Genomic DNA, 43,676 nt, shown 5'->3' on the forward strand with positions numbered 1-43,676 from the left:
TACAGCGGCAGCATGGGGGGATATGGACTCACGGCTACCGTGCAACCGTATGTGCTGCTGCATAAGAAAGTATAAATTAATATTTTATAAATAGTTTGATTATTAATTACGGGAACTCCTCAAATAATTGCCACTTTAATTTTTTGTAATAATGTATATAATAAATACAACTATATTTCATTGTTTATAGCGGACTTGCATGTATGAAGTTTGATCTCAAGGTGAACGGCACCCTTCACACGGTAGATGTGACGGGCGATATGCCTGTGCTCTGGATTTTAAGAGATATTTTGCATCTTACGGGTACAAAATATGGGTGCGGGGTTGCGCAATGCGGAGCCTGCACCGTGCACATAGATGGACAGCCTGTCAGGTCCTGCCTTCTGACCGTACAGTCCGTGGCCGGACGCGACATTACGACCATAGAAGCCATTAACCAGACAGAGGCAGGTGCCCGTGTACAACAGGCCTGGCTGGATGAGGAAGTTATCCAGTGCGGTTATTGTCAGTCCGGACAGATCATGACGGCAACAGCCCTTTTACAGAAAACACCGCACCCTAGTGATGCGGAGATAGATGATGCGATGGCAGGCAATATCTGCCGCTGCGGCACCTATGTACGTATTCGTAAAGCTATTCATAAAGCAGCTTCTCATGACGTCTGAAAAAACAAAAACCGTTTCCGCATCAAGGCGCGCATTTATTGGAGGGGCATTGAGTGCTGGCGGCGGGTTGCTGCTTTCCACTTTTCTGCCCGGTTTGCCGCTTATTCAAACTGCGCAGGCGCAAGATACGTTAACGGGCAGTCTTTTTAAACCGAATGCCTTTATCCGTGTGCCATCACAGGGGGCCATAACCCTTGTTATGTCTCATGTTGAGATGGGCCAAGGTATTTATACGGGTCTTGCGATGCTTCTGGCTGAAGAGCTGGAGGTCGGTCTGGATCAGGTACAGGTTGAAGCCGCCCCGGCGGACCCTGCCTATATTGATAAAGGGGCGAGCGAGGAAGAAACTGGGGGATCATCCTCCACTCGCCATTGCTGGGTCTATTTGCGGGAAGCTGGCGCTGCAGCCCGTATGATGCTGATAGCCGCCGCCGCCCAGCGTTGGGGCGTGGAGGCCGCAGGCTGCAAGGCTCACGAAGGCCGCGTTAGTCATCAGGCTACCGGGCAAAGCCTTTCTTATGGCGAACTTGCAGATCTTGCGAGCCATCAGCCAGTTCCGGAAAAAGTCACTCTAAAATCACCGGCTGACTTTACGCTTATCGGCACAAGCCCCCGCAGGGTTGATACCAAAGCAAAGACCAATGGGTCTGCCCGCTTTGGTATAGATGCACAAATACCGGGCATGAAGATTGGCCGCATTATGGCATGTCCTGTCAAAGGTGGTCATCTTACCGGCTACAACAAGCAGGCTGCTCTTGCTGTGCCGGGTGTGGTTGAGGTTTTGACGCTGCCAGACGCCATAGCAGTCATAGGCGATCATATGTGGGCTGCCATAAAAGGGTTGGAAATGGCCAGCCCTGAGTGGGATTACGGCAAAAACAGCACGACCTCGACAGAAGATATTATTGCGGACATGAAAAAAGCATCAGACCAGTCTGGTGTAACTGCGGTAAAGCGCGGCAACGCGCAGGATGCGTTACGGAATGCTCATACGCGGATAAATGCTGTTTACGAACTTCCCTTTCTGGCTCATGCAGCGCTGGAACCTATTAATACCACATTGCACATCAGGCCCGATGGTGCGGATGTATGGGTAGGCACACAGGTTCCCGGCCGCGCAAGGCAAGAAGTGGCCGATGCAACAGGTCTGCCACTCGAGAAAATTTTCATCCATAACCATCTTATCGGTGGAGGGTTTGGCAGACGGCTTGATTCAAACTCCATTGGTCAGGCCGCACATTTTGCAAAACAGGTTTCCTATCCCGTTAAGTTGATCTGGACACGGGAAGAAGACATCACACAGGATCAGTTTCGGCCTTACTACTATGACCGAATTTCTGCCGGACTGACGAACGAGGGGACCGTCAGCGGTTGGCACCACAGAACAACAGGCTCATCGGTCTCCGCGCGCTGGTCACCTTCTGACATGGACCACGGGCTTGACCCGGATGCCGTGGAAGGTGCTGCAGAAACGCCGTACACTATCCCTGACCAGTTGGTGGAATTTGTCAGGCATGAGCCAGAAGCCCTCACCACACTCTGGTGGCGTGGGGTTGGGCCAACCCACAATGTTTTTGTGGTGGAAAGCATGGTTGATGAGCTTGCCCATAAAGCGGGTCAGGACCCTCTGACCCTACGCAAAAAACTGGCCGCGCATCAACCGCGTGCCATAAAACTACTTGATGAGGTGGCAAAGCAGTCAGGCTGGGGCAAACCGTTGCCAGAGGGGCATGGCATGGGCGTGGCCTTGCACCATTCGTTCGAAACGTGGGCAGCGACAGTTGTTGAGGCCAAAGTTGAGAAGGACGGTCAAATTCATATTCTCAGCGCACATAGTGCTGTTGATTGTGGCCCTGTTGTTTTTCCAGATGGGGTTGTGTCCCAAATACAGGGCGGGCTGATTTTTGGTTTTACCATGGCGCTTTACAATGAAATTACTTTGAAAAATGGACGTGTTGAGCAGTCAAATTTTCATAACTATCGTATGATGCGCCTGAGTGAAGCGCCTGATATTCATGTCCATATTCTGCCAGATGCGGACGCAAAAATTGGTGGGATTGGTGAGGTGGGCACAGTTGCGGCAGCTCCAGCGCTGGCCAATGCATTATTTGCTGCCACGGGCAAACGGTTGCGTCGCATCCCCTTTGCCAAGCAATTTGGAAAGGATGCCGTGTAATGCTGTTACGTTACGCTTTACTCACGAGCCTTGTGGTCGGGATGGGGAGCCATACGGCTTTTGGCCAAACGGCTGCTCCCTCGGCACCCAATCAAAACGATATAGTCAAAAAAGGCGAATATCTGTTTCGTGCTGCTGACTGTGCAGCGTGCCATACAGCCCCGGACAGCAAAAAACTGACAGGGGGGCGGCCTTTTCCTCTGCCTTTTGGCACTGTTTATGCGGTCAATATTACTCCTGACACCCAAAGCGGTATTGGCCAGTACACAGACGCAGAATGGCTAAAGGCGCTACGCGAAGGCGTGGGCCGTGGCGGCAAGCATTTATACCCCGTTATGCCTTATACCGCTTACACCTTGTTGAGTGACGAAGATGCTCTGGCAATCAAGGCGTATCTGTTCAGTCTCCACCCTGAAAAAGCAGAAATACCACAAAACAAACTGGTATTTCCGTTTAATCAGAGATGGGGCATGATATTCTGGAACTTGCTGAACAATCCCAACAAACGGTTCCAGCCGGAAGCCAACCGCTCACCAGAATGGAACCGCGGCGCTTATCTGACAGAAGCCCTCGGTCATTGCAGTCAGTGCCATACACCCCGCAATTTCACGTATGGTTTAAGCAGCAAGGCTTATGCGGGTGCTGTTCAGGTTGGATGGAAAGCCTATAACCTGACATCAGACAAAGAGCATGGCCTAGGTAACTGGACGGATGAGCAACTCTCCTCCTACCTGTCTACCGGCAAAGCTGTGGGCAGAGGGGCGGCGTCTGGCCCCATGGCAGAAGCAGTTGAGCACGGACTGCGTTATATGACGCCCAGCGATATTTCCGCCATGGTGACATATTTCAGGAGCATTGCGCCAATTGCCAAAGGCCCCATAGCGCAAGATATGCCCTCCGCAAAACCCTCTATTTCAACAGCGTATAAAAGGGGAGAGGAACTGTTTGCACAGGCATGTGCAGGCTGCCACCTTGCAAATGGATTGGGGCGTCAGTCCGACTGGGCCGCGCTGGCGGGTGCACATAGTGTTTCTGACCCTGCGGGTAGTAATATCGTACAAGTGCTTTTAACAGGCACAAGTTTGGAAACAGACCAAGGTAAAGTGTTTATGCCAAGCTTTGAAAAAGGCTACACGGCGGATGAGCTTGCCGCATTGTCGTCCTACATTCTGGCGCATTTTGGAGGTGTAAAAGCTGACATATCTCCGTCAGAATTTAAAAAATAACATCTAAAAATCTACTTTTTTACGGCTTTGTTATTTTTTCAAGGCCGTAAAATTTTTCTCACAAAGTCTTTCGGTTTCAGGTTTTTTTATAGGTCTGTCTGAAATGGAGAGGCTGTGCTCTGAGCAGGCCAATGAACAAACGGTGGCTAAGCTATGCTTAACGTTTCACAAAAAAATTGAAAATTTCCGAATTTATCGTGCATTTATAAAATCACCTGAAAATTTCTGTGTCTCGTTGAGAAACAGTCAGTATGCCTTATGGCAGGCTTTACTGTCACAACCAGACACGAGAAAATAGCAAGAGTGCTCGCCGCACTTCCTGTTGCGGCAGACAGCATCAAGCGCTGATGGGCCTCACTAAGGGGCGTGAAGAGTTCAGCTACTTGCGGTATCAACCGGTTTGCGTGCCCATCGCCAGCCGCTTAGGCCCTGCCGCGCCAGTTCCCGATGCATGATCATGATAGGCCACTGGCCCGACCCTTTATAATGACCCATACCATCTGGAGCTGAGAGCCGCTCTGCCAATGCTTCTACCAAGGTGACGGAGCGGTGCCGCCCCCCTGAGCATCCAATGGCAATAGTGGCGTATTTCTTGCCTTCCTGCACAAAGCGGGGCAGCACCAGTTGCAGCATGGCGTGAATCTGGTTCAGAAACTGCGGATAATCAGGGTCTTTGGCAACATACTCTGCCACATCAGTATCCAGCCCGGTTTTTGGGGCCAATTGTGGGTCGTAATGCGGGTTCTGTAAAAAACGGGCATCAAACACAATATCTGCCTCCCGCGGTAGCCCGGCGGGGAAGGCAAAGGACATCAAGGCAACTGTCAGCCCTTGGCCAGAACGGGCCTGCCAAGGGCTGAAGCGGCTTTCCACAAACCGGCGCAGTTCTGGCGGTGGCATGTCAGAGGTATCAATCACCAGATCAGCCGCGGTGCGCAGGGGGGCGGTCAGGGCAATTTCATCGTCAATGCCGTCTTTTACGCTGCCATGTGCGGCCAGTGGGTGGCGGCGGCGTGTAGCGGTATAGCGGCGCAGCAGGACGCTTTCTTCGGCCGTGGCGTAAATCAACTCAACAGCAAGAGCCGGATTAATGCGCAGCCGTGCAACAGCTTCCAGCACGGCGGATGGGTCAAACCCACGGGTGCGCGAGTCCACACCAATAGCGATGGGTTGCTCGGCTCTCGCTACAATATCATCCAGCATGCCCAGCGGGGGGTTATCAATCACCTCATAATCAAGGTCTTCCAGAATACGCAGGATGGAAGATTTCCCGGCACCGGACAGGCCAGATACAAGTAGGATGCGCCGTGGGGTATAAGGGTCAGCCGCGCACATCAGGACATGTCCTTTCCAGAGCCTGTTATATAATAGGGTGTCATGGGGTCCCACCTGACCGGACGTAGTGTTGCTGTGAATGCCTGACACAGTATGCTCGGCTCACCCCCTGTTACGCAATATGTCAGTGGTTTATTGACCGGGCAGAGCGAGGCTGCGTCCTGTGCATGACACATGTAGCATGGCGTGGTATTGTTAACGGCACACAACAAATTCTACTGTGTGTGACAGACAGGGTGGGGTGCATTTTTAAAATATGGTTAATCCGGCACAGTCTCAGTATGGCGCGCACACCAGCGGTATAGGGCGGGTAGAGCATGTTTCCGGTGGTCTCAGGCTGACAGGTTTGCGCTCCGGTGCCCCTGAAGGGCAGAGTATGGCGGAGCAATGCCAGGAGGCGCTCGATCACGGCCTTGCCGCATTGCGTGCACAGGGGCTGAGCCTGTCAGATGTTACCCGTGTGGTATATTTGATTGCCAATGCAGCAGAATTTCACACCTGCGCGCCTATCCTACGGCATATGTTTTCCAGCATAGCACCTTCCGTTACGCTTATATGGGTCAAGGCTCTGCCCGCACCGCATGCGGATATTGAATTTGAGTTTTGTATAGAAGCCAACGAGCAGGCTGACTGAGAGCGGCTGCCTTAAGCAGTAGGCGGGCTTAGCTGGCGCGGTAGGCGCACAACAAACCGCGCCCCATCAACGCCGCCCTGCGCGTTGTGTCGGTTCTCAACCGCTATGGTGCCATGCAGGGCTTCCACAATCTGACGGCTGATGGACAGGCCAAGACCGGAATGCTGGCCGAAATTCTCGTTCTTTGGGCGTTCTGAATAAAACCGGTCAAAAATGGAATCCAGCTTGGCTTGCGGAATGCCCGGCCCTTCATCGCTCACCGCCAACTCTACCATAGTACCCACGGGCCTTGCCTCCAGAACAATGCGGCTGTTCGGGGGGGAGAAGGAGATGGCATTGCCAATCAGGTTGCGTAAAACCTGCACTAGTCGATCTTCCACTGCCAGAACACGAAGCGGGTTTTCCGCCGTATCCCCCTCAATTTCCGTGACAATCTCCGGCTGACCTTCTTTGCGTGTTGCCTGATGGATTTCTGCCAGAACCGAGAGGAGTGGCATGATGGAGACAGGCTCCACTTTGGCGCGGGACATTTCCGCGTCCAGCCGGCTGGCGTCTGAAATGTCAGTAATCAGCCTGTCCAGCCGCCGCACGTCCTGATTGATGATAGTGAGCAGGCGGCGTTGCTGGTTCAGATCTTCAATCCGCAACAGGGTCTCAATGGCTGAGCGGATGGAGGAGAGCGGATTCTTGATCTCGTGGCTGACATCCGCTGCAAAGCGTTCAATGGCATCCATGCGCTTCCACAGCGCCTGCGCGCTAGCCTGCAAGGCGCGTGCTACATCACCAATTTCATCCTGCCGTGCCAACAGGCGGGCAGGAACCGTGCCGGTCCGGCCGGAGGATTCGCGCATGACTTGTGCGGAGGTCGCCAACCGCAGCAATGGCCGTGCAATGGTGAGGGACAGATACCATGACAGCAGCACGGTAATAATCAGCACCATCAGAAACAGCGATAGAATCGAGGAACGGATAGCAAACACTGACCGATCGACCTGAGAGGCCGTGCGGGTCAACTGGATAATCCCGACAGTATGCCCATCATGAATGACAGGTTCAGCCACCGTGATAATCAGCCGCCCATTGGCTGTGCGGCGAATATAGGGGGGCGCTTCAGGTGGAGGGCGAACATCCGGACCACGGGCCTCTGTCGGGTGGGCCGGGTCTGCGGGAATATCGGCCTCGTTTGTGCCCAGAGTGACAATGTCAGAGTTATGGTTCGTCCATATCCACGTCAAAGCCCGTTCAAAAAAGCCCGGTTCGTCCAGTGGAATAGTGTGCATGGAGCGGGGAGAGACGTGGTCTCCCTTGCGGGGCGGTGCGCCAACCGCTGGAATAACTGCCCCAGGAAGGTCAGCCAGATTATCTGCCACCAGTTGGCCATCGGGCGCAAACAGGCGGGCATGGGCGCTCGGGCTTGGTTCCGTCAGGCGGAGCAGCATCCGGCTTGCCGGAGACGATTCCAGCTTGAAACCGCCATCCGGGTCTGTGTTGCGGCCCTTGCCACTCCGCACAGCACTTTCCCCCAAGGCCCCGGCATAAATGCGGGCTTGTTCGCGCAGGGCTGTGACCTCGGTTGCTAGCAGACTGTTCCGGAACTGGTTCAGGAACAGCATGGTCACGGCCAGCAGGGCCAAGGGCAGGATATTAACCAGCATGATGCGCCGCATGAGCGGAGAAACCAGCCGTTTGCGGGAGGGATCATGCGGTAGCGGGGGTTTTCCGCCGCCTTCCAGTGTGCTCTGCCCCGGTCTGCGCAGGCTACGCAGGCGGGTCAGTGACGAGGAGACAGACATGCGGGTCCGGCGGGTCATGGCCGGTGCTCAGTCTTCGCGGTAGCGGTAGCCAATACCGTACAGGGTTTCAATCTGGTTGAAGTTATCGTCCACCTGTCGGAATTTTTTGCGAACCCGTTTGATGTGGCTGTCAATGGTCCGGTCATCCACATACACGGTGTCCCCATAGGCAGCGTCAATCAACTGGTCGCGGGACTTCACAAGGCCGGGGCGCATGGCCAGCGTTTTGACCAATAGGAACTCCGTTACGGTCAGAGGGACATCCTGCCCGTTCCAGGTGCATTTATGGCGCAGCTCATCAAGGGAGAGAGACCCGCGCACCAGTGCACCCCCAACAGGGGTTCCGCTGGCTTCTGCCCGGCTTACCTCGTTCCGGCGCAACAGGGCGCGTATGCGCTCTAGTAACAACCTTTGTGAGAAAGGTTTGGTAATATAATCATCCGCCCCAAGGCGCAGGCCCATCAACTGGTCTACTTCTTCGTCCTTGGAGGACAGAAAGATAACCGGCAGGTGGGAGCGTGCCCGCAAACGCTGCAATAGTTCCATACCGTCCATGCGGGGCATTTTGACATCCAATACGGCCAGATCGACCGGGTAGGCAGTCAACCCCTGCAAGGCCGATTCGCCATCGGTATAGGTGCGCACCTGAAAGCCTTCTGCTTCCAGAGTCATTTGTACCGAGGTCAGGATATTGCGGTCATCGTCAACCAGCGCGATTGTCTGCTTGGTCCGCTCTACCATTGTGTGCGTGTCCTTCCTCGCCATCAACGCAAGCCTGTTAGCATACGCGCATTGCTTTGCTTACGCCACTAGGCGCAATTTTTCTCTTGCCTGTGTTTTTGAAGCACGGGTAGCGCGTCGTGTAAAATCGACACAGGAACGACCCTCTGGGTCTTGTCGGTTTTGGGTGTGTTGCTTACTTCATAGGGCATGACCCACGACACAGACCAGACACACGGCGCCCAGCCGGCTGAGCCGACCGACGCCGAAAAGATTTTCCAGCATCAGGACGCGGTAGCTCCTGAAGCGGAAGACCACGCAGACCCAGCCGCTCCGGCGGATGATGCAGCCCAGAAACTTGAGCAGGAAGCTGCCGAGTTCAAGGAAAAATGGCTGCGTGCCGAAGCAGAGAACCAGAACCTGCGCACCCGCGCCAAACGTGACGTGGATGATGCCCGGCAGTACGCGGTGCAGAAATTTGCCCGTGACGTTGTGGAAGCAGCAGAAAATCTGCGCCGCGCCCTGCACAACCTGCCTGCCGCGCAGGAAGGGGAAGACAGCGTGCTGACCAAAATGCGTGAAGGCATTGAAAGCACGGAACGCTCTTTCATCTCCATTTTGGAGCGTCACGGCGTGAAGTGTGATGACCCGCAGGGTAAGGTGTTTGACGCCAACCTGCATCAGGCTATGGCAGAACAGCCAAGCCCGGACCACACGCCCGGCACAGTTATGCAGGCCTGGACCCCAACCTGGACCCTGCACGGCCGCCTGCTCAAACCAGCCATGGTTGTGGTTGCAAAAGCGCCGGAGTAAACACGGCACAGACTTACCGTATGGTGGGGTAATAATTTTGTTGCCCAACCCCTTGCGCTGCACTTGAAACGCACTGGGGCACACCATACATCAGGTTCAACACTCACGCCGCCCCGCATTAAAGGGTACGGCAGAGAGATTAGGACCCCGCCCGGTGCTTCGGGCCAGGCAGGGTCGCTGAAGGAGAATGAAGATATGAGTAAAGTTATTGGTATTGACCTTGGTACAACCAACTCCTGCGTATCCGTACGTGAAGGCAGCGAAAACCGGGTTATTGAAAACAGCGAAGGTGCACGCACCACGCCGTCTATGGTGGCTTTCACTGAAGGTGGTGAAATGCTGGTGGGTCAGGCTGCAAAACGTCAGGCCGTTACCAACCCAACCAACACGCTGTATGCTGTAAAGCGTCTGATCGGTCGTCGTTTTGATGACGCTACCGTGCAGAAAGACAAGGAAATGGTGCCCTACGCCATTGTCAAAGGTGACAATGGGGATGCATGGGTGGAAGCGCGCGGCACAAAATATGCCCCTTCCCAGATTTCCGCTTTCGTGCTCGGCAAGATGAAAGAAACGGCTGAGGCTTACCTTGGTGAAAAAGTAACGCAGGCCGTTATTACGGTTCCGGCTTACTTTAACGACGCACAGCGTCAGGCAACCAAAGATGCAGGCCGTATTGCTGGTCTTGAAGTGCTGCGTATCATCAACGAACCGACGGCTGCTGCCCTTGCTTATGGCATGGAAAAGAAAAGCGGCGGTACGGTTGCGGTTTATGACCTTGGTGGCGGTACGTTTGACGTGTCCGTGCTGGAAATTTCTGACGGCGTGATCGAAGTGAAATCCACCAACGGGGATACGTTCCTGGGTGGTGAAGACTTTGATAACCGCATCATCGGCTTCCTGGCAGACGAATTCAAACGCGAACAGGGCATTGACCTGCGTTCCGACAAGCTGGCTCTCCAGCGTCTGAAGGAAGCAGCAGAAAAAGCCAAGATCGAGCTGTCTTCTTCCAAAGAAACAGAAATCAACCTGCCATTCATCACCGCAGATGCTTCCGGTCCGAAGCACCTTGTGGTCAAGCTGACCCGCGCTAAGCTGGAAAGCCTTGTTGATGACCTGATCCAGCGTACGCTTGAACCTTGCAAAGCTGCCCTGAAAGACGCAGGCGTTTCTGCTTCTGAAATCGATGAAGTCATTCTGGTTGGCGGTATGACCCGCATGCCAAAAGTGATTGACGCGGTTAAAGACTTCTTCGGTAAAGACCCAGCCCGTAACGTGAACCCGGACGAAGTGGTGGCTATTGGTGCTGCTATTCAGGGTGCCGTGCTGAAGGGTGATGTTAAAGACGTTCTGCTGCTTGACGTAACCCCGCTGTCTCTGGGTATTGAAACCCTGGGTGGTGTGTTTACCCGCCTGATCGACCGTAACACCACAATCCCGACCAAGAAGAGCCAGACCTTCTCTACGGCTGATGACAACCAGAGCGCTGTGACCATTAAGGTCTTCCAGGGCGAGCGTGAAATGGCAGCCGATAACAAGCTGCTGGGTAACTTTGACCTGACAGGTATTGCACCGGCTCCCCGTGGTGTACCGCAGATTGAAGTGACCTTCGATATCGATGCCAACGGTATTGTGTCCGTGTCTGCTAAAGACAAGGCAACCGGCAAAGAACAGCAGATCAAGATCCAAGCTTCTGGCGGTCTGTCTGACAGCGATATTGAGCAGATGGTGAAAGACGCTGAAGCTAACGCTGAAGCTGATAAAGCCAAGCGCGAACAGGTTGAAGCACGCAACAACGCAGAAAGCTTGGTGAACCAGGTCGAAAAGTCTCTGACTGAAGCTGGCGATAAAGTGCCTGCTGCTGACAAGACGGCTGCGGAAGAAGCGATTGCTGAAACCAAGAAAGCTCTTGAAGGAACGGATGCTGAAGCAATCAAAACAGCATCTGAACGCCTGACGCAGGCCGCCATGAAAATTGGTGAAGCTGTGTATAAGGCAGGTCAGGCAGAAGAAGGTGCGGCTGCTGCCGGTGGCGCAGACGCAAAGCCAAACGACGAAAAAATCGTCGATGCCGACTTCGAAGACGTTAACGACAAAAAGTCCTGATAGGACGCGACTATAGCTGCGGCAGGGGGGTAACCCCCTGCAACGGCACTCTTTTTTTCTGGCGTCCGTGCTTCTCAGTAAGGCGGACGCCTTTGTCATATCTAGACATAGGCTGCGCTTAGTAAGAGGCAGCCCGTTGCACGAGGACCCCCATGGCCATTCAGATTGACTACTACGAAACGCTTGAAGTCTCCCGCACGGCATCGGCAGACGACCTTAAAAAAGCCTATCGTAAGATGGCCATGAAGTATCACCCGGACCGTAACCCCGGTGATGAAACGGCTGAAGCCAAGTTCAAGGAAGTCAATCAGGCCTATGATGTCCTGAAAGACGAGCAGAAACGTGCAGCCTATGACCGCTTTGGCCATGCCGCGTTTGAAAATGGCGGCGGCGGTGGTCCCGGCGGCTTTGACTTCAACGGCTTTGGTGGCGCTGGCGCTGGCGGTCTGGGCGATATTTTCGAACAGATGTTTGGGGACATGATGGGCGGCCGCCGTGGCGGTGGCGCGGCCCGCACGGGCAATGACGTGCAGACCCATGTGGATGTGACACTGGAAGAAGCCTTCACCGGTGTGAAGAAGGATGTCCGTATCATCACCCGTGTGGCCTGTGACTCTTGCCACGGCACTGGCTCTAACGATGGTGCTGCCGGTGTTGCAGTCTGCCCAAGCTGTCATGGTGCAGGCAAGGTTCGGGCGGCACAGGGCTTCTTCGTGGTAGAACGCCCATGCCCCACCTGCCATGGCTCTGGTAAAACGGTGAAGGACCCCTGCAAGGCCTGCCATGGTGCTGGAACTGTTGAAAAAGAACGTACAATCAGCGTTCAGATCCCCGCAGGGATTGAAGACGGAACACGCATCCGCGTGACAGGTGAAGGGGAAGCTGGCGCACAAGGCGTGCCGCCGGGTGACCTGTATGTGCATGTGTCTGTGTCCGAGCACGGGATCTTCCAGCGTGACGGCGCCAATATTTATTGCCGCGTGCCGCTGCGTATGGGGCAGGCCGCGCTGGGTACGGAAATTGAAGTGCCGGTGATTGATGGTAACCGTGCCAAGGTCAAAATCCCGGCAGGCACCCAGACCGGCGCGCATTTCCGGCTGCGTGGCAAGGGCTTCTCAGTTCTGCGCTCTGGGGCACGGGGCGATATGTATATTCAGGTTACGGTCGAAACCCCTCAGCACCTCAACAAACGCCAGCGTGAACTGCTGGAGGAGTTTGAGAAAGAAGCAGGCGAAAATGTTAAAGGCAGCCCCGAGCATAGTGGGTTCTTCGCCCGTGTGCGCGACTTCTTTGAAAACAAAAGCAGCTAACCCTTCTGGGGTACATTACGTAGGGTAAGGGGCAGTAACAGCATGTCACAGTCACATCTTCGGGTAGGAATAGCCGGTATTTCTGGCCGTGTGGGTCAGTTGCTGGTGGAAGAAGTGGCTGCGGCTGGTGCCATCCTGTCAGGGGGCACAGCCCGCAACCCCGAGGCGGTGAAGGGGCTTCCTGCATCCGTGCCTGTCTTTACGGATATTGCGGATCTGGCTGCCATGAGTGATGTGGTCATTGACTTCACCCATGCCGATACGGCGGAGGCACATGCTCAGGCATTGGCCGCACAAGGTACAGCATGGGTGTTGGGAACAACCGGTCTTTCCACCGTGCAGCAGGAGGCTGTTGCGGGTGCGGCAAAGACTATTGTGGTTGTTCATGCTGCCAATTTCTCACCGGGTGTCACACTGGTGCAGCGTCTGGCCCAGATTATGGGACGTACCCTGCCAGCCCAGACATACGATGCTGAAATTGTAGAAATGCACCACCGTCAAAAAGTGGATGCCCCGTCTGGCACGGCTCTGGCCATTGGGGATGCCGTGGCGCAAGGTCGTGGTGTCAAGCTGGCGGATGTGCGGGACAGCGGGCGGGACGGCCATACCGGTCCCCGCAAAACCGGCGATATCGGCTTTGCGGCTTTGCGCGGTGGCCAGATTGTCGGGGAGCACGAAGTCCTGTTCACCTCGGCGGATGAGCAAATCACCCTGACCCACCGTGCCTTTGACCGCCGTATTTTTGCTGCTGGTGCCGTGCGCGCTGCTCAATGGGCCGCCACCCAGCCTCCCGGCTACTACGGCATGGACCATGTGCTGGGCCTGCCGCCGGTATAAAAAGGGGCGCCTTCACGATATTGCTCTGTAAATAAACGCCCGTCCGCAAAGTTTTTGTAAATTGCGGACAGGTGGCAGGAATGGCCCCATACAGCGCGTTAAAGGGGCCGAATACGGGGCAGAATCCCACAATACTTTGTCTGCATAGCCGCAATACACTTGACCCGCGGCCACTATTCCGCCACACGGTTCCGTCGCCTTTTATTAAGGCGGCGCTCACAATTCCTAATTCACAGTGCGTGGGGCAGACGGCACCATCATGCGTAAAGACGGCGATTTCCTGTTCACTTCAGAATCTGTATCTGAAGGTCATCCCGACAAGGTTGCGGACCGGATCAGCGATACTGTTCTCGATGCCTACCTTGCAGCAGACCCGGAAGCACGCGTGGCCTGTGAAACCATGGTCACCACCAACCGTATCATTCTGGCAGGTGAGGTCCGTGGCCCCGCTTCCGTCACGTCTGAAGGCCTGATTCAGGCTGCACGTGATGCCGTGAAAGATATTGGCTACGATCAGGAAGGTTTCTCCTGGCGTAAGGCTGATGCGTCTAACTACCTGCATGCCCAGTCCGCTGACATTGCTGTTGGCGTTGACAGCGCAGGCGATAAGGACGAAGGCGCAGGCGATCAGGGGATCATGTTCGGTTACGCATCGAACGAAACCGACACCCTGATGCCGGCCCCAATTTATTATGCGCACCGCATCCTGCACACCATGCGTGACCTGCGTCGTGCTGGCGATGCCCGCGTGGCAGGCTTGCAGCCTGACGCAAAAAGCCAGGTGACACTGCATTACGCCAATGGTCGCCCGGTTAAGGCAACCTCTGTCGTGATCTCCACGCAGCATGATGCCGGTATCAATCAGGCAGATCTGCGTGAGCGCCTTGGTGATGTGGTGCGTGGTATTCTGCCAGAAGGCTGGATGCCCGAAGATAAAGAATTCTACGTCAACCCGACGGGTGTGTTCGTGATCGGTGGTCCAGATGGTGACTGCGGCCTGACAGGGCGCAAAATCATTGTGGACACCTACGGTGGCGCAGCCCCGCACGGCGGCGGTGCTTTCTCCGGTAAGGATCCCACGAAGGTTGACCGTTCCGCAGCCTATGCCTGCCGTTATCTGGCCAAGAACGTTGTGGCTGCTGGTCTTGCTGACCGTTGCACCATCCAGCTTTCTTACGCCATTGGCGTGTCTCATCCGCTGTCTGTTTATGTGGATCTGGATGAAACCGGCAAGGACGTGGATGAAGCTCGTCTGGGCGCCATCCTGCGGGACGTTATGGATCTGACGCCACGTGGTATCCGCAAGCATCTGCGCCTCAACCGCCCGATCTATGCTGAAACCTCAGCCTATGGTCACTTCGGTCGTACGCCAGACGATGTCCGTGATAACTTCACTTGGGAGCGCACCGATCTGGTTGACGCTCTGCGCAGCGCCCTTAACCGCTAATTTAAGGGACTGCCACGTATCATGACGGAGGACGTACGCACACCAGATGTCAAGCCGCCGCCCGAAAGGCTTTATGGGCGGCAACGCGGGCATCCGCTGCGTCCTCGTCAGGAACGTCTGCTGGAGGAAGCGCTGCCACGGCTGCGCTTTCCGCTAGACAAGGCAGGCACACCAGCAGACGGCTTTGGTAAAACACCGTCACAAATCTGGTTTGAAGTCGGCTTTGGGGGAGGAGAGCACTCCTACGCGCAGCACAACGCGCACCCCGATGTCGGTTATATTGCTTCAGAAGTCTTTCATAACGGTCTGTGCTCACTTCTCACGCGGCTTGTGCCCGTGGAAGAAGAAGCAACTGCTCCCATCCCGGACATGCTGCGCCTGTGGGATGATGACGCCCGCATTCTGCTTAAAGCTATGCCGGATGCCTCAGTGGACCGCCTGTTTCTTATGTTCCCGGACCCGTGGCCTAAAGGGCGCCACGCCAAGCGCCGCTTCGTGCATCCGCACAATGTTGAGCTTGTGGCCCGTGTGCTCAAGCCCGGTGCCGTATGGCGCGTGGCGAGCGATGACCCGACCTATCAGGCATGGGTTGAGGAAGTTATGTCTGCCCAACCGTATTTTGACGCCCCGGCTCCCGTGACGGAACGGCCAGAAGGCTGGTTCCCCACACGGTATGAAGCCAAAGCCATTGCGGCTGGCCGTCAACCCCTTTACTGGACGTTTACCCGCCGGTAAGGGGCCAGCTCTGCCTTTGTGGCAGTTGCTCTGGCACGGCAGGTTGGGTAAGCAGCCGCTTTACTGCTTTCTAGCCGTGCGAAAGGTCTCCGTTTATGAGCCACACTCCGCTGCCTGTGCGCCGCGCCCTTATTTCTGTTTCAGACAAAACCCAGCTTCTTGACCTTGGGCGCGCGCTTGTCGCGCATGGGGCGGAAATTCTGTCCACCGGCGGGTCTGCCAAAGCTCTGCGGGACGCCGGGTTGCCGGTTACGGAAGTGTCCGACCATACCGGTTTTCCGGAAATTCTGGATGGCCGCGTGAAAACGCTGGTGCCTAAAATTCATGGTGGCATTCTGGGCCGTCGGGATCTGCCTGCTCATACAGCCCAGATGGAAGAGCATGGCATTGCCCCGATCGATCTGGTGGCGGTCAATCTGTACCCGTTTGAAAAAACCGTTGCCTCCGGCGCAGGCGCTGAAGACTGCATTGAGAACATTGATATTGGCGGTCCCGCCCTTATCCGTGCAGCCGCCAAAAACCACGACCATGTGGTGGTTCTGACGGATACGGACCAGTATGCCGGTCTTATTGAGGCGCTGGGCAACGGTGGCAGTACGCTGGAGCAGCGCCGTGCGTATGCAGGTGCAGCGTATGCCCGCACTGCTGCGTATGATGCGGCCATTGCTGCATGGTTTGCCGGGCAGGCACAGGACGACCTACCTGAGCGCTTTGCTCTGGCTGGCAAGCGGGCAGAAACCCTGCGTTATGGTGAAAACCCGCACCAGCAAGCCGCTTTCTACCGTGATGGCAGCACGCGTCCGGGTGTTGCTACAGCCCAGCAGATTCAGGGTAAAGCCCTGTCTTACAACAACATTAACGACACAGATGCCGCCTTTGAAGCCGTGGCTGAGTTCGATGAACCCGCTGTTGTTATTGTCAAACATGCTAATCCGTGCGGCGTGGCTGTTGGCACATCTCTGACCGAAGCATGGCACAGCGCCCTGCGGTGTGATCCTGTTTCCGCCTTTGGCGGTATTGTGGCTCTTAACCGCACTCTGGACGCCGCAACGGCGGAGCAGATTGCTACCATCTTTACTGAGGTCATTGTCGCGCCTGACGCGGAGGAAGAGGCAAAGGCTGTGCTGGCGCGCAAAAAGAATCTGCGCCTGCTTCTGACCGGCGCTCTGCCAGACCCGACAGCCGCCGGTGTGGTAGTACGCTCTGTTGCAGGTGGTTTTCTGGCGCAAACACGGGACAACGGGCGCATTACACCCGAGTCCCTAAAGGTTGTGACCAAGCGCGCTCCGACCGCGCAGGAAATGGAAGACCTGATATTTGCCTTCCGTGTGGCCAAGCATGTGAAGTCTAACGCCATTGTCTATACCAAGAACAACGCAACAGTTGGCATTGGTGCAGGACAGATGAGCCGGGTAGATTCTGCACGTATTGCTGCCAGCAAAAGTGGTGAGGCCGCAAAGGCTGCCGGGCTGGATGCACCTCTGACCCAAGGGTCCGTTGCGGCATCTGATGCGTTCTTCCCGTTTGCAGATGGTCTGGAAACCATAGTGGCAGCCGGTGCCACGGCTGTTATTCAGCCCGGTGGCTCCATTCGGGATGATGAGGTCATTGCCGCAGCAGATGCAGCAGGCATTGCCATGGTCTTCACTGGTATGCGCCACTTCCGCCACTGACACGCTTATCCTGCGCTTGTCGGCGCAGGATAATTCACGAACAATAGCGTAAAGTTCCACACATCCGTGTCCGGCAGTCTCGAAACGCCGGGCACAGATGGCTTTATTGGTTGACCCATGCGCTCACTGTTCTCTTTTACGGCTCTTCTGCTGGCTACTTCCACGGCGGTTGCCGCCCCTGCAGCCCGGCAGGGTTCCTCCCCGGCCTCTTTTGCCGCCCATCAGACGGTTACGGAGCAGCAGGCCTCTGGCGTGTATGACCTGTCCGGCCTGCCGCAGTTCAGTGGCAAGGTGGTTCAGTTTCTGCCATCGTCTCATGGTGGTGTTCTTGGGCTTGTGCTGGCTGATGGCACGCAGGTTCTTGTCTCGCCAGAGCAGGGCCACACCCTTGCAGGGCTCATCAAACCGGGAGACACCGTTTCCATTCGTGGGATAAAGGCGCGTGCTCTACCGCTCATTCGGGCTTTTGGTATCACCAGCCCGCGTGGCCGTACCATGCAGGATGGCTTTATTGCCCTACAGCAGCAATCCCCTGAAATGATAACAGGGCCGGATATTGTTCTGCACGGTGAAATCTGGCTTCCGCTCTATACGTTGGAAGGGCAGATTGCGGGCGTTGTTCTCAAAGACCACAGCGTTATCCACCTTGCTCCACGGGAAGCCACACGTCTGCAGGCATGGCTTAAACCCGGCCAGACGCTCTACGCGGTAGGCACAGGCTCAAACGGAGAGCTGGGAACTGCCATTGATGCACGTGAGCTTGGCCCAACGTCTGGCCAGCTAGTCAGTGTTACCATTGGCAATGCGCCCCCCCGTGGCCCAGCACCTGGCAGTGCCGGATATGATGTGATCCCGGGCTCAGAATAACGGTTCTCCCTATCATTTTGTTTTAATAACAGTTTTTGATGAACCTTTTTGAATGGCCCGCGTTGAGACACCTATACGAAAATCGCCAGCGTTCCCTTGAACGAAGGAACCGGCACTGAGGTGTGAGGAAAGACGTTATGGCCATTTTACGGTGGGTACTTATTTTCCTGATTCTGGCGCTGCTGGCGTCATTGTTCGGGTTTGGTGGGGCTGCTGCCAGTTTTGCAGGTGTTGCCAAAATTCTGGTTTTTGTTTTTGTGGTCCTGCTCATTATCAGCTTCTTCTTTGGCCGCAGGGTACCCTAAGGCGTTATAGTGTTTGCACCAGAAAAACGCGGGGCGTGTGTGCCCCGCGTTTTTTTTTTGCCTAATATATGCAAACAACACGCAATTGCATGTTCACAAGCGCTCTTTTACACTTTGTTTATTCAAAGGCTGCCTATAGCCGTGTAAGGAACCAAGCAGATGCTCGTGTGCGTACCAGATGTCTTGACACCAGAAGAGGTGACCTACTGCCGTAAGCTCTTGGATGCAGCGGGCTGGGTGGATGGCAAGGTGACGGCAGGGGAGCAGTCTGCCAAGGCCAAATACAATCTTCAGGTGCCAGAGCAGTCGGATGAAAGTAAGGAGCTGGGCCAGCTTGTTTTGAAGGCTTTGGGGCGAAATGCGGCTTTTACCAGTGCGGCCTTACCCTTAAGGGTCTATCCACCCTTGTTTAACCGGTATGATGAAGGCATGCGGTTTCATGCCCATGTCGATAACGCCATTCGTGCATTGCCGGGTACGGGGTTCCGCATTCGGACAGATGTGTCCACCACGCTCTTTCTCAGTGACCCTGAAGATTATGATGGGGGAGAGCTGGTTATTCAGGACACGTACGGCACACAAACCGTCAAGCTCCCTGCGGGCCATATGGTGGTGTATCCTTCAACCAGTCTGCACTCTGTCAATCCGGTTACGCGGGGTAGCCGATGGGCGTCGTTTTTCTGGACGCAGTCTCTGGTCAAGGACGATAGCAAGAGAGCACTACTCTACAACTTTGACCTCTCCATTATCGAAGCCAGAAAAGCGCTTCCTGATGACCACTCCGCCGTCTTGGGCCTGACATCAACCTATCATAATCTGCTCCGGCAGTGGGCCGAGATCTAACAGGGTGTAGGGCAGAGCAACCTGCTCCGCCCCATGTGCATTTTTAATGCGCTTCGGTTTTGGCCGGAGGTTGCAGGCTTGTGTTGAGAATAAAGGCAAGACGCACACCAGCCTTCATAAGCTGCTGGCGTACTACGCTTTGGGCTGCCGCGTCATACCCTTCGGGGAGGGTAATGGGGGCACTATCTGGGTCGCAGCCGGGGTGCACGGGCAGGCGGTAGGCATAATCCCTCGCCAATGCAAAACTTTCCTGCGCCCAGTCAGACGGCGTGCCCTGCTGCCAGGTCTGCTTGTCTGTGGAGCTGATACCCTCAAAGAGAGAATCGGCGAGTTTGTCTGCGCTTGGGGAGAGCTCAGAGACAACCTGCGTATCCCAATAGGAATGCAGGTTGCTTGTGCGCGGGCCACCTAGGGCAATGCGTACGCAGTTACCGCCCTTGTCGTGGTTATCGGCAGAATGTAGCGGTTGGTGCAGGTCGCCCACAAAATGCACAATATATTTCAAAGCGAGGATACGTTCTGCCGCAGGGGCTGCGGGGTCAGCCAGTTCTTTCTCAAATGCAGAAATTTTATTGACCACACAGTCTTTTGCCGGCCCTGTGCTGGCGGTCTGGCCCTGTTCCGGAAAATTGTAGCAGGCCTGAGCAATGTCCGGATGGTCCAGCTCAATATCGACAAAGTGCCACATGCCTGTTTCGGGGTGGTTTGCCGCGCGCCATGCATCTGCCCAGGAGGCGCGGGACATCAGGTCCGGCGGGGTCAGTGTGTCCTTATCCTGCTGGAGCAGGGCGGTGACTTTCTGTTGCACGCTAGGGGATAGATACTTCCATGCCAGCGCGGCAACGGCGGCATGGCCTTCACGCCCCCATGCTAATGCCTGAGTGGATGAAGCGACAAGCCCAAGGACTATGCCAGCACTCAAAACGGTGTGGCGAAAACGAGACAGTTGCATTGATTAATTACCCGTAACGTTAAAGCGGGGGTGAAATAACGCTTTTTCTGAGAATGGTCTGTAGCAAAAAACATAATATATTGCAGCAAAAATTAGAATGTAGTGACAGAAAGCAATACAAAAACATTTCCTCCAAAAAGTTTTGTGAATTATTTATGAATGCCTTTTATTCAAAATAAATTTAAATAAGATGCGCAGGAATTCCCCACCCATGCCTCCATGCTGAAAGAAAAATGGATGTTTTTTAAACGGCACACCTCAGTCTTGGCCTGCCTGATCTGTTCCACAGTCCTGTCCTCACCTTTGGTGGCAATGGCCGACACAACATCAGACAAGAAAACGTCTGGTGTTGCAGCCAAACACCGTCCGGTGAAGGAAAAACAGAAAGAGAAAACTGCATCCAATGTGCCTTCCATGTTGGGCGCTACTTCCCCAACAGACGCGGTAGAAGACGAAAAAGTGGAAGTGCATGGGCACACCCATGACTTGGGCGACGGTGACACAGGGCGCGCCTTTGGCGGCGGTCTGATGACCCCGACAGATGCTCCCAAGTCCGTTTCAGCCGTAACGCGCGATTACATCGCAAAACAGAACCCCGCCATGAACCCCATGCAGCTTATTGCTCTGCTGCCGGGTGCCAACGTATCAGACACAGACCCACTGGGTATGACGGGCGGCAATATGTCTGTCCGTGGTCTGACAGATTCTCAGATGGGCTTCACCCTTGAAGGGTTCCCGATCAACGATATCGGTAACTTTGCGATTTACCCTCAGGAAATCGTGGATGCAGAAAACCTGAAGACTGTTCGTCTGGCACAGGGTTCTGCTGACCTCGACAGCCCGCACATCAGCGCTTCCGGTGGTGTGGTTGACATGTACATGATCGACCCCAAAAAGAAGATGGGTGGCCATGTTGACATGACCTACGGGTCCTACAACGCAACCCGCGGTTTTGCCCGTTTTGATACCGGCTATATTGGCAACACCAATATGCGCGCCTATTTCTCCTATTCTCAGGGGCGTCAGGATCACTGGCGCGGTCCGGGTTATGAGAACAAAAAACACGGTGAAATGAAAATCGTGAATGACTGGGGTGACGGCAACCGCGTGTCACTGGCAGTCGTGGGTAATAACCTGCAAAATAATGCCTACCCGTCTATCAACATGGCAAGCTGGGAAAAATTTGGTATTGGTGTAGACAACCAGACCAACGGTGCCAATGCGGTTGGTACAACCTCTGCCTCTGGTGATAAACCTGCCGTTTCCAACACGGTATATAACCGGTATTACTCTAATACATCGGCTGGTTCTAACTACTATAAACTGCGTTCCAACCCGTTCACCAATATTTATGCGTCCATGCCGTCCACGTTTAAGTTGACGGACCACCTGACACTGACAGAAACACCCTATTTCTGGTACGGGTATGGTAACGGTGGTGGCGGTTACTACCAAGATCTGTCAAAAATGAGCTACGCTGGTGCACCGAACAACCAGATGCAGGGTTACCTCAATGGTGTTCCTAACAGCGGCTCCAACGTTCTGTATAACCCTTCTCTTACCCAGACATACCGTCCAGGTGCGACAACCAAGCTGACCTGGACCGCCGGTCCCAACCGTTTGATGGTCGGTTACTGGTTTGAGTATTCGAAGCAGCGCCAGACTGCGCCTTACAGCGCCATCAGCCCGGATGGTTCCCCCATGAATACTTGGGGCGATAGCGACAACGTTGTTCTGCAAAATGGTGAAACGGCACAGTACCGTAACACCCTGACGCAAACTCAGGTTCATACGCCTTTCATCGGGGACAGCCTGTCCCTGCTGCACAACACCCTGACGATTGATGCTGGCCTGAAATATTCCATCGTCAAGCGTGATGGTACGAACTATCTTCCGCTTGCAACGCGCTATGTCAGCACCAATTACTATCAGGCTCTGCCAACGGCGGCTGTCCGGTATAAAATTGACAAACACAACCAGGTGTTCGTGTCAGTTTCTACTAACTATCGTATGCCACAAAACTACTCGCTGTATGACTCTGGGTCTTACTCCAAAGCTGGTTACAGCACCAAAGCAAGCCCCGGCCAGCAGCCTGAAATTTCTATTTCGGAAGAAGCGGGCTGGCGTTATCAGGGTGATCTAATCTCCAGCTCAATCACCTACTTCCACTATAACTTTACTAACCGTCTGTTCACCCAGACCTCCGTTAACGAGGCCGGGCAGTACTGGACAACAAACATCAACGGTGGTGGCGAACACTCTGACGGTGTGGATGCGGAAATTGGCACACGGCCTATCTACCATCTGCGCCCTTACGTCTCTTTTGAATATCTGCACGCTGTAACCGACAGCAACCTGCCGGTTTCTGGCAGAAATCTTGCCGGTGCCACCGTGAGTGATTATGTGCGCACCAAAGGTAAAATTGCACCGCAGGCCCCTGGGTATCAGGTCGGCTTTGGTATCGACTATGATGATGGTCCGCGTTTCTTCGGGTTTGACCTGAAGTATGTTGCAAAACAGTATTCTACCTTCATGAATGATGAGCACATTCCTGACTATGTGCGCATGAACATTCACATGGGCTACCGTCTGCCGAAAATGGGTATTTTCAAAAGCCCAACCATTCGTCTGAACCTGCAGAACATCTCTAACCAGCGCTATCTGGGTTGGATCAACAGCCCGCAGGTTATGGCACATCGTAACACGGGTATCTTTGGCCAGTCTGTTGGCGGCAATGCCCCAACTTACCGCATCGCTTCTCCGTTTGCCGCGATTGCAACAATGAGCAGCGATTTCTAAAAATCCTGCTTGCAAAGGCCCCTCTCTTCCCACAAGGAGGAGAGGGGCTTTTTTGTATCTACTGTCTTGAAAAGGTGAGGATTTATGCCGGTTATCGGGCGCAGAGGGTTACTTAAAGGGAGCAGTGGGCTTGTTACGGCTGGCCTATTGGCTTCCATCAACCGGGCGTTGGCCATCCCGGCGGAGCGCCGGAGCGGTACACTGGAAGACGTTGAGCATATTGTAGTGCTCATGCAGGAAAACCGCTCGTTCGACCATTATTTCGGGCATCTGAGTGGTGTGCGTGGTGTGTCAGACCGGCACCCCGTGCGCTCACCGGATGGCACGCCGGTGTGGTCTCAGTGGCGCAAGCAGCCGGGGGCAGGGCGCATCATGCCGTTCCAGTTACGCACCCATGTCAGCAGTGCCCAGTGCGTGCTGGATCTGGACCATAACTGGTATCCTACACACGCAGCCATCAATGCAGGCTGGAACGACCAGTGGCCCCGCCATAAGACAGACATGACCATGGCCTATTATGCGCGGGAGGACATACCGTACCATTACGCGCTGGCCGATGCCTTTACCGTGTGTGACCATTATTTCTGCTCTACCCCCACCCAGACACACCCCAACCGCTTTTACCTGATGACCGGTACCGTGGATGGAGACGGCATAGGCGGTGGCCCTGCGCTGGATAATGTGGACTGGGTGGACCGTGCCTTCTACCCCAAAGTGCCAGCCCCGTATAACTGGACCACGTACCCCGAGCGTCTGGAAGCTGCTGGCGTAAGCTGGCAGATTTATCAGCAGGGTCTAGCCCCGGCGGATGTTGAGAATGGTAACTTTGGCACTAATGTGCTGATGAATTTTAAAAACTTTGTAGACGCACCGGAAGGGTCTGCACTGCAACAGCGTGCCAACACCAAGCGCACTCTGGCGGACCTGCGGCAGGATGTGCTGGCGGATAAGCTGCCACAGGTCTCTTGGCTTCTGCCACCCGCTGCCTATTCCGAGCACCCCCGTTGGACCCCCGGCTATGGGGCCACCTATATTGCCCGCGTACTTAACGCCTTGACCGCCAACCCGGATGTGTGGGCCAAAACAGTCCTGCTGGTCATGTATGACGAAAACGATGGGTATTTTGACCACGTGCCTCCGCCACAGCCGCCCACCCCGGTACTGCCGGGTAAAAGCACGGTAGATGTTACTGGGGAAATCCATAACCGCATTACCCCGCATGAACCGGACCGTTACAAGGTTGACAACCTGCCTTACGGGCTTGGCCCGCGCGTGCCCATGCTGGCCCTGTCGCCCTGGAGCACAGGCGGTTATGTGTGCTCAGAGGTCTTTGACCACACATCAGTTTTGAGATTTATCGAGGCACGGTTTGGCGTGCGGGAAGAGAATATTACCCCTTGGCGTCGGTCTGTGTGTGGTGACCTTGTCAGCGCGTTTGACTTCTCCCGCAAGCAGGGGCTGAAGGGCAATCTGCCCGATACCTCAGATTACCGGCAGCAGGTGGACCTGTCCTGCAAACTGCCAGACCCGGCCATCCCCGCCCAGAGTACGGACGAGGATATTGGCACGCAGGAAGCAGGCACCCGTCCGGCCCGCCCGCTGCCCTATGTGCTGGCGGTGACAGAAGTGCCCGGCAAGGCGGATACCCTGACCCTGCGCTTTGACAATACCAGCACCACAGGCGCCTGTTTTTATGTGTATCGGGAACAGTCCAGTGAAAAGCCGTTCCGTTACACGGTAGGGGCCGGTGCAACACTGGAAGACAGCTTTACCCTGCCAGAAGGCCAGACTTCCCGGTTCACCGTTATGGGGCCCAATGGGTTTGTGCGGTATTTTCATCGGACCCGGCATAAAACCGTGAGTGTTGGCTCGCAGGACCAAGGGGCCACCGGCAGCCTGACAGTCGTGCTGCATAACGTTACGGCACACGTGCAGCACGTCACGCTGCATGACAATGCTTACGGCTACGGGGCACAGGCGCTTACGCTCGCGCCGCATGTCACGGTGCGGCACAGCATTGCCTTGGGTAAAAGTGCCCAGTGGTATGATGTGACAGTGCGTGTGCAGGGGGATGCTGCGTCTGAAACTCGTCTGGCCGGGCATGTTGAAACAGGCAAAACCAGCCTGACGGACCCGGCTTTGGGCAAGCCGGTCCTTCAGTAATATTCTAGCCTGTTTCAGGCTGGCAGAAAAATGGGGCTGGGAGCAGGAACGCTCTCAGCCCCTTTTTTTACGCCGTGGGGAGGTGAGGTGTTTCCACCATCACAAGTTCTGCGTCCTCAGTTGCCGTGATGGACACGGTTTCCAGTTCAGCAAGAGCAACGCCGTCCCGCTCACCGGCCTGTTGGTCTCCAATGGTAATGCGCCCTTTGGCCACAACCAGATACGCAACACGGTCTTTCCCCAGACTGTAGGTGAGTGTCTGGTCAGCAGGGAGCGTTGCGGCCAGCAGGCGGGCATCGGTATTCAGGGTGAGTGCCCCTTCATCCTCCGCGTGGCCGGATGCCAGAACAACAAATTTTCCGCTTCGGTCCGCCTTGGGAAAAGGGCGTGTACCCCATGAGGGCTGGCGGCCTTTCCGGTCCGGCAAAATCCAGATCTGGAAGCACCGGGTCGGGGTGCTTTCAAGGTTGTATTCACTATGCCGGATTCCTGTGCCGGCGGACATAACCTGTATATCCCCGGCCTCGGTGCGGCCCTTGTTGCCCAAACTGTCCTCATGCGTAATGGCGCCTTCACGCACATAGGTGACAATTTCCATGTCCTGATGTGGGTGGGTAGGAAAGCCGCCGCCGGGTGCAATAATGTCATCATTCCATACGCGTACGGTGCCCCAGTGCATGCGTTTTGGGTCAAAGTACTGAGAGAAAGAGAAATGGTATGTTGCGTCCAACCAGCCGTGGTTAGCGTGGCCTAGTGTCGCAAAAGGACGAACCTCAATCATCATACAAGCCTTTCTTAGAAAAAGACGGGTGGTGTTGATGAAAAATGTAAGGCGTCAGCCTCCGTAAAGATATAGAAACGCAGGAAACACACCGTTTCCGAAAGTTTACCAATGACACTGCCGGACCTTGAGGCATGGGCCATCTTTGCCAGCGTGGCGGAGCACGGGTCCTTTGCCAGAACGGCAGAGGCGCTTGCCCTCTCCAAACCCACTATTTCCAAAGCTGTCAGTCGGCTTGAAGGGCAGCTTGGTGTGGCGCTTTTCAGCCGGACCTCCCGCCAGATTTCCCTCACAGAAACGGGACGTCACGTTCTGGGTCATGCCAGCCGCCTGCTGAGTGAGGCTTATAGCGCGGAGAGCTTGGCCCGTGCGGGCAGGCTGCTTCCGGCTGGCGTGGTTAGAATGGCCGCCCCCATGACCTTTGGTGTGCAGCACCTTTCACCACTTTTGCCAGATTTTTTTAGCCAGTATCCTGAAATTGACCTGACGATAGATTTTAATGATGCCGTGATAGACCTTGTGGCCGAAGGGCATGACCTCGCCTTACGCATAGCCGCACTGGCAGATTCCTCGCTCAAGGCGCGTAAGCTCTGCACGGTCAGATTACTGGTGGTGGCAACACCGGACTGGGCACAGCGCACACCGTTAGGCCCACACCCGCGGGACCTGATGCAGCATAAGGGGTTTGTGTACACCAGCACGCCAGCCCCCGGCACCATCAAGCTAAGCCATGCGTCAGGTGAAATGTACGTTCTGGCCCAGACTGCGCGCTTACGGGCTAATAATGCCGAGGCCTTTTTGCCTGCCCTGCTAGCCGTGCAGGGTTATGCCGTCCTGCCAGAGTTCATGGTGTGGGATGCTGTGCAGAGCGGTCAGCTTCAGGTGCTATACCCTGCCTGGCAGAGTGACCCTATTGCGCTCTATCTTGTCACGCCGCCCAGCAGTCTGCGGCCTTTGCGGGTTACTGTGCTGCTGGACTATCTGGCGCAGCGTCTGGCCGCTGTGCCGTGGGCATCCGGATAAAACTTACGTGCTATCGGAAGTCACCACATCGCATAAGTGATTTTTTAGAGAGAAACTTTGAAAACCTTGCAGATGATGTGCCGGACCGAGAGACTCATTTCTTTCGGTCCGGCACGTCACAACTTATGGTGGCCGCAACCGGGCAGCGCCGTATTACGGCAAGATGGTCAGTGCGGTTTTAACTGTGTGGCCCCCTCTGCATGCCTAATGCAGAGGGGGCCCGTGATATTAGTTTTGAAAAAGCGGGTTTTTTACAGTCTCTGCTTCAAAATGACTGAATTTCTCTTCCAGAGCCATTTGCAGGCGGGCCTTTTCATTTTTTGCCAGAAACTCTGTGCAGCTCTTGCTTTTTTCTATCTGGCAGGATGGGTTGAGTGCTGTGCCCTGCCACAGGCTTTCTCCCGGCACAAAAGCATAGGTCAGCCCATTGCGGGAGAGTGTTTTAAACTCCTGATAAGAGAGCGGCCATGTCGTGGCTGCACGCACATATTCCTGCGTTAAATCGCCACGGGATACGCCTTCATCATCTGTAGAAAGCGCCATGGGCACACCCGCCCGCCGGTAGAGCGCAAACGGATGATCTTTGCCTTTGATGTTCAAAATAACATCGTTACTGGTCAGGTTAATTTCTACCATCACCTGCTTGCGCGCCATGTCCTGCAACAGGCGCTCCGGGTCTTTTTCCCACGCCACATCCACGCCATGGCCAATACGCTTGGCACCTGCTTCATCCACAGCAGCGCGAATGTGATGGTCCAGACCTTCCGGTGGAACTTGGCCGGGGGTAATTTCTCCAGCATGCAAGCTCAGCTTTACATCGGGGTATACTGCGTTCAGGGCGTGGAACATCCGCATATGCAGGTCATAGTCCCGCATGGCGACCAGATCATCTTCAGGGCATACAAAGTTTACGCCCACAAACCGGGGGTCAGCCTTTACAACTTCATAGCCTGCATAAAGCTGGGAGAACACGGCTTGCGGTGGCAGCACACGCAGGGTCTGGTACAGGTAGCGCACGGTTACAGCGCAACCGGGGCGTGCCTCTGCCGTGCCACAGTGCAGCACCGCATGGGCCTGCTGCTCCATGGTATCGGTTTCTGTGCGCGCGGCGGCGACAAGGGCAGGAATTTCCGCTTTCAAACCGTCCATAGCGGCAGCAAAATCTTCGTTATGCAAAGGATGTTTAAAGCCAGCTCCAATCATGCCGCCCAAACCGGGTGAAATCATGAACTCAACATAGCTTACATGGTCACGGGCGGCGCGCTCCATGGCTTCTGCCAGACTGTCTCCGCTATGCCGTTCAGCAGCAGGGCCAAATTTGTCAAAGGTTGCAAAAAAATGGTCATGGCCGGAGCGGTCCTGTGCCGTGGGCACAAAATCGCGCATGGACAGGGCATCAATCAGGCTGTTTGTGGCTTGTGCATTGTGGCTCAGTGCTGTTGCGGGCACCTGATCTGGCTTGGCTGGCGTTGCACAGGCTTCGGGTAGAATACGGTTATTGCCCGTGTTGATGCACAACCCATCCTGCGCGGCCCATTTCAAATAGCTTTCAGCATAAATGGCCCCGACCAGATGGTTATGCAGGTCTGCCCCTTTGGGGAACTGCCGCATGAACATGGCAAGGCGTTCGGGGTCTGTGCGCACAGTGTTGAAAATACGCGCTGTTGCCTGTTCGTTGGGTGTGGCCGCGTGGGCGGTGGCTACCGGCACAAGAGCAACGGAACAGGCAAGCAAGAAAGACCGCAAGACCATGAAAACAACCCCAAGGAAAAACAAGTTTCCTTAGGTGTATCAGAAACAACCGTTTTTTGGTGCGAAAAACGTGCTCAGGCGCATTTGCGCGGGTCTGTTGGCGGGCAGTACCGCAATATACTGCTTTGGGCGGCATCGTGCGGCAGGTCTGTGCCATAGCGGGCCGCATAGCGGGTGGCAAATTCACCGCGTTCTAGCCGCTCGCAATAGTCCAGATACCTGATCAGGGCGCGCTCTGCCCGTGGTGTGGCACCATAAATACGTTTGTAATGCCGCCAGAGTATAAGCGCGTTGACGGACCATGCATCATAGGCGTGTTCATGCAAGCGCAGCCTGATGGCGGCTGGCAACTGTTCAAAGGCGGCCCAGTCATCGCCATCATACCGTTTCCATATTTCCGCGCGTGGGGTGCGTTCGTTGGACTGTCTGGTGTGGGTTGTCATGGCGTTCTCCCGTGTCAGGCAACAGGCTGTGCATTGGGGAGGGGCCTCAGCACAGCAAAGCATATATATTATGATATAACATAACTTTTACGCAAGAGGTCCTGCCGTCCCAGTCTGAACAGCGCAGCCCCTGTGCTTTTCTTGACAGTGTGTCATGTTTGGCGGCACATCGCTGGCATGATGGTTCCTGCCTCTCAGCAAGACGGGCAGGATGCAAAAGGGAACCGGGTGCCGCCTGTCCATGTGCGGTATAGTCCTGGGCTGTCCCCGCAACTGTAAGCGGTATGGGTCTGTATGCTGGCATATGTCAGGCCACTGGAGCACTCGCTCTGGGAAGGCAGGTACAGACGGTAACGCCGCAAGCCAGGAAACCTGCCATCATGCAGAGTTGCAGACGGAATGGGCCAATCGGGGTGTGTTGGCGGACCGGGTTACGGGCAAGGCGGGCTGTGGCAGCGCGTCAGGGCCGTGGCGTGGGCATTGTCGTGGCAACGCTTTGTACCAAGAGGTTTTCTTTTGCCATGTTGCGTAAATTCCTTTTGTCCAGCGCAGCCTTTCTGGGGCTGTGCACCGGCACTGCCCACGCTGATACCGAGACTGACCCCTCCGAGCAGATAACCGTTAGTGCTGCCCGCAGGCCCATCCGGCAGGATGAGATTGGCACGGCTCTCACCCTTATTACCGAAGAACAGATTAAAACCCAGCAGCGCCGTAGCCTGCCGGATATACTCACGCGGCAGCCAGGCCTTAATGTTGTGCGCTCTGGTGGTATGGGGGCGACAACCTCCATCTTCATGCGCGGCAATAATGCTAATGAGGTCAAGGTCCGGCTGGACGGCATGGATATTAACGATGGCAGTGCCGCCAGTGGTGCGTTTGATGCCGGGCAGTTCATGACAGATGGGCTTGGCCGCATTGAAATTCTGCGTGGCCCGCAAAGCGGCCTGTACGGCGCAGATGCTATGGCTGGTGTAATAGACATGACAACCGCGCAGGGACAAGGCCGTATAAAGCCCTTTGTCCGGCTGGAGGGTGGCTCCTATGGCACGTTTAATCAGGTCATGGGTGCGCGTGGCAGTCAGGGGCGCTTTCATTATAATGTGGAACTCAGCCATTACCGTATGGACGGCTTCCACAGCATTCCGCGCTACATTGAGCAGTATTACGGTGCCACCCGTGCGCAACACCGCAAAACCAACAGAAACGATAATCGCGCCGCCACTATCCGCCTTGGGTATGATGTGACGCAGAATTTTGACCTTGGCCTGACCAGCCGCCTTATTCAGAGCAATTACCACACTTATTCCGCCTATGACCTGCAAAGCGAAAGCTACGGCGATGGTAATGTAAGGCAACGGAACACTACAAATCTGGCCATTGTGCGCGGCACAGCGCATCTGGCCTCATTTGGTGGGCTGCTGGATCAGGTGATCGGGTTGGGATACATGACCAACCGCAACCGCTGGAGCCAGACAGGTCTGTCTTCTACCGGGCCGGATTATTATCGTTCTTCCCGCCTCAAGATAGACTGGCACGGCACAGTTAATTTGCATGAGTACGGAACAGTGCTTGTGGGAGCCGAGCATTTTCACGAGACATTTGATACCAGCCACACCGCCGCCACCCTGTATGATACCGGCTACCATACCAAAGCCAGCATGGATACCACTGCGGGATATGGACAGTACGAGGGCAACTGGCACAAAATTCTCTATGGTGCAGCCAATGTGCGGTATGACAGTAATTCCCGTTACGGCAATTATGTTACGTGGCGCGTTGCCCCTGCGGTGCATATTCCCGGCACAGGCACGGTGCTCAAGGCCAGTGCAGGGTCTGGTTTCCATGGTCCCAGCCTGTATCAGCTTTTTGCCAGCCAGATTGGCTCTTATTACACCCAGACGGGCAACCCTTACCTGCGGGCAGAAAAGCTGATTGGGTACGATGCCGGGGTGGAGCAAAAACTGCTGAAAGACACACTCAGCTTTGGCGCAACATGGTATGACAACAAGGTCAAAAATCTTATTCAGTCCACCAGCTCGGTAGATGTCTCGCCAAGCGGGTATCAGACTTACAACTACTCCTATGGCAACGTGGCGCGTGCCCGGATGTATGGGGTGGAGGCCTTTGCAAATTGGAAGGCTCTTAAAACGCTTGAATTTACCCTGAATTATACATGGACCCACGCGCGGGACACAACCAGCCATACGCTACTCCAACGCAGGCCGGACCATAAGCTGAACTTCACTACAACATGGCAGCCGGTTACTGACCTGACCCTGTCAGGCAATATTCTCTACACAAGTAGTTGGCGGGATGTGCCGGTTATTGGCACATCTTATTGCAGCACCTGTGGCAAAGGGCATGGCTATTTTACCATCGACCTTGCCGCTACCTACAAAATAAACCGTATTATCAGCATATTTGCCCGGGCTGATAACCTGCTCAACCGCCAGTATGAAGAACCAATCGGTTACCTTCAGCCGGGCCGGGCAGGCTATGGCGGCGTGACGTTGAGTTACTGATGCGCCGCTTTGCGCCAGCATGGTGTGCCACATGGGGCTTGGCTGCGGGGTGCAGTGTGTGGCTTGCCGCCGCAGCCCCGGCACAGCCCCGCGTGGCGTCCCTTAATCTCTGCACGGACCAACTGGCGCTTATGCTGGCGGACCGTCAGGATATTGTGGCCCTTACCCCGCTGGTGCAGGACTGCTCAAGTTCCGTGCTGTGTCACGGCGCGCAGGGTATGCCTGTGCAGGAACCCACGGCAGAAAACGTGCTGGCCACGCGCCCGGATACTGTGCTTGCAGGCCGCTTTACGGCGCGGGTTGCGGTCAAGGCTGCGCGGGAAGAGGGGGCAAAAGTCCTGATACTGCCGCCAGTTTCCAGTCTGTCAGAGATACCAGACCAGATCATGCAGGTGGCCAAAGCTGTTGGCCACCCGGAGCGCGGCGTACGTCTGGTCGCCGCTTTTCAGGACAGGCTGGCAGCGCTCGCTCTTGCTCCGTCACAGCAGAACCCCATTGCGGCTGTGTATGAGGCCAACGGGTTTGTGGCGCGCGGTGCCTCCCTGCCGGATGATGTGTTGCGCCATGCCGGGTTACGGAATCTGTCCACCATTGCCAATCTGCCTGAAGGGGGGCGTATTCCGCTGGAAACCCTGCTTGGCTGGCGGCCAGACCTGCTGGTGCGTGACCGGTCTGGGCAAGGCCAGTCTCTGGCGCAGGCCATGCTGGATAACCCGGTATTGGCGCAGTTTTTTTCCGGTAGACATGGGGTGGACCTGCCAGCCTCCTTATGGCTTTGCGGCTTGCCTCAGACGCTGGATGCCGTTGCCATTCTACAAAAAGCCAGAGCAGCCTTGTTACATTCAGCGGGGGGAGGGCCATGATGTCCCGTTACAGCCTTATTAATGTGGTTCTGCTAGTTGGTATTCTGGTGCTGGCAGCATTCTCCCTGTTGTGGGGGGAGCATAGCTTTTCCTTCATGCAGTCTTTGCGAGAATGGTGGGCGGGCCAGCCTACGGCGGGCGCACTCATTCTTGGTGGGCTGCGTTTGCCACGGGTACTTCTAGGCATCATGGTAGGGGGCAGTCTGGGGTTATCCGGGGCTGTGCTGCAAGGCTACCTGCGCAACCCACTGGCAGACCCGGGGCTGCTGGGTGTGTCAGGCGGGGCGGCATTAGGCGCTGTATGCGTGTTTTATACAGGGCTGGTGCAGTACGGTCTGGCCATCTTGCCCTTGGGTGGTCTTGCCGGAGCCCTTGTGGCGGCCACACTTCTGGTGGTGTTGGTAGGGCGTGGCACGGCACTGGTGTTGCTGCTTGCGGGCGCTGCCCTCAGCAGTTTTACGGCGGCCCTGACCGCACTGGTGCTTAATCTGGTGCCCAGCCCTTATGCTATTTTTGAAATTATGCGCTGGCTTATGGGGTCTTTAACAGACCGCACCATGCTGGATGTTACATTGGCCCTTCCGGGCGTAGTGGTGGGCGGAGGGCTTCTGTTCTCCGCCGCCCGTGCGCTCGATGCCCTGACACTGGGGGAAGATGTTGCCCAGACCATGGGGTTTCAGGTGCGCGGGGTTACAGGGGTGCAACTACGCATTGTCATTGGTACCGCTCTGGCTGTGGGGTCCTGCGTGGCCGTGGCAGGGGCTATTGGCTTTGTAGGGCTTATTGTGCCGCATATCTTGCGGCCCGCGGTGGGGCACAGACCATCCCGCCTTCTGGTACCAGCATTTCTGGGCGGCGCGGCGCTGCTTTTAGCGTCAGATCTTGTAGTGCGGGGGGCTGCTGCACATAAAGAGCTGCAAATAGGGGTGGTAACGGCGCTTATTGGTGCGCCGGTCTTTTTCTATCGGGTTATTCTGTTCAGAAAACAGGGGCGTCTTTAATGCTGTCCGTGCAAGGCATTACATCCCATATCGGTGCGCGGCCCGTACTGCACGAGGTATCAGCACAGTTTCAGGCTGGGCAGTTGACCGGGCTTCTGGGGCCTAATGGGGCGGGTAAAAGCACTCTGCTCAAAACTATGGCGGGTGTGCTGAGCGCAACACAAGGTACAGTGCTGCTAGAGGGGAGGCCGCTTGCTGCGTTACCGGCCCGGCAGAAGGCACAGTGTCTGGCCTACATCCCGCAAGGGCAGGAGCAAGTGCCGCCCATGTCGGTCAGGGAGGTTGTCTCTCTTGGGCGGTTGCCTTACCGGGAGAGCACGGAGGGCGCTGTGAACCACCCCGCCGTTACGGAGGCGTTGGCGCTGACAGGCCTGACAGAGCTTTCTGAGCGCAAGGCAGATCAGCTTTCCGGCGGGGAGCACGCCCGCCTTATGCTCGCCCGCGCCCTTGCTACGCAGGCCCCCGTTTTGCTGGCCGATGAAGTCTTGGCTGCACTGGACCCCGCCCATGCGCTGTCTGTCATGCATCTGTTCCGTGCCGTGGCGGCACAGGGGCGCTGCATTGTGCTGGTTATTCATGACCTGTTACTGGCCACCCGTTTTTGTGACCGTCTGCTGGTGCTGCAAAACGGGCAGGTACAACTGGACGGGCCACCCGCGGCTTTGACGCAGGATATGGTGCAGCATGTTTATGGAGTGTCCAGCCGCTGGATAGAGGGCGCCTGTGTGCCGTGGGACATTCAGCCCGCATAATGCTGTGCCTCGTGCGGGCGGATTATGTGGTAAAGGGCTGGCCTGTTTTTTCTGGCGCATGAGTGGTCACATGATAACCCGGCTTTTCCCCCTATGGGCTCTTATGGTGTCTGGTGCCGCCATAGCAGCACCGCATCTTTTTCTGGGTTTAACCCCGGCCATCATGCCGCTTCTGGCTTTTGTCATGTTTACAATGGGGGTGTCTCTCACCCCGGCGGACTTTGCCCGCATTGCGCGGCGTCCAGCCCCTGTGGTGGCGGGAGTGGCCTTGCATTATCTGGTCATGCCGTTTGGGGCGTGGCTTATTGCCCATATGCTGGCCATGCCCCCGGCGCTCACAACCGGCATGGTGCTGGTAGGCTGTGTGTCCAGTGGCACGGCCTCCAATGTCATGATCTTTCTGTCAAAAGGTGACGTTGCGCTGTCCGTCAGCATCAGCGCGTTTTCAACACTGGTAGGCATTATTGCCACCCCGCTGCTCACGCGGTTTTACAGTGCTGCCACCGTCACGGTGGATAGCTGGGGAATGTTCTACAGTATCCTCACGCTGGTGGCGTTGCCTGTGCTGGCGGGTGTGGTGCTCAACACACTGTGTGCCCGTCTGGTCAAACGGATGGAACCCGCGTTGCCGCTGGTGGCAATGGTTTCCATCCTGCTGATTATTGGGTGTATTGTCGCGGGGGTAAAACCCTCTCTTGCGGCAGCGGGGCCGGTGCTGTTGCTGGGTGTGGTGCTGCATAACGCCCTTGGCCTGCTTGGGGGCTATTGGGGTGGCAGGTTGTTGGGGTTTGAGGAAAGCGTATGCCGCACACTGGCGCTGGAAGTGGGTATGCAAAATTCCGGTCTGGCGGCAACATTGGGGCGGCTTTACTTTTCCCCACTGGCTGCACTGCCGGGTGCCGTTTTCTCAATATGGCATAATATATCAGGGTCTTTTCTGGCTGCCTTGTGGTCACAGAGGCCAGTGCAGAAACACCCTCGCTAACAGTGCCTACAAAAACCCCCGGCCAGTTTCCCAAGCCGGGGGTTTTTAGTCATGGAGCGGGAAAGCGCTGGCCGTTACTGGGCCTTGCGCAGTTCTCCAACCTTCTCTGCGGTAACATGCTGGTCACCGCTGCCATATGTGGCCATCAGATAATTGACCAGTTTGGCAATCTCCGTATCGCTCAGGCGCTGTACGTCAGATGTGCTGCCAAAACCCGGCATACCGGCATGGCCATCCTGCGTTTTACGGTTCACACCGTGCAGAATGGTCATAATCAGGTTGTCAGGCCGCACGCTGCCAACAGTAGTGTTGGCAAACAGGGAGGGCGCATACTGGTCCACAGTGCCCGCGCCGTTGTGCCCGTGGCAGGCTGAGCAGTTGGCATCGTAAATATGCGGGCCATCCATTTCGCTCAGGTCGTCAATACGGGTGGGTTCTTTGGTGCGGATATCCGGGTTTTCCACCGCCTTGCCAAAGCTCTCACGCGCCTGATGTTCCAGATCATCTTCCATAGCCGGTACTTGCAGCACATAGGCAGCAAGGGCGTGCAGGTCCTTATCCGTCAGGTGGCTAGTGCTGTGCTCAACAGCTTCGCCCATGGGGCCAGCAGCTTGTGCATGGCCCGTCAGGCGGCCTGTACGCAAGTAGGTAACCAGACCATCTTCCGTCCAGTTCCCAATGCCACTGGTTTTGGAGGACGTTACATTAGGTGCATACCATGCCCCCAATGACCCGCCTGCCAGATAGTGGTCCTGCTTTTCACTCAGCATGAAGTTGCGGGGGGTGTGGCAGGTGCCGCAATGTTCCAGTGCAGTGGCCAGATAGCGGCCCCGGCGCTGGGTATCATAGGTTGCCGAATCCCCAGTTTCCGGCTGCTCTTTTGTGGTGACAAAGTTCCACGCCGCCATGGCGCTGCGCACATTGGCCGGAAAGGTCAGCTCGGTCGGTTTGGGTTGGGTGGCAACAGGTTTTACGCTGTGCATGAACCACGCATACAGCGCATGCACATCCTGGTCTGTCATGCCTGCGTAAGACACATACGGCATGACTGGATACAGATAGGCTCCATCACGCCGCACGCCGTGGCGCACAGCCTGATCAAATTCCTGCTCCGTATAGTTGCCAATCCCGTTTTGCGGGTCCGGGGTAATGTTGGTGGATATAACATCCCCCATGGGGGTGCTTATCTTCAGTCCACCGGCGAAGGGTGTGCCGCCCGGTTTGGTATGGCAGGCCACACAGTCAGCCGCTGTGGCAATATAGGCGCCACGTTCCTGCAGGGCGGCGGCATCCTCAACTGGCGCTGCGGTGCTGGCAGCAGGGGCCGGAGTGGTGGCAGTTGGTGCTGCCGGTACTGTGGGGGCCGTATCCTGCGCATGGGCGGAGCCCATAACCACTGCACCAACAAGTGCGCTGGTGCCAAGCAGCGCGTAAATGCTTTTACAAAAGCGGGGGAGAGACGGCTTAGGCATGAGCAAGCTCTTTTTTCAGCGTATCGGCCACGCGCAGGGCCAGAGCGGCAACAGTAAGGGTGATGTTGCCGGTGCCTACGGTTGAGAAAACCGAAGAGCTGGCAATAAACAGGTTCTCATGGTCATGCGTCCGGCAGAAGCCGTCCACCACGGAATCCTTGGGGTCCGTGCCCATGATGGTGCTGCCGGAGGGATGGTCCTGCGGGAAGTAGCCGGGGGTCCATTGGGCATCCGTACCGTGCATCAGGCCCATAAGGTCCTTGAACAGGCCGCGCGTATGTTCGCAGCTTTTTACGGTGTAGTCTGGTAGTTTGTAAAATACTTCCGGGTGTGGAATGCCCAGAATGTCCTTATTGGTCTTGCTCAGGGTCAGGCGGTTTTCCGGGTCTGGCAGGGCTTCGTTATGGCTGAACAGGCGCACAGTATGCGCTGCCAGATACCGGATCTGTTCTTCCAGTTCCTTGCCCACATAACCTTTGGAAATAGCAAGCTGGGTTGCAAGGTCAACTTGGTTGTCATCCACCATATGCACAAGATAGGCCCCGCGCTCGCTGCGCCAGTCCCCATCGCGGAAGTTGTCAATCACGTTGGTTTCAAGCGGCCCACGGCCCGGCCACAGTGCCTTGTCACCACTAATAAACGTAACCTGCACGCCGGTATGGTCCATCATGTTGCGGCCTACATGGCCGGAACTGTTGGCAACACCATTGGGGCTTTGTTCATCGGCTGAAACCAGCAGCAGTTTTGCAGTTTCAATACAGTGAGCGGCAATAACAAAATACTTACCCGTAACGCGGTGAGAGCCTTTATCCGGGTCCATATAATGCACGGCGGTGACATGCTTGTTGGCACTGTCCCGCTCAATTTTATACACCACAGCATTGGGGATAAACTTCGCGCCCGCAGCTTCTGCATGGTACACGGAGTAACCGCCGTTATACATGGCCCCAATGGGGCAGATGGGCATGCAGTTGTTATGGCCTTCACAGGTCGGGCGGTTGTCGTAGGGCCGTGTGTTACGGGCCTGCGGTTCATGCACCACGCGGTAAGGCGTTTTTTCCTGAATAAGCTTGCGGAACTGCTGTGCTGCGTAGGAAATGGGCAATGCATCCATGGGGTAAGGCTGCTTGCGGGGGGAGCCAAGATCTTCCTTGGCCGGGTCTGGGCCGCACACGCCCATCATCACTTCAGCCTGATAATAAAACGGCTCAAGATCATCATACTTCAAGGCCCAGTCACGGCCTTGGCCATAACGGGTTTTTAACTCAAAGTCAGACGGCAGATAGCGCCATGCACAACCTGCCCAGTGCCATGTGGTGCCACCCATCATACGCAGGTAAACCTGCTGATAGGCTTCAGCATTGGGGCCGGTGGTGTGCAGATACTCGTTAGGCGTCATCTGGTTGGGCGGATGGCGCGCCCAAGGCACAGCTGGGAAAGGCCCCTGATAAGACGGCTTGTTTTCCAGATTGCGGAAATTATCCACAAAGTGCTGGCGGTCCACACGGGGGCCTGCTTCCAGCACAATAACGGAAATGCCGGCGCGTGCCAGTTCATTGGCAATGGAGCTGCCTGCAACGCCGGATCCTACAATCACGACATCGGCAGAGAGGGTCTGTTCAGAAGACATGAAGCTGGGTAATCCTGCGGTCTCAGGTCGGTTCGATAACGAACGGGGAGGGCGAAAGCGCCGGGCTGCCGGTGGGGCGGTCAACTTCCGGCGGCTTGCTGGTCCAGTAGAACGGGCCGCCTGCGGCATAGGTTTTGGGGTAGATGGCGTCTTTGGTGATGTCGAACATCAGGGCCGAGCGGTAAACCACCACCTTGTTATCGGCTACACCGCGGTACCAGCCTGTCAGAATTTCATGAATAACGTCTTTAAGGGCAGGGTCTGCATGTTCTGCTGCGCGGGCAAAGTCAGCGGCGGTGGCGGGTTTGCTGTCTTCAAGCAGCGTGTAGAGCGCCTGCACCTTGGCAGCGCGGTCTGGGTTGGCATGCACAATGCCTGCATACAGGGCGGTGCCAATGCGGCTGTCCAGCACAGTCCGGTCCGTCAGACGTTGGGAGACAGCCATAAAACGGCCAACCTCACTATCTTTTTCCGCAGGGGCCTGTGTGTCTGCCCGTGCAGGTGACAGCAGCCCTGCTACGGAAAGGCCTAGGCCACCCAGCAGAACATCACGCCGGGACATGCGCACCAGTCGGTTCAGCCGCATGGCATTGGGCGTGGCACACCACTCCGCAGGAGGGCGACCATTACGGTCTTGTCGCATAAGCCTGTGTCCTTACAAAACTCGCTCTGCGTGTCAGGCAACAGGCACAGCGTGGGGGCATGGGGCTTCCGGACAAAGCGTCAGGAAGATGGGCGGTTAGCCGTGTTATAACCACAATGTGAGTGTGAAACGCCAGAGCTTATGCGGCGTTGCGCGCACAGGGCAGGGGGCGGCCAAAAACATGCCATCTTTGGGGCATAGGGTCGCAGGTGTGCCAGTGGCTCCGCAGTAGGCAGCCACCGACAGATACAATATCTTGGGGCTTAAAAGACGTTCAGAAAGGCAAAAAATAGCCAGAACGCAGCAACAAGAAATACCCCTGCAAGCAAAACAGGCACAACTACGGGCCAAAAAAACCGCTTATTACCGGGGCTTGGAGCAGGAATGCCCGCGTCTTCAAAAATGGTATCTGCTACACGGTCAGGGCTTCTGTCCGTGCTCAGTGCTTGCTCATCTGGTGGGAGCGGTGTGCCTTTTTCCAGATAATCCCAGTCTTTGCTCATGGGGGTTGCTCCGTACGGTGTCAGGGGTATGGCAAGTCCACCCCCTATGGGTAGGGGGTGGTATGCAAAAAGCCAAGTTTTCTCTTGGTCTTTACGTGCCTGACGTCACGACGGTGCTCAGGGTTTGCCTTCATCCAGATTTTCTGCGTGGTAGGAGGCGAGTAGCGCCGTCATCAGGGCCTCATCCGGGTCGCCTAGTGGCAGTTGGTAGAGTGTCTTGCCAACGTGGGTAGAAACAAGCCCCCATGCTTTTTTGCCGTCTTCAGCAAAAATCACGTCCATCTGGTTCTGAGCGCAGTTGTGCGGTTCGCAAATATGCCCAACTAGATAGCGTTTTCCAGAAATCGTGATGGCCCGCGTGGGGGAGGATGTACCACGCCCGGTTTTTACCCAATCAGGTAACGCCGCCATGGCGCGGTAGGCGGCAGCGTTTTTTGGGTTCTGGGCAACTTCGGCAGCGTAGTTGGATAAATCCATAGCCGAACCCTGCGTTTTGCTGGAATCAGCATGGGCTGTGGCAGCGCCTGCTAACCCGAGAACCAGACCTGTCAGAATGAGGGTGCGCTTCATGGTGCCTCCTATTGTTACAAACTTGTAAGACAATAGGTGTCAACTAAGGCCACAATGGGACGAAATGCTAAAGAAATAGGAAATTTCTTCAGAATTTAAGGACTTTTATTTTAAAAAGGGAAGTGGTGCACCCGAAGAGACTCGAACTCCTAACCCCCAGATTCGTAGTCTGGTGCTCTATCCAGTTGAGCTACGGGTGCGCCTTGAGGCGGTTTCTAGTTCAGGCGTGGGGGGCTGGCAACCCCCTTTTTACATTTTTCTTAAATTTTTTTGTCAGTCATTGCCCACAAAGTTCCGAAAAGCGTGGTTTTCCGGGCGTTTCAGCGTGATATGGGCTCTACATTCCGGGGTGCCATACACACCTTCAAAGGTGTTTCCTACCGGGTGCGCCTCAAAAACCATGGGGAGAGGTTTGTGATTTGCGTCCTGCATCAGCAGTTGCGCGTGGTAATGTTGCGTTGCCTTGTCCGGCTTGCCCCGCAAAATCAGGGAGCCGTCTTCCGGTGCAAAGAGAATGTGTTGGGGCATGATCTGCATGAGAGAGGGCGCATTGACCGGGCAGTTATGCCCCTTGTCCGTCACAAGTGTGCCTATCCAATTTCCGTAGGGGTCATCCGCGGCAGTAGCAGCACCACAGAGCAGCCCTATACACAGTAACCCCGCAGCCTGCTTCAGGCGGCGTGCCACAGTGTTTTCCAGCACCGAGAAAACAGCAACCATTCTTTCCACTCCTCTTGCCTGCTTTATGTGATGCCCCATCCGCTGCGCTGCAAGAAGGGCGGCATAAAGGCCGTATTTGGGCCTCTTTCAACGTACCCCTCCTTATAATAGTGGGGTGACGGCGGCCCGCAGCCGCTTTATATGGCCTGTCTAACACTCCGCCGTGCTTTTGCGGTATAAGTGTTTTGACCTGATATGCCGCTCAGGCGCTGACCAGAAAGACCAGTAGCCCATGCCCGTTGACAATACGACGCCCGTAGCCTCCGCCAAGCTGGAAGAAATCCTGCACCAGGACCGGATCCTTATTCTGGATTTTGGTAGCCAGGTCACACAGCTTATTGCGCGCCGTGTGCGTGAAAGTGGTGTCTATTGCGAAATCTGGCCTTTCACGGCTGATGCTGAGCGTATCCGCACTTTCGCGCCGCGTGGCATTATTCTCTCCGGTGGCCCTGCCAGTGTGACCAACCCGGACTCGCCACGTATTCCGGACGTCGTGTTTGAGTTGGCTGTGCCGGTGCTGGGTATTTGCTACGGCCAGCAGGCCATGTGCCAGCAGCTTGGCGGCCGCGTTGAAAGCTCCGACCACCGTGAGTTTGGTCGCGCATTTGTTGATATTCTGGAAGATTGCTCTCTGTTCCGTGGCGCATGGGCGCGTGGCGGTCGTGAGCAGGTGTGGATGAGCCACGGTGACCGCGTGGCAGAACTGCCCCCCGGCTTCCGCATTGTGGCGGTGAGTGAAGGTGCTCCCTACGCTGTCATCGCTGATGAAGGCCGCCGTCTGTATGGCGTACAGTTCCATCCGGAAGTTGTGCACACGCCGCATGGTGCCGCACTGCTGCGTAACTTTACCCATAATGTGGCTGGCTGCTCTGGCACATGGACCATGGCAGGTTTCCGTGACATGGAAATTGCCCGTATTCGGGAACAGGTTGGCACAGGCCGCGTCATTTGCGGGTTGTCTGGCGGGGTCGATTCGTCTGTGGCAGCCGTGCTGATTCACGAAGCGATTGGTGACCAGCTTACCTGTATTTTTGTTGACCATGGAATGCTTCGCGCTGGTGAGGCTGAAGAAGTTGTGGAGACCTTCCGTGGTCGCTTCAACATTCGCCTCGTGCACCGTGATGCGTCAGACATCTTCCTTAAAGCCCTTGAAGGCGTGACGGACCCGGAAATCAAACGCAAGACCATTGGCCGTCTGTTTGTGGAAGTGTTTGAAGAAGAAGCAGGCAAGCTGGGTGGCGCGCAGTTCCTCGCTCAGGGCACGCTGTATCCGGATGTTATTGAAAGCGTCAGCTTCACTGGTGGTCCGTCCGTTACCATCAAGTCGCACCATAACGTGGGCGGCCTGCCGGAACGCATGAACATGAAGCTGGTGGAACCACTGCGTGAACTGTTCAAGGACGAAGTACGCGACCTTGGTCGTGAGCTCGATATTCCTGAAGTCATTGTTGGTCGTCACCCCTTCCCCGGGCCGGGGCTGGCCATCCGTATCCCCGGTGATATCACGCGGGACAAACTTGACCTGCTGCGCCGTGTAGACTCCGTCTTTCTGGAAGAAATCCGTGCTGCCGGTCTGTACGATGCTATCTGGCAGGCCTTCGCGGTGTTGTTGCCAGTTCGTACAGTGGGCGTCATGGGGGATGGCCGCACTTACGATCAGGCCTGTGCCCTGCGCGCTGTAACCAGCACAGATGGCATGACAGCAGAAGTCTACCCGTTCGACTTCAATTTCCTGAACCGTGTGGCAGGCCGTATTGTTAACGAAGTGCGTGGCATTAACCGCGTTACTTACGACATTACGTCAAAACCCCCCGGCACAATCGAGTGGGAATAACCTTACGTCTGGCATCTGCCAGACCATGAGGTAACTCTCCAGACTTTTGGGTTACAGGGAGCTTTTCAAGCCCTTGTAGCCCCAAATCTGTTAGCCGCGCATGTTCTGTTTGCGGGCTATCTACAGCAGATCATTATTGCCATTGTTTTGCGGTCCAAGGCCCTTAAGCCTCGCTCCTCTGGTAAGACAGTCTATAAAATCAGAAAAACACAATAAATTTTCAAACAGAGAACGGCTTGGCCGCCAGAGGGCCATTAGGCAGTTGACTCGGTTTCTTATTAATATGATAAAAAATTACAAACGAAATTGATGCGGTGATGTGGCGGATGTGTGAAATGAAAGCTGTAGAAAGCCTAATTTCCCATTTGAAAACTCTAGAAATATTAGGAGCATAGCTTTTTGTAGCGGCTACATCTGACACTCCCAATAATTCTCACACGACACCACACACCAAAAGCAAGGCTCTAATTCTATCATAATGTTCTACAGTTTTCTGTAATCGCGTGGATTTATACCGAGCATTTTACGAAACACCTGAGAAAAATGGCTTGGGTTTTCGTAGCCAACAGCGAAAGAAATTTCGATAACTGATAGGTGTGTTTGGCGTAACAACACAGCAGCCTGTTCAATCCGGCAGCGTATAAACCAACGTGACGGACTTTGGCCCATCGTTGTGCGAAATGACCGACTAAAGTGAAAACGGCTCATGCCGCATAGGTCTGCCAGACTATCTAGCACTACAGTTGCATTTTGTGTTGAGTTCTGAATTTATGGGTAACCATGATT

Annotated in this window: 37 protein-coding genes, 1 tRNA gene, 1 pseudogene and 1 riboswitch (1 of these 40 only partly in view); of the genes and pseudogenes, 24 read left to right on the forward strand and 15 right to left on the reverse strand. The window is 55.6% G+C overall.

Going from position 1 to position 43,676, the window contains the following annotated elements:
- From ACTIDN_RS02265 to ACTIDN_RS02280, 4 genes are all read left to right on the forward strand, one after another.
- A protein-coding gene (locus tag ACTIDN_RS02265) for a hypothetical protein (RefSeq protein WP_441375839.1) crosses the window boundary here: on the forward strand, nt 1-75 show its 3' portion. 198 nt of this gene lie to the left of the window's left edge; the window shows 75 of its 273 coding nt (coding positions 199-273); the start codon falls outside the window, past its left edge; its stop codon occupies nt 73-75.
- 128 nt (nt 76-203) lie between these two features.
- On the forward strand, nt 204-665 hold the full coding sequence (locus ACTIDN_RS02270) for a (2Fe-2S)-binding protein (RefSeq protein ID WP_086650152.1): 462 nt from the start codon (nt 204-206) through the stop codon (nt 663-665).
- Nucleotides 655-2,841 (forward strand): molybdopterin cofactor-binding domain-containing protein, encoded by a 2,187-nt coding sequence (locus ACTIDN_RS02275; protein ID WP_441375840.1) that lies wholly within the window; start codon nt 655-657, stop codon nt 2,839-2,841. The genes ACTIDN_RS02270 and ACTIDN_RS02275 overlap by 11 nt, the downstream gene beginning before the upstream one ends.
- Nucleotides 2,841-4,067, forward strand: a complete 1,227-nt coding sequence (locus ACTIDN_RS02280) for a c-type cytochrome (RefSeq protein WP_441375841.1) — start codon at nt 2,841-2,843, stop codon at nt 4,065-4,067. The genes ACTIDN_RS02275 and ACTIDN_RS02280 overlap by 1 nt, the downstream gene beginning before the upstream one ends.
- A 375-nt stretch (nt 4,068-4,442) precedes the next feature.
- On the opposite strand, the gene rapZ is transcribed toward ACTIDN_RS02280, so the two are convergent.
- A complete protein-coding gene (gene rapZ / locus ACTIDN_RS02285; RefSeq protein ID WP_441375842.1) occupies nt 4,443-5,402 on the reverse strand; it encodes an RNase adapter RapZ in 960 nt (319 codons plus the stop codon).
- A 256-nt stretch (nt 5,403-5,658) separates the two neighbouring features.
- Between rapZ and ACTIDN_RS02290 the strand changes: the two genes are divergently transcribed.
- Nucleotides 5,659-6,036 (forward strand): Rid family hydrolase, encoded by a 378-nt coding sequence (locus ACTIDN_RS02290; RefSeq protein WP_415507517.1) that lies wholly within the window; start codon nt 5,659-5,661, stop codon nt 6,034-6,036.
- Between the two features lie 11 nt (nt 6,037-6,047).
- Here the strand turns inward: ACTIDN_RS02290 and ACTIDN_RS02295 are convergent, their stop codons facing one another.
- Both ACTIDN_RS02295 and ACTIDN_RS02300 read right to left on the reverse strand, forming a co-directional pair.
- Complete coding sequence (locus ACTIDN_RS02295) at nt 6,048-7,703, reverse strand: ATP-binding protein (RefSeq protein ID WP_441375868.1); 1,656 nt, start codon at nt 7,701-7,703, stop codon at nt 6,048-6,050.
- Nucleotides 7,704-7,856: 153 nt separating this feature from the next.
- Nucleotides 7,857-8,570 carry a response regulator transcription factor gene (locus tag ACTIDN_RS02300; RefSeq protein ID WP_048837736.1) on the reverse strand — a complete coding sequence of 238 codons (714 nt, stop codon included), beginning with the start codon at nt 8,568-8,570 and terminating at the stop codon, nt 7,857-7,859.
- A 189-nt stretch (nt 8,571-8,759) separates the two neighbouring features.
- Here ACTIDN_RS02300 and ACTIDN_RS02305 point away from each other — a divergent pair, with 189 nt between their 5' ends.
- The 10 genes from ACTIDN_RS02305 (at nt 8,760) to ACTIDN_RS02350 (ending at nt 19,482) form a co-directional block, all read left to right on the forward strand.
- Nucleotides 8,760-9,362 carry a nucleotide exchange factor GrpE gene (locus ACTIDN_RS02305; RefSeq protein ID WP_441375843.1) on the forward strand — a complete coding sequence of 201 codons (603 nt, stop codon included), beginning with the start codon at nt 8,760-8,762 and terminating at the stop codon, nt 9,360-9,362.
- Between the two features lie 195 nt (nt 9,363-9,557).
- The gene (dnaK, locus tag ACTIDN_RS02310; protein WP_048837734.1) at nt 9,558-11,465 is read left to right on the forward strand and encodes a molecular chaperone DnaK; all 1,908 of its coding nucleotides are present in this window, start codon (nt 9,558-9,560) and stop codon (nt 11,463-11,465) included.
- Nucleotides 11,466-11,617: 152 nt separating this feature from the next.
- On the forward strand, nt 11,618-12,775 hold the full coding sequence (gene dnaJ, locus ACTIDN_RS02315; RefSeq protein WP_415507520.1) for a molecular chaperone DnaJ: 1,158 nt from the start codon (nt 11,618-11,620) through the stop codon (nt 12,773-12,775).
- 42 nt (nt 12,776-12,817) lie between these two features.
- The gene (gene dapB, locus ACTIDN_RS02320) at nt 12,818-13,612 is read left to right on the forward strand and encodes a 4-hydroxy-tetrahydrodipicolinate reductase (protein WP_441375844.1); all 795 of its coding nucleotides are present in this window, start codon (nt 12,818-12,820) and stop codon (nt 13,610-13,612) included.
- 259 nt (nt 13,613-13,871) lie between these two features.
- Complete coding sequence (gene metK, locus ACTIDN_RS02325) at nt 13,872-15,059, forward strand: methionine adenosyltransferase (protein ID WP_441375845.1); 1,188 nt, start codon at nt 13,872-13,874, stop codon at nt 15,057-15,059.
- Nucleotides 15,060-15,080: 21 nt separating this feature from the next.
- Entirely contained in the window at nt 15,081-15,794 is a 714-nt protein-coding gene (trmB, locus tag ACTIDN_RS02330) for a tRNA (guanine(46)-N(7))-methyltransferase TrmB (RefSeq protein WP_415507523.1), read from the forward strand.
- A 95-nt stretch (nt 15,795-15,889) separates the two neighbouring features.
- Nucleotides 15,890-17,467: a bifunctional phosphoribosylaminoimidazolecarboxamide formyltransferase/IMP cyclohydrolase gene (gene purH, locus ACTIDN_RS02335; protein ID WP_441375846.1), complete on the forward strand. Its 1,578-nt coding sequence runs from the start codon at nt 15,890-15,892 to the stop codon at nt 17,465-17,467.
- A gap of 117 nt (nt 17,468-17,584) precedes the next feature.
- Entirely contained in the window at nt 17,585-18,334 is a 750-nt protein-coding gene (locus ACTIDN_RS02340; RefSeq protein ID WP_415507525.1) for a hypothetical protein, read from the forward strand.
- A 137-nt stretch (nt 18,335-18,471) separates the two neighbouring features.
- Nucleotides 18,472-18,639, forward strand: coding sequence for a DUF1328 domain-containing protein (locus tag ACTIDN_RS02345; protein ID WP_415507526.1), 168 nt, complete (start codon nt 18,472-18,474; stop codon nt 18,637-18,639).
- 159 nt (nt 18,640-18,798) lie between these two features.
- Nucleotides 18,799-19,482, forward strand: coding sequence for a Fe2+-dependent dioxygenase (locus ACTIDN_RS02350; protein ID WP_415507527.1), 684 nt, complete (start codon nt 18,799-18,801; stop codon nt 19,480-19,482).
- Nucleotides 19,483-19,525: 43 nt separating this feature from the next.
- Here the strand turns inward: ACTIDN_RS02350 and ACTIDN_RS02355 are convergent, their stop codons facing one another.
- Entirely contained in the window at nt 19,526-20,434 is a 909-nt protein-coding gene (locus tag ACTIDN_RS02355) for a S1/P1 nuclease (RefSeq protein WP_441375847.1), read from the reverse strand.
- 237 nt (nt 20,435-20,671) lie between these two features.
- On the opposite strand from ACTIDN_RS02355, the gene ACTIDN_RS02360 reads away from it, so the two are divergent.
- Together ACTIDN_RS02360 and ACTIDN_RS02365 are read left to right on the forward strand one after the other, a co-directional pair.
- A complete protein-coding gene (locus ACTIDN_RS02360) occupies nt 20,672-23,233 on the forward strand; it encodes a TonB-dependent receptor (protein WP_415507529.1) in 2,562 nt (853 codons plus the stop codon).
- Between the two features lie 84 nt (nt 23,234-23,317).
- Nucleotides 23,318-25,396 (forward strand): phosphocholine-specific phospholipase C, encoded by a 2,079-nt coding sequence (locus ACTIDN_RS02365; RefSeq protein ID WP_441375848.1) that lies wholly within the window; start codon nt 23,318-23,320, stop codon nt 25,394-25,396.
- 67 nt (nt 25,397-25,463) lie between these two features.
- Here the strand turns inward: ACTIDN_RS02365 and ACTIDN_RS02370 are convergent, their stop codons facing one another.
- Complete coding sequence (locus tag ACTIDN_RS02370) at nt 25,464-26,177, reverse strand: pirin family protein (protein ID WP_441375869.1); 714 nt, start codon at nt 26,175-26,177, stop codon at nt 25,464-25,466.
- Nucleotides 26,178-26,288: 111 nt separating this feature from the next.
- Between ACTIDN_RS02370 and ACTIDN_RS02375 the strand changes: the two genes are divergently transcribed.
- Nucleotides 26,289-27,200 (forward strand): LysR family transcriptional regulator, encoded by a 912-nt coding sequence (locus tag ACTIDN_RS02375; protein WP_441375849.1) that lies wholly within the window; start codon nt 26,289-26,291, stop codon nt 27,198-27,200.
- A gap of 228 nt (nt 27,201-27,428) precedes the next feature.
- Here the strand turns inward: ACTIDN_RS02375 and ACTIDN_RS02380 are convergent, their stop codons facing one another.
- Complete coding sequence (locus tag ACTIDN_RS02380; protein ID WP_441375850.1) at nt 27,429-28,952, reverse strand: adenosine deaminase family protein; 1,524 nt, start codon at nt 28,950-28,952, stop codon at nt 27,429-27,431.
- Between the two features lie 74 nt (nt 28,953-29,026).
- Nucleotides 29,027-29,395, reverse strand: a complete 369-nt coding sequence (locus tag ACTIDN_RS02385; RefSeq protein ID WP_441375851.1) for a DUF6525 family protein — start codon at nt 29,393-29,395, stop codon at nt 29,027-29,029.
- A gap of 164 nt (nt 29,396-29,559) precedes the next feature.
- Nucleotides 29,560-29,789, forward strand: a riboswitch (cobalamin riboswitch).
- Here ACTIDN_RS02385 and ACTIDN_RS02390 point away from each other — a divergent pair.
- The 5 genes from ACTIDN_RS02390 (at nt 29,776) to panS (ending at nt 35,518) form a co-directional block, all read left to right on the forward strand.
- Nucleotides 29,776-31,917 (forward strand): TonB-dependent receptor plug domain-containing protein, encoded by a 2,142-nt coding sequence (locus tag ACTIDN_RS02390; protein WP_441375852.1) that lies wholly within the window; start codon nt 29,776-29,778, stop codon nt 31,915-31,917. (Overlaps the previous riboswitch by 14 nt.)
- The gene (locus tag ACTIDN_RS02395) at nt 31,917-32,780 is read left to right on the forward strand and encodes an ABC transporter substrate-binding protein (RefSeq protein ID WP_441375853.1); all 864 of its coding nucleotides are present in this window, start codon (nt 31,917-31,919) and stop codon (nt 32,778-32,780) included. The genes ACTIDN_RS02390 and ACTIDN_RS02395 overlap by 1 nt, the downstream gene beginning before the upstream one ends.
- Entirely contained in the window at nt 32,777-33,781 is a 1,005-nt protein-coding gene (locus tag ACTIDN_RS02400) for a FecCD family ABC transporter permease (protein ID WP_441375854.1), read from the forward strand. Before ACTIDN_RS02395 ends, ACTIDN_RS02400 begins: the two co-directional genes overlap by 4 nt.
- Nucleotides 33,781-34,533, forward strand: a complete 753-nt coding sequence (locus ACTIDN_RS02405; protein ID WP_441375855.1) for an ABC transporter ATP-binding protein — start codon at nt 33,781-33,783, stop codon at nt 34,531-34,533. Before ACTIDN_RS02400 ends, ACTIDN_RS02405 begins: the two co-directional genes overlap by 1 nt.
- Nucleotides 34,534-34,603: 70 nt before the next feature.
- On the forward strand, nt 34,604-35,518 hold the full coding sequence (panS, locus tag ACTIDN_RS02410; protein ID WP_441375856.1) for a ketopantoate/pantoate/pantothenate transporter PanS: 915 nt from the start codon (nt 34,604-34,606) through the stop codon (nt 35,516-35,518).
- A gap of 74 nt (nt 35,519-35,592) precedes the next feature.
- Here the strand turns inward: panS and ACTIDN_RS02415 are convergent, their stop codons facing one another.
- The 7 genes from ACTIDN_RS02415 to ACTIDN_RS02445 form a co-directional block, all read right to left on the reverse strand.
- Nucleotides 35,593-36,990, reverse strand: a complete 1,398-nt coding sequence (locus ACTIDN_RS02415) for a c-type cytochrome (protein ID WP_441375857.1) — start codon at nt 36,988-36,990, stop codon at nt 35,593-35,595.
- Nucleotides 36,983-38,620 carry a GMC family oxidoreductase gene (locus ACTIDN_RS02420; protein WP_048837711.1) on the reverse strand — a complete coding sequence of 546 codons (1,638 nt, stop codon included), beginning with the start codon at nt 38,618-38,620 and terminating at the stop codon, nt 36,983-36,985. The genes ACTIDN_RS02415 and ACTIDN_RS02420 overlap by 8 nt, the downstream gene beginning before the upstream one ends.
- 22 nt (nt 38,621-38,642) lie before the next feature.
- Complete coding sequence (locus ACTIDN_RS02425; RefSeq protein ID WP_441375858.1) at nt 38,643-39,263, reverse strand: sorbitol dehydrogenase family protein; 621 nt, start codon at nt 39,261-39,263, stop codon at nt 38,643-38,645.
- A 263-nt stretch (nt 39,264-39,526) separates the two neighbouring features.
- Nucleotides 39,527-39,766, reverse strand: a complete 240-nt coding sequence (locus tag ACTIDN_RS02430) for a hypothetical protein (RefSeq protein WP_441375859.1) — start codon at nt 39,764-39,766, stop codon at nt 39,527-39,529.
- 117 nt (nt 39,767-39,883) lie between these two features.
- Nucleotides 39,884-40,336 (reverse strand): Ivy family c-type lysozyme inhibitor, encoded by a 453-nt coding sequence (locus ACTIDN_RS02435; protein WP_441375860.1) that lies wholly within the window; start codon nt 40,334-40,336, stop codon nt 39,884-39,886.
- A gap of 123 nt (nt 40,337-40,459) precedes the next feature.
- A tRNA-Arg gene (locus ACTIDN_RS02440) sits at nt 40,460-40,536 on the reverse strand.
- Between the two features lie 73 nt (nt 40,537-40,609).
- A complete protein-coding gene (locus ACTIDN_RS02445; RefSeq protein WP_441375861.1) occupies nt 40,610-41,056 on the reverse strand; it encodes a hypothetical protein in 447 nt (148 codons plus the stop codon).
- A 232-nt stretch (nt 41,057-41,288) separates the two neighbouring features.
- Here ACTIDN_RS02445 and guaA point away from each other — a divergent pair, with 232 nt between their 5' ends.
- On the forward strand, nt 41,289-42,890 hold the full coding sequence (guaA, locus tag ACTIDN_RS02450; protein ID WP_415507544.1) for a glutamine-hydrolyzing GMP synthase: 1,602 nt from the start codon (nt 41,289-41,291) through the stop codon (nt 42,888-42,890).
- 483 nt (nt 42,891-43,373) lie between these two features.
- Here the strand turns inward: guaA and ACTIDN_RS02455 are convergent.
- Nucleotides 43,374-43,625, reverse strand: a pseudogene (locus ACTIDN_RS02455) (helix-turn-helix transcriptional regulator); the annotation flags it as partial.
- Between the last annotated feature and the right edge of the window lie 51 nt (nt 43,626-43,676).

The organism is Acetobacter sp. (genome assembly GCF_052102375.1).
Taxonomy (GTDB): domain Bacteria; phylum Pseudomonadota; class Alphaproteobacteria; order Acetobacterales; family Acetobacteraceae; genus Acetobacter.

What these genes read in the sequence shown, in the direction of transcription:
- ACTIDN_RS02395 (WP_441375853.1), top strand. Translation starts at nt 31,917, where the DNA reads ATGCGCCGCTTTGCGCCAGCATGGTGTGCCACATGGGGCTTGGCTGCG.
- ACTIDN_RS02445 (WP_441375861.1), bottom strand. Translation starts at nt 41,056, where the DNA reads ATGGTTGCTGTTTTCTCGGTGCTGGAAAACACTGTGGCACGCCGCCTG.
- purH (WP_441375846.1), top strand. Translation starts at nt 15,890, where the DNA reads ATGAGCCACACTCCGCTGCCTGTGCGCCGCGCCCTTATTTCTGTTTCA.
- ACTIDN_RS02400 (WP_441375854.1), top strand. Translation starts at nt 32,777, where the DNA reads ATGATGTCCCGTTACAGCCTTATTAATGTGGTTCTGCTAGTTGGTATT.
- ACTIDN_RS02275 (WP_441375840.1), top strand. Translation starts at nt 655, where the DNA reads ATGACGTCTGAAAAAACAAAAACCGTTTCCGCATCAAGGCGCGCATTT.
- ACTIDN_RS02270 (WP_086650152.1), top strand. Translation starts at nt 204, where the DNA reads ATGAAGTTTGATCTCAAGGTGAACGGCACCCTTCACACGGTAGATGTG.
- ACTIDN_RS02350 (WP_415507527.1), top strand. Translation starts at nt 18,799, where the DNA reads ATGCTCGTGTGCGTACCAGATGTCTTGACACCAGAAGAGGTGACCTAC.
- ACTIDN_RS02305 (WP_441375843.1), top strand. Translation starts at nt 8,760, where the DNA reads ATGACCCACGACACAGACCAGACACACGGCGCCCAGCCGGCTGAGCCG.
- dnaJ (WP_415507520.1), top strand. Translation starts at nt 11,618, where the DNA reads ATGGCCATTCAGATTGACTACTACGAAACGCTTGAAGTCTCCCGCACG.
- guaA (WP_415507544.1), top strand. Translation starts at nt 41,289, where the DNA reads ATGCCCGTTGACAATACGACGCCCGTAGCCTCCGCCAAGCTGGAAGAA.
- ACTIDN_RS02290 (WP_415507517.1), top strand. Translation starts at nt 5,659, where the DNA reads ATGGTTAATCCGGCACAGTCTCAGTATGGCGCGCACACCAGCGGTATA.
- ACTIDN_RS02405 (WP_441375855.1), top strand. Translation starts at nt 33,781, where the DNA reads ATGCTGTCCGTGCAAGGCATTACATCCCATATCGGTGCGCGGCCCGTA.
- ACTIDN_RS02295 (WP_441375868.1), bottom strand. Translation starts at nt 7,703, where the DNA reads ATGCGGCGCATCATGCTGGTTAATATCCTGCCCTTGGCCCTGCTGGCC.
- metK (WP_441375845.1), top strand. Translation starts at nt 13,872, where the DNA reads ATGCGTAAAGACGGCGATTTCCTGTTCACTTCAGAATCTGTATCTGAA.
- panS (WP_441375856.1), top strand. Translation starts at nt 34,604, where the DNA reads ATGATAACCCGGCTTTTCCCCCTATGGGCTCTTATGGTGTCTGGTGCC.
- ACTIDN_RS02435 (WP_441375860.1), bottom strand. Translation starts at nt 40,336, where the DNA reads ATGAAGCGCACCCTCATTCTGACAGGTCTGGTTCTCGGGTTAGCAGGC.
- ACTIDN_RS02420 (WP_048837711.1), bottom strand. Translation starts at nt 38,620, where the DNA reads ATGTCTTCTGAACAGACCCTCTCTGCCGATGTCGTGATTGTAGGATCC.
- ACTIDN_RS02375 (WP_441375849.1), top strand. Translation starts at nt 26,289, where the DNA reads ATGACACTGCCGGACCTTGAGGCATGGGCCATCTTTGCCAGCGTGGCG.
- ACTIDN_RS02355 (WP_441375847.1), bottom strand. Translation starts at nt 20,434, where the DNA reads ATGCAACTGTCTCGTTTTCGCCACACCGTTTTGAGTGCTGGCATAGTC.
- rapZ (WP_441375842.1), bottom strand. Translation starts at nt 5,402, where the DNA reads ATGTGCGCGGCTGACCCTTATACCCCACGGCGCATCCTACTTGTATCT.
- ACTIDN_RS02340 (WP_415507525.1), top strand. Translation starts at nt 17,585, where the DNA reads ATGCGCTCACTGTTCTCTTTTACGGCTCTTCTGCTGGCTACTTCCACG.
- ACTIDN_RS02430 (WP_441375859.1), bottom strand. Translation starts at nt 39,766, where the DNA reads ATGAGCAAAGACTGGGATTATCTGGAAAAAGGCACACCGCTCCCACCA.
- trmB (WP_415507523.1), top strand. Translation starts at nt 15,081, where the DNA reads ATGACGGAGGACGTACGCACACCAGATGTCAAGCCGCCGCCCGAAAGG.
- ACTIDN_RS02425 (WP_441375858.1), bottom strand. Translation starts at nt 39,263, where the DNA reads ATGCGACAAGACCGTAATGGTCGCCCTCCTGCGGAGTGGTGTGCCACG.
- ACTIDN_RS02385 (WP_441375851.1), bottom strand. Translation starts at nt 29,395, where the DNA reads ATGACAACCCACACCAGACAGTCCAACGAACGCACCCCACGCGCGGAA.
- ACTIDN_RS02370 (WP_441375869.1), bottom strand. Translation starts at nt 26,177, where the DNA reads ATGATTGAGGTTCGTCCTTTTGCGACACTAGGCCACGCTAACCACGGC.
- ACTIDN_RS02365 (WP_441375848.1), top strand. Translation starts at nt 23,318, where the DNA reads ATGCCGGTTATCGGGCGCAGAGGGTTACTTAAAGGGAGCAGTGGGCTT.
- dnaK (WP_048837734.1), top strand. Translation starts at nt 9,558, where the DNA reads ATGAGTAAAGTTATTGGTATTGACCTTGGTACAACCAACTCCTGCGTA.
- dapB (WP_441375844.1), top strand. Translation starts at nt 12,818, where the DNA reads ATGTCACAGTCACATCTTCGGGTAGGAATAGCCGGTATTTCTGGCCGT.
- ACTIDN_RS02345 (WP_415507526.1), top strand. Translation starts at nt 18,472, where the DNA reads ATGGCCATTTTACGGTGGGTACTTATTTTCCTGATTCTGGCGCTGCTG.
- ACTIDN_RS02280 (WP_441375841.1), top strand. Translation starts at nt 2,841, where the DNA reads ATGCTGTTACGTTACGCTTTACTCACGAGCCTTGTGGTCGGGATGGGG.
- ACTIDN_RS02380 (WP_441375850.1), bottom strand. Translation starts at nt 28,952, where the DNA reads ATGGTCTTGCGGTCTTTCTTGCTTGCCTGTTCCGTTGCTCTTGTGCCG.
- ACTIDN_RS02300 (WP_048837736.1), bottom strand. Translation starts at nt 8,570, where the DNA reads ATGGTAGAGCGGACCAAGCAGACAATCGCGCTGGTTGACGATGACCGC.
- ACTIDN_RS02390 (WP_441375852.1), top strand. Translation starts at nt 29,776, where the DNA reads ATGCAGAGTTGCAGACGGAATGGGCCAATCGGGGTGTGTTGGCGGACC.
- ACTIDN_RS02360 (WP_415507529.1), top strand. Translation starts at nt 20,672, where the DNA reads ATGTTTTTTAAACGGCACACCTCAGTCTTGGCCTGCCTGATCTGTTCC.
- ACTIDN_RS02415 (WP_441375857.1), bottom strand. Translation starts at nt 36,990, where the DNA reads ATGCCTAAGCCGTCTCTCCCCCGCTTTTGTAAAAGCATTTACGCGCTG.